Genomic DNA, 56,251 nt, shown 5'->3' with positions numbered 1-56,251 from the left:
CGTCTTCCGGCACGGGCCTGACGTGCCGGAAGTGTCTTGATGGGTGCGCGGCCGGGCGGTGCTTGAGCCCGGCTGCCGAAGCCCATAAGAAGGACGAAAGACCCGAGGAAACGCCTTCGATGTTCACGAAAATCCTGATCGCCAATCGCGGCGAGATCGCTTGCCGCGTGATCAAGACGGCGCGCAAGATGGGCATCGTCACCGTGGCGGTTTATTCCGACGCTGATCGCGACGCCGCGCATGTCGAAATGGCCGACGAAGCCGTGCATATCGGGCCGTCGCCCGCTGCGCAAAGCTACCTCCTGCCTGAGAAGATCATCGCCGCTTGCAAGGAAACGGGCGCGCAGGCCGTGCATCCCGGCTACGGTTTTCTCTCCGAGCGCGCCGCCTTTTGTGAGGCGCTTGAGGCCGAAGGCATTGTCTTCATCGGCCCGAAGCCCAAAGCGATCAAGGCGATGGGCGACAAGATCGAATCGAAGAGGTTCGCGAATGCCGCGAAGGTTTCGACCGTGCCTGGCTGGCTCGGCGTCATCGAAAATGCCGACCACGCCGAAAAGATCGCCGGCGAGATCGGCTATCCCGTGATGATCAAGGCCTCGGCCGGCGGCGGCGGCAAAGGCATGCGCATCGCCTGGAGCCAGTCGGAAGTGCGCGACGGCTTCGACCGGGCGCGTTCGGAAGCCAAAAGCTCGTTCGGCGACGACCGTGTCTTCATTGAGAAATTCGTCGTCGATCCGCGCCATATCGAGATCCAGGTGCTGGCCGACGCGCAAGGCAATGCGCTCTATCTCGGCGAGCGCGAATGCTCGATCCAGCGCCGCAACCAGAAGGTCGCCGAAGAGGCGCCGTCGCCATTCCTCGACGCCAAGACCCGCAAGGCCATGGGCGAGCAGGCCGTGGCGCTCGCCAAGGCGGTCGACTATCAGAGCGCCGGCACCGTCGAGTTCATCGTCGACGCTGAAAAGAACTTCTATTTCCTTGAAATGAATACACGATTGCAGGTCGAACATCCGGTGACGGAGCTCGTCACCGGCATTGATCTGGTCGAGCAGATGATCCGCATCGCTGCCGGCGAGAGGTTGGCTTTGAAGCAGAGCGACGTCAAGCTGAACGGCTGGGCGGTGGAAAGCCGGCTCTATGCCGAGGATCCCTACCGCAACTTCCTGCCGTCGATCGGCCGACTGACGCGCTATCGGCCGCCGGAGGAGGGCACGTTCGGCGATGTCATCATCCGAAACGACACCGGCGTCACCGAGGGCTCCGAGATTTCGGTGTTCTATGACCCGATGGTGGCAAAGCTCTGCACCTGGGCGCCGACGCGTATCGAGGCGATCGATGCCATGTCGGAGGCGCTCGACAGTTTCGTTGTCGACGGCATCGAGCACAACATCCCGTTCCTGGCGGCGCTGATGCAGCATCCGCGCTGGCGCGAAGGGCGGATATCGACCGGCTTCATTGCCGAGGAATATCCGGATGGTTTTGCGCCGATCGTCCCCGACGCTGACGAAAAAGCCGTGCTGGCGGCAATCGCCACCGCGGTCGAGCTGCTGCGCCGCGACCGGCTCGACCGGCTGGGTGGACGGCTGGCGCCGCATTCGGGCGCGCTCAAACGCGACTGGGTGGTGAAGATCGGCGAGGATTATCTTTCCGCCTCGATCCTGGAAGGCATGGTCTCCATCCCGATGGAAATCGACCTGTCGGTCAATGGTGGCAAGGCGCTGACGGTGACTTCCGACTGGCGGCCGGGCGATCTGATCTGGCGCGGTCATGTCGGCGCCCGCAAGGTTACAGCGCAGATCAGGCCGCTCTCGAACGGCTTGCGCATCGCCTGGAAAGGCATGTCGGTGAACGCACGCGCCATGCTGCCGCGCATAGCGGAGCTGGAACGGCTGATGCCGGAAAAGGTGGCGCCGGACACGTCCAAGATGCTGCTTTGCCCGATGCCGGGCCTGGTCGTGTCGATCGCGGTTGTCGAGGGGCAGGAGGTCAAGGCCGGCGAGACGCTGGCCGTGGTCGAGGCGATGAAGATGGAAAACGTGCTGCGCGCCGACCGTGATCTGACCGTCGCCAAACTCAACGCCAAGCCGGGCGACAGCCTGGCTGTGGACGCAGTGATCATGGAATTCACCTGAGAATTCAGCGTGGAGATTTGGACATGGCGAAGCTCGTCTTTGGAATGAACCAGTCCCTGGATGGCTATGTCGATCATGATCAGATGAAGACAAGTCCCGCGCTGTTCGATCACTGGATCCGGCACGTGCGCGACCTGGCCGGCAGTGTGTATGGCCGGCGCATGTATGAGACGATGCGGTACTGGGACGAAGACCGTCCCGAATGGGGCACGGCGCAACGCGATTTCGCGACGGCGTGGCGGCGCCAACCAAAATGGGTCGTATCGCGTTCGCTGAGATTGGTTGGTCCCAACGCGACCTTGGTCGAGGGTGACCTGGAGAGAGTGGTACGCGGGTTGAAGGCTCAGCTGCTTGGAGAGATTACCGTTTCCGGGCCGGATCTCGCGCGAAGTCTCACTGACCTCGGCCTGATAGATGAATACCGGCTCTACCTCCACCCCGTCGTGCTTGGCCACGGCAAGCCATTCTTCGCCGGCCCGAGGCCACCGCTGCGCCTTGTGTCCACCGACCGCGTTGATGAGGACGTAATCAGGCTGACATACGTTCCTGCTTGATCGCGTGGATTTCCCGGCAAGGCGAGGCGCGTGCGGTAGTTTTGGGGACGGAGGGTCGTTTCGCTGGCAGTCGGTGCGGCGGACGACTAGATTAGCCTCAAACCGAGATTCTCAAACACCAGCAGGGCCTGACCGGGTGGCAGACGCAACAACAACACGCGATCCGCTGAAAAAGGAAGCCATTGAAAGGGCGAGCCGGCCCGAAAGGCCGGCGCGGCCGTTCATCCATCTGCGCGTGCATTCGGCGTACTCGTTGCTCGAAGGCGCCTTGCAGGTCGCCGCCGTTGTCGGTCATGCCGTCAAGGACGAGTGCCCGGCCATTGCCATCACCGACACCAACAATCTGTTCGGCGCGCTGGAATTTGCCCAAAAGGCGGTGAAGGAGGGTATCCAGCCGATCATCGGCTGCCAGATCGATCTCGCCTTTTCCGGCGAGACCAGCGACGCGCAGCGCGACCGCCGCCGCCATGGTCCGGAGATGCATGCCGTGGTGCTGATCGCCGCCACCGAGGCCGGCTACGCCAACCTGGTCAGGCTGGTCAGCCAGGTCTATCTGGAGACGCCGCCGGGCGAGGCGGTTCATTTGACGACCACGATGTTGGAGGGCCATAGCGATGGCCTGATCTGCCTCAGCGGCGGCCCGCGCGGCCCGATCGGCCGGGCCCTGAAGGAGGACCGCCGCGATCTCGCCGAAGCGCGGCTGCTGGCGCTCAAGACGCTGTTTGGCGACCGGCTCTATGTCGAGCTGGATCGGGTTTCCGGCTATGACCGCGCCATCGAGAAATCCACGGTCGATCTTGCCTATGTCAATGACCTGCCGCTGGTCGCCACCAATGAGGCATTCTTCTCTGCCCGCGACGACTATGACGCGCACGACGCACTGATCGCGATTGCCGAAGGCTCGGTCGTCGCCGCCGACAACCGCCGCCGCCTGACCGCGGACAATTTCCTGCGCAGCCAGGCGGATATGGCAAGGCTGTTCGCCGATCTGCCGGAAGCGATCGACAACACCGTCGAAATCGCGCTGCGCTGCTCCTATTATCCCAAGACCCGCAACCCGATCCTGCCGCGCTTTACCGGCGGCGACGTCGCCGACAATGAGGCGGCGCTGAAGGCCGAGGCCGACGAACTGCGCCGCCAGGCCCAAGAGGGGCTGAAGGCGCGGCTGGCGGCGCATGGACCCACTGCCGGCTACACGGCCGAGCAGTACCGCGAGCGGCTCGATTTCGAGCTTTCCATCATCGAGAAGATGAAATTCCCCGGCTACTTCCTGATCGTTGCCGACTTTATCAAATGGGCGAAGGCGCAAGGCATTCCGGTCGGGCCGGGCCGCGGTTCGGGCGCCGGATCGCTGGTTGCCTATTCGACGACCATCACCGACATCGACCCGCTGCGCTTCTCCTTGCTGTTCGAGCGCTTCCTCAATCCCGACCGTGTATCGATGCCCGACTTCGACATCGACTTCTGCCAGGACCGGCGCGAGGAGGTTATCCGTTACGTCCAGCAGAAATACGGCCGCGATCAGGTGGGGCAGATCATCACCTTCGGTACGCTGCAGGCGCGCGCGGTGCTGCGCGACGTCGGTCGTGTGCTGCAGATGCCTTACGGCCAGGTCGACAAATTGTCCAAAATGGTTCCGCAGAACCCGGCCAATCCGGTCAAGCTCGCCGACGCTATCGCCAACGAGCCGCGCTTTGCCGAGGAGGCCGAGAAGGAGCCGATCGTCCAGACGCTGCTCGATATGGCGCAGAAACTGGAAGGCCTCTACCGCCACGCCTCGACGCACGCCGCCGGCATCGTCATCGGCGACAGGCCGCTGTCGGAACTGGTGCCGATGTACCGCGATCCACGCTCGGACATGCCGGTCACCCAGTTCAACATGAAATATGTCGAGCAGGCCGGGCTGGTGAAGTTCGACTTCCTCGGCCTGAAGACGCTGACGGTGCTGGAGACGGCGGTGAAGCTGATCCGCCGCCGTGGCATCGAGATCGACCTGGCGACGATCCCGCTCGACGATCCTGACACCTACGCCATGCTGTCGCGCGGCGAAGTGGTCGGCGTGTTCCAGGTGGAAAGTGCCGGCATGCGCAAGGCGCTGATCGGCATGCGGCCCGACTGCATCGAGGACATCATCGCGCTGGTGGCGCTCTACCGTCCCGGCCCGATGGAGAACATCCCGACCTACAACGCCAGAAAGCATGGCGAAGAGGAGATGGCCTCGATCCACCCCAAGATCGACCATCTGGTGAAGGAGACGCAAGGCGTCATCGTCTACCAGGAACAGGTGATGCAGATCGCGCAGGAGCTGTCGGGCTATTCGCTCGGCGAAGCCGACCTTCTGCGCCGCGCCATGGGCAAGAAGATCCGCGCCGAGATGGACAAGCAGCGCGAGCGCTTCGTCTCGGGCGCCGTCGAGCGCGGCGTCGGCAAGCCGCAGGCCGATTTCATCTTCGATCTGTTGGCCAAGTTCGCCGACTACGGCTTCAACAAATCGCATGCTGCCGCCTACGCCGTCGTGTCCTACCAGACCGCCTATCTCAAGGCGCATTACCCGGTCGAATTCCTGGCGGCGTCGATGACGCTCGATATGGGTAACACCGACAAGCTCGCCGATTTCCGCCAGGATGCGCTGCGTCTCGGCATCGAGGTGGTGGCGCCGTCGGTGATGACCAGCTTCCGCAATTTCGAGGTCGGCGAGAATCGGATCTACTATTCGCTGGCTGCTCTCAAGGGCGTCGGCGACGCGGCGGTCGAGCATATCGTCGCGATGCGCGGCGAAAAGCCGTTCAAGAACCTCGCCGATTTTTGCGAACGGGTCGACCCGAAGATCGTTGGCAAGCGCGTCTTCGAAAGCCTGATCATGGCCGGCGCGCTCGATTGTTTCGGCCATGACCGCGCCCAGATGATGGCCGGCGTCGAACGGATGATGGGGCTGGCTTCGCTGGCGCAGCAGAACGCGATTTCGGGCCAGCACGACATTTTCGGCGCGTCGCTCGGTTCGCAGTCGCAGGCTCTCAACCTTCCGCAGACCGATCCATGGCTTGCCGCCGACCGGCTGCACCGCGAATTCCAGGTGGTGGGCTTCTATCTCTCGGCGCATCCGCTCGACGAGTACAAGGCCGCACTCCAGAAGATGCGGGTGCAGAACTGGGGCGAGTTCTCGGCCGCGGTCAAACGCGGGGCTACCGCCGGGCGGCTTGCCGGCACTGTCACCACGAAGCAGGAGCGCAAGACGCGCACTGGCAACAAGATGGGCGTCATCGCCTTTTCCGACACGTCGGGCCAGTATGAGGCCGTGCTGTTTTCCGAGGGGCTGGCGCAATATCGCGACCTGCTCGAGCCCGGCCGTTCGGTGGTGATCACCGTTTCGGCCGAGGACCGGCCCGAAGGCGTCAATCTGCGCATCCAGACCGTGCAGTCGCTGGAGGACGAGGCAAGCCGGATCCAGAAGGCGCTGCGCATCTTTGTGCGCGACGCGGCGCCGATCGGCATGCTGGCCGGCCAGTTGGCGGTGAAGGGGGAGGGCCAGGTCAGCTTCGTGCTGATCAAGGAGGCCGGCCAGGGCGAGATCGAGATCGAACTGCCCAACCGCTACCGCATCTCGCCGCAGATCGCCTCTGCGATGCGCGCCGTGCCGGGTGTGGTGGAAGTCGAACTCGTCTAGGCTGCGCTGATATTCGGGCGATGCCGACGGCAATCGCATGGACGTCGGCCAAGCGCATCACTGCGTAACGCAGTTGTGGGCCTGACATTGCGGCCGATAGGGCCAGCGTGCCCCGCATGGTTGAAGTGAAGCTCCTTTGAACCACATGCGTTGAGCACGGACTTCAAAGGAACGCACAATCATGCCCAGCCGCGAACGCGTCGAAGCCTTCCTCGAGGAGGTGGTCAAAGGCAGCCACGTCAAGGCGATCGCCGACTTCTACCATGACGATGCAACCATGCAGGAGAATCTCGGCGTCCCGCGGCGCGGCAAGGAAATGCTGATGGCGCGCGAGCAATCGGTTTTGGATCAACTCCAGAAGATGCACACGCATCCCGTCCAGACTTTCCTGGTCGACGGCGACAACGTCGCCATCCGCTGGACATTCGACAAGACCGACAAGGATGGTGTCGTCCAGCGGCTGGAAGAGGTGGCGCTGCAGCAGTGGCGCGGTGATCGGATCGCCAAGGAGCAGTTCTTCTATGATACGGCGACCGCCTGGCGCCTTGTCGGGCCCGACGGCGTGGTGGTGCAGAGCTGAGTAATCTCCGACCTCAACCCATCGGAACGGTTTCGGTGTCTGTCGCTATCCCGAGGCCGCGACCTCCGCCGGCCGCTCCGCTTTCCGCTGCAGGTTGAGCAGGTTGCCCAACAGGATCAGCAAGGCGCCGCCGGCGGTGAAGGCGTCGATTTGCTCGCGATAGAGCAACCAGCCGACCAGCGCCGACAGCGGCACGCGCAGGAAATCCATCGGCGAGATAACGGTTGCATCTGCATAGGCAAGCGCGCGGGCTAGGCAGAAATGCGACGACATGCCGGTGAAGGCGATGACGAAAATCCACGGCCAGAGCGCCAGCGAAGGATTGCGCCACTCATAGAGTGCCGGCACCAGGCCGACCGCCGACTGAATGACCAGCATCCAGAAAATGATGCGCACGACACTGTCGGTGCGCGTCAGCGACTTGACCAGCACCAGCGAAATGCCGAAGCAGACCGCGGCGCCGAGAACCACGAGATGGCCCGGCTCCATGGAGCCGACGCCGGGGCGCACGATGACGACCACGCCGATCAGGCCGAGCACGATCGCCGCCAACCTTGGCCGCGACAGTTTCTCGCCAAGGAAGCTGACGGCTAGGATAGCGGTCCAGATCGGCGTGGTGAATTCGATCGAGATCAGGACCGCAAGCGGGATCAGCGTCAATGCGTAAAGCCATGCCGCCTGGCCGGTATAGTGGATGACGTTGCGGGCGATATGGGCCAGCGGGCGCTGCGTGCGCATCGCGGCGAAACCGCCGCTCATCATCACCAGCGGCAACAGGATGAAAAAGCCGATCACCGAGCGCAATTCGAGCACCTGGAAGACGTTGAGCTCGGCTGTCGTGGCGCGGCCGGCGACCGACATCGCCAGGAATGACGTGATCGACAGCGCCATCCAGAAGGCGGCCTTGGGGATCGAGGGAGCAGGGACCATGGGCGCTATGTCGCAAGCCGGGCCTTCTATCGCAACCGCTAGGCGACGCATTCGACTGGGCCAGACCCGTTGCAACACAGCCATGCTGGAAGTGGAACCTGACGCCGCGGCAGGCGTTGGTTCCCCGTATTGGCCAATTCCTGGACGTACTGTTCGATATCAACCGGGGGAGAGGTTCCGATGAGATCATTGGCGCGACTTCTGCTAGCCGGTTGCCTGATGACCGCAGGCGGCGCAGCCCATGCCGACGAGGCGAATTTTCTGAGTTCCTTGCAAGGGAATTTCTCCGGCAAGGGCACAGTCAAGGTCACCACCGACGCACCGACGGTAAATGTTTCCTGTACTTTCAATTCCGATGCGACGTCGACCTCATTGTCGCTTGACGGCAACTGCCGTGGTCTTGTCGTGGTGACGCGCGCCATCAGCGCGGATCTGAAGGCCAGCGGGGCGAAATACACCGGCGTCTATGTCGGATCGCGCACCGGCCCTGCACAGCTCGCCGGCAGCCGCTCGGGCAACGCGATCAATCTTGGCATTCGCTGGGCGACGGAGGTCAATGGCGACCGCAAGGCGCGGTTGACGGTCGAGAAAACCAGCGGCGACGGAATGCGGTTGACCGTTACCGATGTCGATCCGAAAACCGGCAAGAGCGTGGTGACGAGCCGCATCGATCTGCAGCGCATCTGACCAAGAGCGTCAATCCTCGATCGGCTCGGGCGGGTTGGCGTTGCGGCCCTTGCCGAAGGTGTAGCCGGTTTCCACCGCCTTCTTGCCGAATTTGTCGCGCAGCGTATCAATGGCGCTTTCGGCCATGGCGCGCTTGCGCGAGCCAACATCGACAAGATCAGGCGGATCGGCCTTCTCGTCGTCCGAGAGATCGCTGACGCCGATGCCGAGCAGCCGGTATTTCGTTCCGTCCGCCTCCTTGCGCAACAGGTCGAGGCCGGTCTGGAAGATGCGGTCGGCCAGCCTTGTCGGGGCCCCGAGCTGGCGGTTGCGGGTGCGCAGCTTGAAGTCCTGCGTCTTCAGCTTCAGCACCACGGTGCGCCCGGCAATGCCTGACTTTTTCAGCCGCGCCGAAACCTTTTCAGACAGTCCTCGCAGCACCGGAACCAGCTCGTCCATTTCAGCTATATCAGTGTCGAAAGTGGTTTCGGCCGAGACGCTTTTTGCATCCTGGTCGGGGTCGACACGGCGGTCATCCTGGCCGCGCGACAGATGGTAGAGCCGGGTGCCCATCACACCATAGCGGCGCATCAGATCGGCGCGCTCCATGCGCTGCAGCTGGGCGATGGTGCGGATGCCGTCGTGTTCCAGCGTCGCGGCAAACGCTTTGCCGACGCCCCAGATCAACGTCACCGGCTGCTCGGCCAGGAAACCCAGCGCCTCGGCCTCGCCGATCACTGAAAAGCCGCGCGGCTTGCGGAAATCGGACGCAACCTTGGCCAGGAACTTGCAGTAGGAGAGGCCGGCCGAAACGGTGATGCCGATTTCCTTTTCGACGGTCAGCGCAAAGCGCGCCAGCACCACTGCCGGCGGCATGCCGTGCAGGCGCTCGGTGCCGGCAAGGTCGAGAAACGCCTCGTCAATCGAGAGCGGTTCGACCAGCGGCGTCAGCGCCTGCATCAGCGCGCGGACCTCGCGCCCGACGCGGACATATTTTTCCATATCGGGCGGGATCACCACCGCTTCCGGGCAGGCTTCGAGCGCCTTGAACATCGGCATCGCCGAGCGAACCCCATGAATGCGGGCGATGTAGCAGGCGGTGGAGACGACGCCGCGCTTGCCGCCGCCGATGATCAGCGGCTTGTCCTTTAGCGCCGGGTTGTCGCGCTTTTCGATCGCCGCATAAAAGGCATCGCAATCGATATGGGCAAGATGCAGCCGGTAGAGTTCGGGATGACGGGCGAGCCGGGGACTGCCGCACCGCTCGCAGCGTCTGACATCGCTGCGCTGAAGGGCCAGGCAGTCGCGGCAGAAACCGTGCTCGGGATTGTTGACAGGGGCCGCCATCGCTGCGAACATAAAGAGAACAGATGCAATGGTACGTCAGGACGGATGCCGCCACAAGCGGTTAGCCGGGAGAGAACTCATGAGCACGACCATAGCGCCGCTGGCGCCCGAATTATGGGCGGATTTCGAGGAGCTTTTCGGCAAGCAGGGCGCCTGTTACGGCTGCTGGTGCACGCATTTCCGGATGGCGCCGGCGGTGCGGCGCGCCAGCAACAAGCAGCGCAACAAGGATCATATCAAGGCGCGCATCGAGGCCGGGCCGCCGCCTGGGCTTTTGGCTTTCGAGGATGGCAAGGCGGTCGGCTGGATGCAGATCGGCCCGCGCGCCGACGTGCCGGAGTGGAACAATCAGGGCAGGGGCTCGGCGCCGGTCGACCGGGCAGACGCCAGCGATCCCGGCGTCTGGGCGATCTCCTGCTTCTTCATTCGCGCCAGTGCGCGCGGCAGGGGCATCAGCCATCGCCTTGTCGAGGGCGGCATCGCCTTTGCCCGCCAGAACAAGGCGCGGCTGGTCGAGGCCTGTCCGATCGACGTGTCACGAGATTCGCGTTCGATCGGGCTTTTCGTCGGCTCGTCGCGTGTGTTTGAAAAGGCCGGCTTCGAGCGGCTTGTTGAGCGCAAGGCCGGCCGGCCGCTGATGCGGCTGGTGCTGTAGTGTAATTACCCGTTGGCGTTTGTTGATGTCATCTTGAAGTTGTAGGTTGGTTTCATAGCAGACGAACGAAGCGTTCCTTTTTGGTCAAATGGAGAATTTTGTGAACCGTGTCTTGCCGCTTGCTTTCCTTCTCGCCCTCAGCGCTCCTGCGTTTGGCCAGGCTGTCGATGCCCAAGGTGCCAAGCAACTTTCCGATGAGCTCTCCCGCTATGTCGGCAAACAGGCGCTCAACGAAGGCATTTTGAAGATTTCCACCGAAGGGAATGCCTACAAGGTTACCTTCGATATGAAGGCGCTTGCGGCGAAGGTGCCGAAGCAAGATCTGGTGAAGTTCGATTTCCCGCCCATCACATTGTTGGTTAAGCCGAACGGGGATGGGGGCTGGAGTGTCTCGTCGGACTTTTCAACCAGCGGGTCATTCGAAGTGAATAATTCGGAGGGCCCAGCAACCGGACAAATAGACATCAAGGATGGCAAGTTCGCGGGTGTCTACGATCCTGAACTGGGGGCATTTAGAAGTGGCGAGAGCTCTATAGCGGGCATGACGATGACGTCGCGGATGTCCAAGCAGATCACAGACTTGAATGTCGGCTCGGGATCTTCAAAATTTGGCGCAACAAAATCGGCCGGTGGCGGGGTCGATCTGAATGTGACGCAGTCGATGGTTGACTTTGCCGAAACGGTCAAGCTTGACAACCGGTCCGTAGGCGCCGTCAAGACATCGGAACTCGTCGTTGATCTAACGGCCAAGGCGATACGAACGAAGCCACTTCTGGACCTCCTGGCGTTTGCTGTTGCCCATGAGGATGAGGCCCAACTGAAAGCGGATCAAGCGGAGTTGAAGGCACTTTTGCTGTCGGCGTTGCCGCTGTGGGAGCGGATGGATGGAACCTACACATTTAGAAATTTTGTCTTCGAAACCTATGCGGGCAATCTGGGTGCATCTCAATTAACTACTTCTTATGGGGCTGACGGTATCGCTCGAGCCGGCAAGTATGATTATCGAATAAAGGCTAAAGGCCTCAGTTTTCCCTACGTTATTCCTGGGTGGGCAGCCAAACTTATGCCTACCGAACTCGATGTTAAATTTGGGGGCGTCAATATCGATCTCGACAGTATGAGCAGAAAGGCGATCGAGACGTTTGACCTCAACAAGAATCCGCCGTTGCCAGCGGAGTTTGGCGATCAAATCAAGGCAGACTTCATGGCTAACGCGCCAAAGTTCATCGTCGATCACAGCGTGTTCAGCAATGGCGACACGGAAGTCGCGCTGGAAGGCGACATGACTTTCCCCGACGGCGATAAGCCCGACGCCAATCTGACGATCGACGTCACCGGCTATGACAAGATCGTGGCAAGCCTGCAGGAGGCGGCGAAGACGGATCCTGAGGCCTCGCAGGCTTTCACCGGCGCCTTGGCTGTCAAGGGATTTGCCAAGACGCTGCCGGATGGCCGCGTGGAGTGGGTGATCAACGCCAAGCACGATGGATCGGTTACGGTCAACGGCGCCATGCTGAAGGGCCCCGATCCGGCCGTGGAAGACGGCGCCGGCCAGGATGCGAGCCCTGGCGAGGGCAATAGTGGCGGTGCAGGGGCGAAGTTGCAGCCGTGATCCCCAGGCTTGGAAGCGCTTGGGCTTAAAGCCCGAGCGCGCTGGCGATCTTCGGCGCGGCGTCGCGCCAATCCTCGACTGAGACGATGTCGTCCGGCAGCGGCGGCAGGTAGGCGCGCAGCGAATTGTCGGCCATCAGATGGAACAGGTGTGCATCGGCGACGGAATTGCGCGCTGAGATGAGGTTGGCGGGCTGGTCGTCGACAAAGGCCACCGGCCTGCCTTTCGTACCGCGCAGTTTCGCCACTGCCGGTCCCTTGGCCATTTCGGTGGTCAACAGCGGATAGGGCAGCCCGAGCGCATCGAGATGGGCGCGGCGCGCCGCGCGATGGCGGTGCGGCATGGCGGTCAAAAGGACGATTTCGGCGCGGTCGCCGAGACTGGCAAGCGCTTGCTCGGCGCCGTCGGTGACACTCTGCCAGTCGGCCTGCGCGTCGAAGAAATCGCCAAGCAGTGCCGTCACCTCCGGCTGTTCGATCAGCCGGCCGCTCGCCGTTTCGGCGATGTTGCCGGTGAGGCGGAAGGAGGCCAGCGTGAGCCCAAAGCCGCGCGATTTCAGGAAATGCGGAAACGGCCGGATGAATTCGAGCACGACATCATCGACGTCGAGGATCAGCAGAGGCCGGTCGTCGGCTGCAAGTTCGGCGATCTGGCGTGCCGTCTCGGGATCGTCGCTCATATCGAATGCTCATGGTCGTCGCCGCCAAGCGGCAGCGCGCGCAACGCCTTGCCGACGGCAGCCGGCGGGGTGCCGGTTTCCTCGGCAAAGCGCAGCAAGGTCGGCTCGTGGGCCAGGATGAACTGCAGGACGCCGGCAAGGAATCCCGGTTCGGCTGCGGCGCGCCGGATGGCGGACGCCTCGATGCCGGTGATTGCCAGGAAGCGCGGCAGGAGTTCGGGGTCGGCGGCGACGAAGCCCAGTGCCCTCACGGCAATGGTTTCCGCCTCCTCGCGCATTGACGCTGCGTTTGCCATCATTACCTTTTGGTTTGCGGAAATGAGTCTCTTTTCCGCAGTAATGGCAAGCGTCGCTTGCGGCAAGCCACCGCCCCAATCCAATGTGATTTTCGAGGTGGAATCCGAATGGCTTTTACAGCTGCGGGTTTCCGTTTCGTCAATCATATTGCCGTAGAGTGAAGAAGGGTTTGGTGTGCTCCGACAAGGGCGCATGACGGCAGGCTTCAGGCAGAAGCCCGGCCGGGACGGGAAATCGATGCCTAAGAAGGTGATGATCGTCGAGGACAATGAGCTCAATATGAAGCTCTTTCGGGACCTCATCGAAGCCAGCGGTTACGAGACGGTGCGCACGCGCAACGGCCTCGAGGCGCTCGATCTGGCGCGCCAGCACCGGCCGGACCTGATCCTGATGGATATCCAGCTGCCGGAGGTATCAGGCCTGGAAGTGACGAAATGGCTGAAGGAGGACGACGACCTCCGCTCCATTCCGGTGATTGCCGTCACCGCCTTTGCCATGAAGGGCGATGAGGAACGCATTCGCCAAGGGGGCTGCGAGGCCTACATCTCCAAGCCGATCTCGGTGCCGCGTTTCATCGAAACCATCAAATCCTATCTGGGTGATGCCTGATGCCAGCACCCATTCCAGCCGGAGCCTTGTGAAATGACTGCGCGGATTCTCGTCGTCGACGACATCCCTGCCAATGTGCGGCTGCTGGAGGTTCGGCTGCTGGCCGAATATTTCGAGGTGCTGACCGCGTCCAACGGGCTGGATGCGATCGAGACCTGCGAAAACGGCAAGGTCGATGTCGTGCTGCTGGACGTAATGATGCCCGACATGGACGGGTTCGAGGTCTGCAAGCGGCTGAAGAGCGATCCGGCGACGTCGCATATCCCGGTGGTCATGATCACCGCGCTCGACCAGGTTTCGGACCGGGTGCGCGGCCTCGAGGCCGGCGCCGACGATTTCCTGACCAAGCCGGTCAATGATTTGCAGCTGATGACGCGGGTCAAGAGCCTGGTCAGGCTGAAGTCGCTGACCGACGAGTTGCGTCTGCGCGCCTCGACCACCCGCAACATCGGCATCGAGGCGCTGTTGAGCCGCAGCTTCACCTCCGAGGACGCGACGCCGAGGGTGTTGTTGATCGACGAGCGCAAATCCTCCTTCGAGCGCGTCCAGAAAATGCTTCGGGGCAGCGCCGAGCTCGACATTGCCACCGATCCGCATGCCGGTTTCTTCCAGGCTGCCGAGGCGCCGTACGAATGCGTGCTGATCTCGACCGGTTTTGCCGATTTCGATCCGCTGCGGCTATGCTCGCAATTGCGTTCGCTCGATCGCACCCGCTTCCTGCCGATCATCCTGCTTGCCGAGGAAGGCGAGGAGGGCCGCATCATCCGCGGCCTCGAACTCGGCATCAACGACTATCTGATGCGGCCGATCGACCAGCAGGAGCTGATGGCGCGGCTGCGCACGCAGGTGCGCCGCAAGCGCTATAACGACCAGCTCCGCGCCAGCGTCACCCAGACCATCGAGATGGCGGTGACCGACGGGCTGACTGGCTTGCACAACCGTCGCTACCTCGACAGCCACCTGCAGACGCTGTTCGACCGCGCCGTGGCGCGGCGGCGGCCCTTGTCGGTGATGATCACCGATCTTGACCGCTTCAAGAGCGTCAATGACGCGCATGGCCATGACGGCGGCGACGACGTGCTGCGCGAATTCGCCCGGCGGCTGCGCAAAAATGTCAGGGGCATCGACCTTGCCTGCCGCTTCGGCGGCGAGGAATTCGTGGTTGTGATGCCGGACACAGACGCAGCGGTGGCGGAAAAGGTTGCGGAGCGTATTCGCGCCGAAATCGCCCAGTTGCCGTTTGCCATCGGTCAAGAAGGCAAGACGATCGAAGTCACGGTCAGCGTCGGCGTTTCGTCGGTGCTGAACGGCGCGGACACGGTCGCAGCGCTGATGAAGCGCGCCGACGTCGCGCTTTACGAAGCCAAAAGCGGCGGCCGCAACCGCGTTGTCGCCAAGGCGGCGTAGGCTGGACCGCCGATTATGCAGTCAACCGGACAAGGTTAGGAATTTACCTTAATCCAAGCGATTCGGGAGGCTTGGTTAAGAAACTATTGATTTTCCAGCGTTGTTGCGCAAATGTGCGGTGCAAGAACAAAGGCGATGCGAGCACGAGGGTAGACAGCCGCATCGCTCCGACCGATACCCCATGATGCTCAGGTCCGCCGCATCTCCTGGGTCCGTGGGGTCGGCCGGCCGGCGCTGGCACATAGTGGCCTCCTCGTACCGCTGCCATACGCCGACCGGCCCCCTTTTGCCAAAAATGATATGAACTGTCCGCGCCAGGCTGCGGAGGTTTCACGTATTTCCCAGCTTCAAAACCAAACGCCGCCCGAAAGGGCGGCGTTTTTGCATAGCGTATGAGAACCAGATTACTTGATCTTGGTTTCCTTGAACTCGACGTGCTTCTTGGCAACCGGATCGTACTTGCGGAAGGACAGCTTGTCGGTCTTGGTACGGCTGTTCTTGCTGGTCACGTAGAAGAAACCGGTGTCGGCGGTCGACAGAAGCTTGATCTTGATGTTTGCGGCTTTGGCCATTGTATCAGTCCGTTATGTTCGTGGGGTTTTGGCCGCTGGAGCACGGGAAAACACCCGGACGCGGGAAACTTGGCGCGACACATAAAGAACGTGCCTGGAAAGTCAAGCCCGGTACCTCTTCCTTATCCCCCTGTGGGAGAAGGTGGATCGGCGCGCAGCGCCGAGACGGTTGAGGGGTGTGTGAAGGATCGCCGTCCTTGCCAAGCTGGAACACCCCTCATCCGACCTCGCTGCGCGAGGCCACCTTCTCCCACAAGGGTGTTTGGACTGGGGAGAAGGGAAGGCCTACGCGCTTTGCGGTATCGGCGCTGCCGCTTTCTTCCAGTCGCCGGTGGTGTTCCACCAGCGATTCGGATTGGCTCGGTCGTCCAGGCCCTTGGAGCGGCTGGCGAGGATCGGCTGGATGCGGATCACCGGCTCCTGATAGGAATGCGCCTGGAAAATCGCCTCGACGACGCGGGCGGCGAGCATCTGGTCATCGGGCAGTTCGAACGAGACCTCGACCGTACCGGGGCGGCGGCGCAATTCGGTTTCTGCGCCGGCGGCAGCACCTTCAAGCGGCCTGTAGCGTTCGATGCCATGCGCCGTTTGATAGGCGTTACGATCGTATTTGCCCATGGCGAGCGGGGCGATCGCGACCACGGCGTCCATGATGCGGTCGACATCGGCTGCCGGGGCCTGGAAGCTGACAAGCAGCAGAAGCGTCATGCGTAACGATGTGGTTTCAAAGCCGCTGTCGATCATGGCAGTATCCTCAAACTCGGGTGTTTTGGGACACCCTTTTAGCTGAGGCCTCCTGACACGGTTCTGTCAGCAGCCATGTCTTTGCGTTGTGGAAAGGACGCTTGCCACCGCGGGCTACAACAGGAGCTTGCGGATCAGCCTGACGCTGCCCAGGGCGATGTAAGCGCCGAAGAACAGGCCGAGCGACCAGCCAAATCCGGACGGGCCGAACGCATCCATGCCGATGCCGATCGCCTGCGGGCCGAGCACCATGCCGACACCGTAGCAGAGCACGAAGGCGGCGTTGGCCGAGGCCAGTTCATGGCCGGAAAGCTGGGAGCCGAGATGGGCAAGGCCGATCGTGTACATGGCGGCCACCACACCGCCCCAGACGAACAGAAGCGCCGCCATCAGGTGCCAATTCTGCGCGAAGAACGGCATGAAGATGGTGCCGGCAAGCCCGACCGCGGCGCAAGCCAAAAGCAGATAGCGGCGGTCGCTGACGCGGTCGCTGATCATGCCGATCGGAATCTGCAGCAGCACGTTGCCGAGACCGATCATGGTCAGGAGAAGGGCTGCATCCGCTTCGGAATAGCCGATGCGACTGCCATAGACCGGGAACAGCGCAAAGCCGCCGGTCTCGACGGCGCCGAACACCAGCACCGCGGCAGTCGCCGTGGGTACCAGCCAGATGTAGCGCAGGAAGTGGCTGGTCTCGCCGTCGACCACAATGGTGGGGCTTTCGTTCCGCGCGGCCAGCACCGGTATCGCGGCCAGGGCCACCAGGACGATGATGACCCCGAACGGCCTGAAGCCGGTGCTGCCGATATGAGCGAAGATCCACGGCCCGGCGGCAAAGCCGAGCGACAGCACGGTGGCGTAGATGCCGAGCACAAGGCCACGCCGACGGGGCGGCGCCGATGTGCTGATCCAGAATTCCGACAGGATGAACAGCACCGTGAGCGCGATGTGCAGGACGATGCGCAACGGGAACCACATCCAGAAATCGGGAGCGAAATGGAAACCGACAAAGGCCAGCGCGCCGGCGACGATCATGGCAACCATCGTCCAGGCGACGCCGAAGCGCATCGCCAGCGGTGTGGCCAGCGGGGCGCCGGCGATCGAGGCGAGGCCGGCGACCGCGGTGTTGAGGCCGATCATCGAAGCCGAATGGCCGCGCGTCTCCAGAATGACGCTGAGCAGCGGCATGCCGAGGCCGATGGCAATGCCGACGACGCTGATGGACGAGATCGCAGCCACCATCGGTAGCCAGTGTACGCGTTCGTCGCCCTCTTGTTGGGTATCGACCGTCATGAGATGCTTGAATACTCGATGCTAGAGAATTTCGGGGGCTAAAGAATTTCGCGAACGAAGCGGTTGCGGACAAGCCGGTAGAACGGCGCGGAGCCACCGGGGCGCAGTCGCGGATCGTCGGCAAGCCGCCTTTCCAGCTCCTGCAGGATCGTCCGGGTTATGTCGGGGATATCGGCCTCTCTCGCCTTGGCCAGCGGCAACCAGACCAGTTCTTCCAGCTCATTGGTCGGACCGCCACCCGGTAGCTCGACGGCGACATCGCTGCGCCATGCGCTGAAGAAGCGGGTGTCGAAACGACGCACCCGATTGGGTGGGGTGATGGCGCGGGCTATGAAGCGAAGCGGCGCCAACGAAGGCTGGACGCCGTGCTCGACAAAGCCCTGCCAGTCGCGCTTGTCCGTTGTGAAGGCGGCCTTGCGGCCGATGAGCAGGCCGGCTTCCTCATAGGTCTCGCGGATGGCCGAGAGCGCGATGGCGCGGGCCCGCGACGGGCTGATGCGACCTACGCTGGCGATCAGCTTGGCTTCTTCCTCTGGCAGCAGTGGAGTGGCAACGGCAATGCGGCTGTCGGCCGGATCGGTGCGGCCGCCTGGGAAGACGAATTTGCCGGGCATGAAAGCGTGGCCGACATGGCGCCGGCCCATCAGCACCAGCACCTCGTCGTCCTGGCGTTCCAGCAGGATCAAGGTTGCAGCGTCGCGGGGACGCATCGGCTGGCCGCTATGGGCGATCGTGCCCCGCTCCATCCTGTCGACTTCCGCCTTGGTCATACCTTCCATGCGCAGGACCTAGCGGAAACTTCTGGCAAACGAAAGTGGCCTTTCACGGTCGGCATGTTGCGCCAGGCGACATTGCCCGATACGGGTCAGGTCCCGGGACGTGGCTCTGTCGCGTCCTTTTCGCCGCCGAAGCCGTGCATATAGAGCGCCCATTGCAGTCCGATGACAGCGCCCTTGACCGGTTGCAGCAGAGCGACCGACAGCACGATGGTCAGCGGCACCCAGATGGCGATGTGCTGCCACATGGAGAGCGTCGAGGTCGCCTCGACAGCCATAAAGGCGCCGAGAACGATGTGGCCGACAATGACGATGACGAGATAGGCGGGGAGATCGTCGGCGCGGTGGTGGTAAAGCTCCTCGCCGCAGACACTGCATTTATCGACGCTCTTGGTGAAGCCGGCAAACAGTTTGCCTTCGCCGCAATGCGGGCAGCGGCCAAGCGCGCCGCGCTTCATCGCCGTCCATAGCGGGCGGGCGACCCGGCCCGAATGATGTTCACCGCCGAAAACCTGTTCCTGAATCCCCAGTTCGCTTGCCATCCCTAATTCTTTTGGCATTTACCGCCTCCTGCCGCGCGACCCCGGGCGCGATTGCGACGCGCGGGCGCGGCCTTTTGCCTTGTGAAACGACCTCTTGGAGCCGGGCAGGGGCTTCGGGTCGGTCAGCATTTCGAACCGCATCGCGCCAGCCATCGGCGCCACCTCGATCAGGCGAACCTCGACGCGGTCGGCAAGCTGATAACCCTTGCCGGTACGTTCTCCGAACAGCGATCGCGCGGTTTCGTCGTATATATAGTAATCGCCGTTCAGACTTGACACCGGGATGAAACCATCCGCGCCAAACTGCGGCAATTGGACAAATAGTCCTGCCTTGGTGACGCCGGAGATGCGCGCGTCGAAGCGGTCGTCGATGCGCTCGGCGAGATAGGCGGCGATCAGCCGGTCGACCGTGTCACGCTCCGCCGCCATGGCGCGACGCTCGGTACCGGAGATCAGCACCGCCACGTCTTCCAGCCGCGCCTCCTCATCCTGCGTCAAGCCGCCCGGGCCAAGCCCGAGTGCGGCAATCAGTCCACGATGCACGATCAGATCGGCATAGCGGCGGATCGGCGAGGTAAAGTGCGCGTAGCGCTTCAGGTTGAGGCCGAAATGGCCGATGTTCTTGGGCGAGTATTCGGCCTGGCTCTGCGAACGCAGCACCACCTCATTGACCAGCCCCTCATTGTCGGCGCCACGCACGCGCTCGAGAATGCCGTTGAACTGGGCGGGTCGCATCTGCGCGCCGCGCGCCAACGACAGGCCGAGCGTCTGGAGAAATTCGCGCAGCGATTCCTGCTTGGCCAGCGACGGCGCATCGTGGACACGATAGACCAGTGTCTGTTTCTTCGCTTCAAGCGTCTCGGCAGCGGCGACATTGGCCTGGATCATGAACTCTTCGATCAGCTTGTGGGCGTCGAGCCGTTCCGGGACGATGACGCGGTCGACGGTGCCGTCCGGCTTGAGCATGATCTTGCGCTCCGGCAACTCGAGCTCCAGCGGCTGGCGGCCGTGCCGGCCGCGCTTGAGGATGGCGTAGGCGTCCCAGAGCGGCTTCAGCACCGTATCGAGGATCGGGCCGGTCTTGTCGTCGGTCACGCCATCTATGGCTGCCTGGGCCTGTGGATAAGCGAGCTTGGCCGCCGATTTCATCATGACGCGATGGAAAGAGTGGCGCAGCTTGCGGCCGTCGGCCGAGAAGGTCATGCGCACGGCTAGCGCCGGCCGGTCCTGGCCTTCGCGCAGCGAACAGAGGTCGTTAGAGATGCGCTCGGGCAGCATCGGCACGACGCGGTCGGGAAAATAGACCGAATTGCCGCGCTTCAGCGCCTCCCGGTCGAGAGCGGTGCCATAGCGGACATACGCCGCGACATCGGCGATCGCCACGGTGGCAATCACGCCGCCCGGGTTCTTCTCGTCGAGGTCCGGCGTGGCGAACACCGCATCGTCATGGTCCTTGGCGTCGGCTGGGTCGATGGTAACCAGCGGCAGGTCGCGCCAGTCCTCGCGGTGAGCAAGCGTCGCCGGCTTGACCGCTTCGGATTCGGCGATGACGTCGGCCGGGAAAATATGCGGAATGTCATGCGCATGGATGGCGATCATCGAGACCGCCTTTTCACTGGCCAGCGAACCCAGCACCGCCAGCACTTTTGCGCGCGGCAAACCATAACGGGAGGCCCGGGCCGGCTCGACCTCGACCAGGTCGCCGTTTTTAGCGCCGTTCTGGAATTCCTTGTCGACGATCAGTTCGGGCTGGCGCCGTTCCACCGGCTCGATTCGGAACGTACCGTCCTTAAGGATGCGGAAGACGCCGAGCACGGCATCGGTCCGCTTCTCGAAAATCTTCATCACGCGCCCGGTATAGGCGGGGCCGGTCGGCTCATCGGTCGGGAAGGTTTTGGCCAGCACGCGGTCGCCAATTCCGGGCGCCGGGCCGTTGCCGCCGCGCGAGACGCGGATCGAGACGATAGGCGGTTCGCCCGGGCCCACGGCCTCGGCCGGATGCGCCAGCAAGATGCCGTCGCCGTCGCGGCCAAAAATGTCGAGTATGGCGACATGCGGCAGGGCGCCGACACGGGCCAGCCGCTTGCGCTCCTTGGTCAGCACGCCTTCGTCCTGCAGGTCGCGCAGAATGTCCTTCAGCCAGATGCGGTCGTCGCCGCGCAGCGCGAACGCCTTGGCGATGTCGCGTTTTCCCGCGCGATCGGGGTTTTCGGCGATGTAGCGCAGGATTTCGTCACGCGAGGGCCGGTAGTCGTCCTTGACCTTGGCCCTGGTGTCGGCGGTGCGCGGATCGCCGTGGCTTCTACCGGTGATCCTGCGCGCCACGCTGCTATCCCTTTTTCTTCGCCGCCGGCTTCTTGGTCGCCGACTTCTTGGCTGTGGTTTTCTTGGCTGCAGGCGCCTTGGCCGCTGCCGCCTTGCGGAACGGCTTCTTGCCGCCGCCGCCCTTGGCTTCCTTCTCGGCAATCAGCGCCAGCGCGTCCTCGACCGTCACCGACTGCGGATCCTTGCCCTTGGGCAGGGTCGCATTGACCTTGCCGTAGTTGACGTAAGGTCCGTATTTGCCGTCGCGCACGACGATCTTGCCGCCGCCGTCGGGATGGTCGCCGAGTTCCTTGAGTGCTGCGGCAGTGCCGCCATTGCGACCGCCCTTGCCCTTTAGCTGTTTCTCGGCGATGACCGACACGGCGCGGTTAAGTCCGATCGAGAACACGTCCTCGATGCTGTCGACATTGGCATAGGTGCCGTCATGCAGCACGAACGGACCGTAGCGGCCGAGCCCGGCCGAGATCATCTTGCCCGACTCCGGATGCTTGCCGACATCGCGCGGCAAAGAGAGCAAAGCGAGCGCCTTCTCATGGTCGATTGTATCCGGCGTCCAGCCCTTGGGCAGGCTGGAGCGCTTGGCTTCCTTGCCGTCACCGCGCTGAATGTAGGGGCCGAAGCGGCCTGAGCGCAGCGTGATTTCCTCTGATGTGTAGGGGTCCTTGCCCAGCACCTTGGTGCCGTCCTCGCCGCCGCCATTCTCGCCATTCGGGTTGGCGGCGTCGCCGAGCTGGCGGGTGAACGAACATTCCGGATAGTTCGAGCAGCCGACGAAAGCGCCGAACTTGCCGAGCTTCAAAGACAGATTGCCGGTGCCGCATTTCGGGCAGATGCGCGGGTTGGAACCGTCTTCGCGGGTGGGAAACACCAGCGGCGCCAGCTCCTCGTTCAGCGCGTCGAGCACGTCGGTGACGCGCAGTTCCTTGATGTCGGCGACGGCGCCGGAAAAATCCTTCCAGAAGTCGCGCAGCACGTCCTTCCAGGCGAGCTTGCCGTCGGAAATCTCGTCGAGCTTTTCCTCGAGCGAGGCCGTGAAGTCGTATTCTACATAACGCTCGAAGAAGCTTTCGAGGAAGGCCGACAACAGCCGGCCCTTGGCCTGCGGCACCAGCCGGCGCTTGTCGATGGTGACGTAGTCGCGGTCTTCCAGCGTCTTCAGGATCGCGGTGTAGGTCGACGGCCTGCCGATGCCGAGCTCTTCCAGCTTCTTGATCAGCGACGCCTCGGAGTAACGCGGCGGCGGCTCGGTGGTGTGCTGGGTGGCGTTGATCGCCTGGCGAGCAAGCTGTTCGCCGGCGCGGATCTCGGGCAGACGACGGTTTTCCTCGTCTTCCGCGTCGTCGTCCTTCTGGTCGGTGTAAGCGGCGATGAAGCCGTCAAAGCGGACGACCGAACCGACGGCGCGAAGCTCCGCCGTGCGCGCGCCGTTGACCGCCTCGATTTCGACCGTGGTGCGCTCGATCTCGGCCGACTGCATCTGGCTGGCGATGGCGCGCTTCCAGATCAGCTCGTAAAGTCGCAGCTGATCGGAATCGAGATACTGCCTGACCGAAGCCGGAGTGCGCATGAAATCGGTCGGGCGGATCGCCTCGTGCGCTTCCTGGGCGTTCTTGGCCTTGGTCGTGTACTGACGCGGCTTTTCCGGCAGATATCTGGGGCCGAATTCCTTGGCGATGGCGTCACGTGCGGCATCGATCGCCTCGGGCGCCATCTGCACGCCGTCGGTTCGCATATAGGTGATCAGGCCGGTGGTCTCGCCGCCGATCTCCATGCCTTCATAGAGGCGCTGCGCCACCTGCATGGTGCGCGTGGCCGAAAAGCCGAGGCCAGAGGATGCCGCCTGCTGCAGCGTCGAGGTGGTGAAGGGCGGGCCGGGATTGCGCCGGGTCGGCTTGGCTTCCACAGACAGCGCCTTGAAGGTTGCGCCCTCGAGCATGCCCTTGATGTCGTCGGCCTGCGCCTTGTTGGCGATATCGAGCTTCTGCAGCTTCTTGCGCTCGAAAGCGGTCAGCCGTGCCTCGAAAGTCTCGTTGCGCGGCGTGCCCAGCAGCGCGGCGATCTGCCAGTATTCCTCGCGGATGAAGCGCTCGATTTCAGATTCGCGGTCGCAGACCAGGCGCAATGCCACCGACTGGACGCGGCCTGCCGAACGGGCGCCGGGCAATTTGCGCCACAACACCGGCGACAGCGTGAAGCCGACGAGATAGTCGAGCGCACGACGGGCGAGATAGGCATCGACCAGCGGCGCATCGATCTGGCGCGGATTGGCCATCGCCTCCAGCACCGAGGACTTGGTGATGGCGTTGAAGACGACGCGGCTGACCGGCTTGTCCTTCAGCGCGCGCTTCTGCTTCAGCACTTCCAGCACATGCCAGGAAATGGCTTCGCCCTCGCGATCCGGATCGGTGGCGAGGATCAGGCCGTCGGCGTCCTTGACCGCCTTGGCGATGTCGGCGAGGCGCTTGCCCGACGCGGTGTCGACCGCCCAGGACATGGCGAAATCCTCATCCGGACGCACCGAGCCATCCTTGGCCGGCAGATCGCGGACATGGCCGAACGAGGCCAGAACCTTATAGTTCTTGCCGAGGTATTTGTTGATTGTCTTTGCCTTGGCCGGCGATTCGACGACGACGACGTCCATGAGTTCTCATATCAGCTGTGGTGCGGCAGAAGGATTCCGCTGCGCGCGACGAAATCTCGTTCTATTTGTCGCTCACATGGCCGCGCTTTTGCATCCGGTCAAGGGGAGGCGGCCAAATTGCCGGCACGTCCGCAGCAATACACTCTAAGAGTGTATGGAGAAAATCACAGAATTCGAGGACGTGCGGTTTGGGCGTGAAGTCTTGAGCAAACGACTCAGAAGCTGCGGCGGTCCGTCCTACGAGCTGCCGCAAAACGAAACTGGCCGCCGGGTCGCTTGGAGCCGGCAGCCAGCTGGTTCCGCCGGTCAGGCGGATTGAGGTTCGAATTATCAGTCGGTCTTGACGATGTGCCAGACTTCGCCGACGCCGTCGCCGGTCGCGTCGCCGGCCTTCTTGTCCTTGATGAAGGTGTAGACCGGCTTGCCGTCATAGGCCCACATCTTGGTGCCGTCGGTGCGGTCGACGATGGTCCATTCGTCGTCCGCCTTGGCGCCGGCCTCGGCCTTCAGCGGCGGCCAGTTGGTGGCGCATTTGTCGTAGCAATTGCTCTTGCCCTTCTCGTCCTTGTCATAGGTATAGAGCGTCATGCCGTTGGCATCGGTGTAGATCTTGGCGCCGTTGACTTCGGCTTCCTTCCAGGCTTCGGCGGCGAAGGATGCAGCGGTGCTGAGCAAAAGCGCGGCCAGGCCAACAGTGATCGTTTTCATGGAAATCTCCCTGGGTATCCGAAGAAGCGCGCAGAAATCGCGGCTTCGCTCTGTGAACGTTTGGCGAGGAGCGTTTCTTCCCCGGCTTGGTCATCTGACGATGGGCCGGTAACAATTCCTCCGGCCGAGCCGTACCTGTAGCCAAATGCCACACGATGGTGATTGGCGAACGATGTTTTGCGTCGCTATATCGGCGCCAGCGAATTTGGAGTTTCGGGATGGCATTGGATATCGGCTATGTCAGCGCGGTCGGAGCGGGGGCAATCTCGTTCCTGTCGCCTTGCGTGCTGCCGCTGGTGCCGCCCTACCTCTGCTACATGGCCGGCGTGTCGGTCGACGACTTCCGCGGGGACAATGCCGGTGTTACGGCCAAGGCCGGCGCACGCGGCGCGCTCATCTATTCCTCGATCGCCTTCGTTCTCGGCTTCTCCACGGTGTTCGTGGCACTCGGCGCCGGCGCCTCGACCATCGGCCATTGGCTGCGCGTCTGGCAGGAGCCACTGGCGATGGCGGCCGGCGTGCTGATCATCCTGATGGGGCTGAATTTCCTCGGCATCTTGCGCATTCCGCTCCTGTCGCGCGAGGCGCGCTTCCAGTCGAAGGGCAAGCCGGCCAGCATGGTCGCTGCCTATGTCATGGGGCTGGCCTTCGCCTTCGGCTGGACGCCCTGCATCGGCCCGGTGCTGGGCCCGATCCTGACGCTGGCCGGCGGCCGCGAGACGGTGGGCGAGGGGGCGCTGCTGCTCGCTGCCTATTCGCTCGGCCTCGGCATTCCGTTCCTGATCGCCGCTTTGTTCTCCGGCGCCTTCATGCGCTTCCTCGGCAAATTCCGCGTCCATCTCGGCCGCGTCGAAAAGGCGATAGGAGCGTTGCTCGTCGTCGCCGGCGTGTTTTTCCTCACCGGTGGGGTGCAGACCGCGTCCTACTGGCTGCTGGAGAATTTCCCGGTGCTGGGCCGGTTGGGATAGGTCGCCTTGGCGCGGGAACGATGCTCGAAAACCCGCGTTTCGGTGTCAGATCATCCACTGGCGCTTGAGCCGGGAGGCGAGAGTGGTAGCCAAGGCAGCCGTGCAAAAATTCTTCAAGGCCTATGAGAAGATCTACAACGATGCGATCGCCGACAAAGTCGATCTGAACGACGTCGCAGACATGTATTCGGCCGGTTTTGTCTCGGTGACGCCAGCGGCGATCATGGTTGGCGAGAACGGCCAGCCGTTGAAAGATATGATGAAAAAGGGATTTGAGGCCTATCGCGCCATCGGCAGCAAGAAGATGACCTGCACGGACGTCTCGGTGACACCGATCGATCAGGACCATTGCGTGGTCAAGGTTGACTGGTCCGGCGACTATCAGCGCAAGGACGGGAAACCCGTGACCATCGACTTCGCCATCAACTACCTCGTCGAAAAGGGCGACGACGAGTTGAAAGTGTTCGGCTGGATATCAGGCGACGAGCAGGCGGAATTCAGGAAACACGGCCTGATGTGACGCCAGAATCGGTATTCGCGCCGAAAAGGTGATCGCTGCGCCAGTCAGTACAGGATCGAACTGTGGACCCGCTGATTAAGAGTCAGCGGGTCTAGCATCTCACCGGAATTTAACCGCATTGGCGCAGCATAGCGCCAGATGCTAAGGCGTTGCCCATTCCTGATCCCATTTCATACGGTTGTCCTTCCATGAGCCAGAGATCCTGCCTGTCCGTCATCCTCGCCGCCGGCGAAGGCACACGCATGAAGAGCGCGTTGCCGAAGGTGCTGCACCAGATTGCAGGGCTGCCGATGGTCGCGCATGTGGTGAAGGCGGCGGAAGCTGCCGGCGCCGGCAGCCAGGCGTTGGTGATCGGCCATGGCGCTGACGAAATGCGCAAGGCGGCGGCGAAATTTGCGCCGAAGGCCGAGACCTTCGTGCAGGAAAAGCGCCTCGGCACCGCGCATGCCGTTCTGGCCGCGCGCGATGCGATATCAAAGGGTTATGACGATATTCTCGTGATGTTTGGCGACACGCCGCTGATCGACGCTGAAGCGCTGGTGACCGCGCGGCAGAAGCTGGCCAGCGGCGCGGCGGTCGTCGTCATCGGTTTCCGTCCGCCTAACCCGACCGGCTATGGCCGTCTGATCGAAAAAGGCGGCAAGCCCACCGCAATCCGCGAGGAGAAGGACTGCAGCGCCCAGGAGAAAAAGATCGGCTTCTGCAATGCGGGCATGATGGCGGTGGCCGGCGCTCATGCGCTGAAGCTGCTCGATGCAGTCGGCAACAAGAATGCCAAGGGCGAGTATTATCTCACCGACATCGTCGAGATCGCCAGCGCCAAAGGCCTCGATGTCGTCGCCACCGAAGCCAGCTTCGAGAGCGCGCTCGGCATCAACAACCGGGCCGAACTCGCCGAAGCGGAAGCCATCTGGCAGACGCGCAAGCGGCACGAGGCCATGCTGTCGGGCGTGACGCTGATCGCGCCGGAAACCGTGTATTTCTCACACGATACGGAGATCGGCGCCGACACGATCGTCGAGCCTAATGTCTGGTTTGGTCCGGGCGTGAGAATTGCGACTGGCGCCAAGATCCATGCTTTCAGCCATATCGAGGGCGCCACCGTTGCCTCCAATTGCGATGTCGGGCCGTTCGCGCGGCTCAGGCCAGGCGCTGATCTGAGGCAAAAGGCCAAGGTCGGCAATTTCTGCGAGGTCAAGCAGGCGGTTATCGAGGAAGGTGCCAAGGTCAATCACCTGACCTATATCGGCGACGCACGTGTGGGCGCGGGCGCCAATATCGGTGCCGGCACCATCACCTGCAACTATGACGGCTACTCGAAGTTCTTCACCGATATCGGCGAGGGCGCCTTTATCGGCTCGAACTCGTCGCTAGTGGCGCCGGTCACCATCGGCAAGGGCGGCTACATCGCCTCGGGCAGCGTGATTACCGAAAGCGTGCCCGACGACGCGCTGGCCTTTGGCCGCGCCCGCCAGAAGACGATCCCCGGCAAGGGCAAGGAATTGCGCGAGCGCTTTGCTTCGGCCGCGGCCGCAAAAAAGAAGGCCGGTGCTGATCACTAAGGTCAACCGGCAGCCTTGCTGAAGGTGGCGGTTACCTCGATCTTGCCAATAATCGCCTTGTTGAAATCGGCGAGGTCTTCGGCCGGAATCCAGTATTCGAGATGCGCCCTGCTGCCGGCATGTTCGACCCGGTAGCGGTCGAGGAAGCTTTTCAGCACGTCGAACCGGGTTACGAAGCCGGATCCGCTCGCCGGCACATTCCAGTCGCGGGCGATCTGCGTTGCATAGGCCTCGGTCAAAACCGGATAGAAGATCGGCTGATCGGGCAGGCGCGGCGGGAATTCCCGCATCCCTGACGCCTTGATCAATTCCAGTTCCTTCGGTCCGACAGGACGCCAGAGTGTGACGGTGGCTTGGCTCATCATGGCCAAACATTAGCCAGATATTGCCAAAACGAGAACCAGACGCCTGAAAAAATCGAGCAATTGCAGTAACCGGATTGCAAGAGCGGTCTGCGATGGTGCATCGGGTTGACAAGCGCTCCGTTACACCAGACGAAACGCAAAGTGACTTTCGCGGCAGGCCGGCAATCCCTAGATAGCGCTGGTTTTCCATTGGGAATCGGGGGCAGGCGCCATGTGCGGTATCGTCGGAATTGTCGGCCAGCAACAGGTCGCGCCGCTCATTGTCGATGCGCTGAAGCGGCTGGAATATCGCGGCTATGACTCGGCAGGTGTCGCTACAGTCGAGAAAGGCGCGCTCGGCCGCCGCCGCGCCGAAGGCAAGCTGATCAACCTCGAACGTCGGCTGAAGGACGAGCCGCTCGACGGCACGATCGGCATCGGCCACACACGCTGGGCGACCCATGGCGTGCCGAACGAAACCAACGCGCATCCGCATTTTTCCAACGGCGTCGCCATCGTCCACAACGGCATCATCGAGAATTTCGCCGAGCTGCGCGACGAGCTGATCCGCGACGGCTATGCCTTCTCGTCGCAGACTGACACCGAGGTTGTCGCGCATCTGGTGGCGCGCGAACTGGCCAAAGGGCTGAAGCCGATCGAGGCCGCGCACCGGGCGCTGAAGCGGCTGGAAGGCGCCTTTGCCTTGGCCATCATGTTCACGGGCGATGAAGATCTGATCGTCGGCGCCCGGAACGGCCCGCCGCTGGCCGTCGGCCATGGCGAGGGTGAAATGTTCTTGGGTTCCGACGCCATTGCATTGGCACCCTTCACCAATTCCATCACCTATCTCGAAGACGGTGATTGGGCGGTGGTGCGCCGCGATGGCGTCAGCATCTTCGACATCGACGGCAAAAAGGTCGACCGCAAGCGCCAGCAGTCGCTGTCGACCAGCTTCATGGTCGACAAGGGCAACCGCCGCCACTTCATGGAAAAGGAAATCCATGAGCAGCCGGAGGTGATCTCGCACACGCTGGCGCATTATGTCGATTTCGTCTCCGGCGTGTCGAAGCCACTGGAGCTGCCGTTCGATTTCGCCAAGATCGGCCGCCTGGCCATCTCGGCCTGCGGCACCGCCTATCTCGCCGGCCTGATCTCAAAATACTGGTTCGAGCGCTATGCGCGGCTGCCGGTCGACATCGATGTCGCCTCCGAATTCCGCTACCGCGAAATGCCGCTGTCGGCTGATGACGTCGCCTTCTTCATCTCGCAATCGGGGGAGACCGCCGACACGCTGGCCTCACTGCGCTATTGCCGCAAGGCGGGCATGAAGATCGGTGCCATCGTCAATGTTCGCGAATCGACCATGGCGCGCGAATCCGACGTTGTGCTGCCGACGCTGGCCGGACCGGAGATCGGCGTCGCCTCGACCAAGGCGTTCACCTGCCAGCTGTCGGTGCTGGCTTCGCTTGCGGTGCGTGCCGGCGTGGCGCGCGGCACGATCTCGAAGGACGAGGAAAAGACGCTGGTGCGCGCGCTTTCGGAGGCGCCACGCTATGCCAACCAGGTGCTGAAGCTCGAGGAGCAGGTCGAGCGCATCGCGCGCGAGATCTCGCGCTACAAGGACGTGCTCTATCTCGGCCGCGACACCAATTTTCCGCTGGCCATGGAAGGCGCGCTGAAGCTCAAGGAAATCTCCTACATCCATGCCGAAGGCTATGCAGCGGGCGAGCTGAAGCACGGCCCGATCGCGCTGATCGACGAAAACATGCCGGTGATCGTCATTGCCCCCCACGACCGCATCTTCGAGAAGACCGTGTCGAACATGCAGGAAGTGGCGGCGCGCGGCGGCAAGATCATCCTGATCACCGATGCCAAGGGTGCGGCGCAGGTCAGCGTCAAGACGATGGAGACCATCATCCTGCCCGACGTGCCGGAAATCATCTCCCCGATCATCTACGCGCTGCCGATCCAGATGCTGGCTTACTACGCCGCCGTGTTCATGGGCACCGACGTCGACCAGCCGCGCAATCTGGCGAAATCGGTGACGGTGGAGTAGGTTCCCGGCACGAACTCGTATCAGTCATTGATACTTCATGTTGCAAGTCATCTTGTATCAGAGTATGATACAAGATGAGGGGTGCAATTTTGATCGTTTCGTTCAAAGGCAGGGCGGTCGAAGCGGTTGCAGCTGGTAAGGCACCGAAAGGCTTTCCGTCAGATTTGGTCGCTCGCGCTGAGCGTCGTCTTCGAGCAATCGACAATGCCGTCCAACTGAACGACCTTCGATCGCCGCCCGGAAACCACCTCGAAGCTCTGAAAGGAGGTCGTGCCGGACAGCATTCGATACGCATCAACGACCAATGGCGCATCTGTTTCAGGTGGACCACTGCAGGTGCCGAAGACGTGGAGATCGTTGACTACCATTGAGCGGGCACTCGCCCTAACCCTTTGAGGATATTGATGCCCAAGTTCGCACGCCCCATTCACCCCGGAGAATTCCTGCGGGAAGAGTATCTCGTTCCGCTCGGCATGAGTGCCGGTGCGCTCGCAAAGAAGCTCAACCTCCCGCGCACCCGTATCGAGCGCATTGCCAAGGAGGAGATCGGTCTGACCCCCGACACAGCCTTGCGCCTCGCCCGTTTTTTCAACACGACGCCTCAGTTCTGGATGAATTTTCAACAGGCCTATGAACTGGAAACCGAGGCCGAGAAACTGGCGCCGGAACTTGAGAAGATCGAACCGCTGGAAGCGGCGGCTTAAGCCAGCCTTTAAAAACTTCGCAGTTCCAAAGCGCCTTCCGCTTCACTAATGTTGCGCTGCAACCCGCGCCCGGTGAACCATGTCCGATGCTCCCAGAACCTCAGGCATGACCCGGCTGAGAAACTATTTTCTTACGGGCTTCATCGTCTGCGCGCCGCTGGCGATCACCGCCTACATCGCCTGGTCGTTCATCGGCTGGGTCGATTCCTGGGTAAAACCCTATATTCCCGCGCGCTACAGTCCCGACACCTATCTGCCGTTTCCGGTTCCCGGTTTCGGCCTGATCGTGGCGCTCATCCTGATCACGCTGATCGGCTTCATGACCGCCAACATCGTCGGCCGCGCCATCGTCAATTTTGGCGAGCGACTGCTTGGCCGCATGCCGCTTGTGCGCGGCATCTACGGTTCGCTGAAGCAGATTTTCCAGACGGTGCTGTCGAACAAGGGCGACATGTTCCGCCAGGTCGGGCTGGTTGAATATCCGCGCAAAGGGGTCTGGTCGCTGGTTTTCGTCGCCAGCGAGAAGGAAACGGAGATCAACCGGAAGCTCGACCAGGAGGGCGACCCGATGATCGCCGTCTTCATGCCGTGCACGCCCAACCCGACCACCGGTTTCCTGATGTATGTGCTGAAATCCGACATCGTGCTGCTCGACATGACGATCGAGGACGGCGCCAGGCTGATCGTTTCGGCCGGGCTGGTAGCTCCCGAGGTCAAGCCGAAAATGGTGACGGTGAACGGTGAGCCGATCGACGGAGATCTCGCCAACCCGCCCGTCGGCGCCCTGGCTCAGCCGGCGCGCAAAAGCCGCACGGCCTCGTCGCGGCCGAACAAATAGAGCAACAGGCGCAGGGCTTCCCCACGCTCGGATTGCAGCTCCGGGTCGCGTGAAAGGACCAGCCTTGCATCGTCGCGGGCGGCTTCGAGCAGGTCGGCATGCGCCTCGATGCGCGCCACCTGAAAACCCGGCGTGCCGGACTGGCGGGTGCCGAGCAGCTCGCCTTCGCCGCGCAGCTTCAGATCCTCCTCGGCGATCAGGAAACCGTCTTCGGTCTCGCGCATCACCGACAGCCGCCGCTTAGCCGTCTCGCCGAGCGGGTCCTTGTAGAGCAACACGCAAGAGGAGGGCTTGTCGCCGCGCCCGACGCGGCCGCGCAGCTGGTGCAGTTGCGCCAGGCCGAAGCGCTCGGCGTGTTCGATGACCATGATCGTCGCGTCCGGCACATCGACGCCGACTTCGATGACCGTTGTGGCGATCAGGATGCGGGTTTCGCCGACCTTGAAGGCGCGCATCGCCTCGTCCTTTTCCGCGCCCTTCATGCGGCCATGAACAAGGCCGATACGGTCGCCGAACAGGGGTTGCAGCGAGGCGAAACGGTCCTCGGCCGACATCAGCTTGATCTCTTCGGATTCCTCGACCAGCGGGCAGATCCAGTAGATTTTCTGGCCGTCGGCCACCGCCTCGAGCATGCGGCCGACCAGTTCGTCGAGCCGCTCCAGCGGCAGCGTGACGGTACGGATCGGCTGGCGGCCGACCGGTTTTTCCGTCAGCTTGGAGACGTCCATGTCGCCGAAAGCGGTCAGCACGAGCGTGCGCGGGATCGGAGTCGCCGTCATCACCAGCATGTCGGGCGCGTCGCCCTTGGCGGTGATGGCAAGCCGCTGGTGGACGCCGAAGCGGTGCTGCTCGTCGACAACGGCAAAGACGAGGTCGTGATAGGTCACCGTTTCCTGAAACAGCGCATGGGTGCCGACGACGATGTCGATGTCGCCGCTGGCAAGACCTGCCAGCGTTTCGGTGCGCTCGCGGCCCTTCTCCCGGCCGGTCAGGATGGCGACACGCAGGCCGGCCTGTTCGGCCAGCGGCGTGATCGTTGCCAGATGCTGGCGCGCCAGGATTTCGGTCGGCGCCATCAGCGCTGCCTGTCCGCCCGCCTCGACGGCGCGCGCCATGGCAAGCAGCGCCACCACCGTCTTGCCGGAGCCGACATCGCCCTGCAGCAGGCGCAGCATGCGTTCGGGATCGGCGAGATCGGCGTTGATTTCGGCGAGCGCGAATTCCTGGCTGCCGGTCAATGAATAGGGCAGGGCCGCGCGCAGTTTCTCGACGACGCGGCCGTCGCCGATCAGCGGCCGGCCAGACAAGCGGCGCACTTTTGCCCGCACCAGCGCCAGCGACACCTGGCCGGCGAGCAACTCGTCATAGGCGAGGCGCCGCCATGCCGAGCCCTCGATGGCGACGTCGATCGGATCCGCGGGATAGTGGATGCGGGTCAGTGCATCGCCAAAGGCGGGAAAAGTCTGCTTGCGCATGAAGGCGCCGTCCTGCCATTCCGGCAGTTCCGGCAAGCGGCCAAGTGCCTGGCCGATGGCGCGGCGCAGCACCTTTCCGGACAGACCGGCGGTCAGCGGATAGACCGGCTCGACCAGCGGCAGGGCTTCGGCATCGCTGGCCAGCGCGATGTGGTCGGGATGGACCATGGTCGGGCGGCCATTGAACCATTCCATGCGGCCGGAGACGATGACATGCTCCCCCACCGGCATCGCCTTCTCGAGATAGGCGGCATGGGCATGGAAAAAGGTCAGCCCGATCTCCCCGGTATCGTCATGGGCGTAGACGCGGTAGGGCACCGAGCGGTTGCCGCGCGGCGGCGGCTGGTGGCGGTCGATGCGCACGTCGAGCGTGACGATAGCGCCGGCAGGCGCGAGCGCGATGCCGGGACGATTGCGACGGTCGATGACGGTATTCGGCAGCACGAACAACAGGTCGCCGGCGCGTGCCGGCCGCTCGCCAAGATCGGCCGTCACGACCTTCTCGATCAACGTGCCGACCTTCGGCCCGACGCCGGCAAGCGAGGTGATCGGGACGAACAATGGGTCGAGGAGGGAAGGTCTCATTCGTAAGAGACCGCGCTATGTGGGCGCCCAGTCCTACCCCCCTCTGTCCTGCCGGACATCTCCCCCTCAAGGGGGGAGATTAGCAGTTTTGGCCGCACCGCCCATCTTGCAATATTGGAGATTGGCGAAACCGGTCGCGATAGCCAATCTCCCCCCTTGAGGGGGAGATGTCCGGCAGGACAGAGGGGGGTGCTCGCACCGATGTTGTCAGGAATGTTCGTCACGCCGGGATGTTAGACAGACACGAGCCTGTTGCAAGGCTGACACCGCCCTCTATCCACGCTATATGCGCCGCACCAAGCGAGGATGCGGCACGATGACCGGGACGAAACGATCGAGCGAGGGGCTGGATATCAGGCGTCGTAAGTTGTTGTTCCGCTCCTGGCATCGCGGCATGCGCGAGATGGACCTTATCCTCGGCACCTTTGCCGACAACGAGATCGGCGCCTTGACCGGTGACGAAATCGACCAATATGAAAGGCTCCTCGACATTCCCGACACCGAATTCCTGCCCATGGTCACCGGCGAACGCCCGGTTCCCGGGGATATCGACTGTGCCGTCCTGCAAAAGATCCTGGCATCGCGCCGGACCATGACATTCTAAACACAAGCAATTCCAGGAAAAGTGCGAAGCGGTTTTCCGTCCGGAATTGCGACAACCAAGACCGTGCAATCATGAGCCTCATTCCCAAAATCGGTCTGCCGAAAGGCCGTGCCGGCCAGTTCATCGTCGATGGCGTCGCCGACGGCTACGAAGCCTTCGCGCTGGTGCAGGCGATCCATGAGATCGCGCCCGACAAGCCTGTGCTGTTCGTGGCGCGCGACGGCCAGCGCCTGCCGGCGATCACGGAAGCACTGACCTTTGCCGCGCCCGGCCTGCCGGTGCTGGAATTGCCGGCCTGGGACTGTTTGCCCTACGACCGCGTGTCGCCCGGCTCGGATGCCGCCGCCAAGCGGCTCGATGCGCTGACGGCGATGATCGCGCTGGCGAAGAAGCCGCATCGCGCGGTGATCCTGACCACCGCCAATGCGTTGTTGCAGCGTATTCCGCCGGCGGACCTTGTCGAAGCGCAGACCTTCCATGCCAGGCCCGGCAATCAGATCGACATGAACGCGCTGGTTTCGCGGCTGGAGATTTCCGGCTTCGAGCGGGTGCCGACGGTGCGCGGCGTCGGCGAGTTCGCGGTGCGCGGCGGCATCCTCGACCTTTACGCGCCCGGCTGGACGGAGGCGCTACGGCTGGATTTCTTCGGCGACACGCTGGAATCGATCCGCGTCTTCGACGCCGCCACCCAGCGCACCACCGGCCAGCGCAAATCCATGGCGCTGCAGGCGATGAGCGAAGTGGCGCTGACGCCCGAAACCATCAGCCGCTTTCGCCGCTCCTATATCGAGGCCTTTGGCGCGCCGCAGCGCGACGACGGGCTTTATGCCGCAGTGAGCGAAGGGCGGCGCTTTGCCGGCATGGAGCACTGGTTGCCGCTGTTTTACGAGCGGCTGGAGACGGTGTTCGACTATCTGCCCGATGCGCCCGTGGTTTTCGACCATCTGGCGCACGAGGCGCTGGCCGAACGCCACACGCTGATCCTTGACCACTATGAGGCCCGCCGCAAACAGGCCGACGCCGCGCTGAAAGACGCCGTGCCTTACAAGCCGGTAGCGCCGGACCTGCTTTATCTCTCGCCGGAGAACCTCAAGGCGTCTCTCGGATCACGCGAAGACATTGATTTCACCGTCTTCGATGCGCCCGATGTCGGCGGCAAAAAGGTCTTTCACGCCGGTTCGCGCCATGGCCGTTCCTTTGCCGAGGAGCGCGCCGATCCCAACGCCAACGTCTTCGACGTCGTTGTAAAACACATTGCCAACGAGCGCGCGGCGCGCCGCCGCGTCATCGTCGCAGGCTGGACCGAAGGCTCGCTCGACCGGCTCGGCCAGATCCTGGCCGAACATCACCTCGGCAATCTGGTGCCGGTGGCGACGCTGGCCGAGGCGGAAAAACTCGAGCCGGGGCAGGCCGCACTTGCGGTGCTGCCATTGGAATCCGGCTTCGAGACCGAACGGCTGGTCGTCGTCGCCGAGCAGGACATTCTCGGCGACCGGCTGATCCGGCGCTCGAAGCGCAAGAAGCGTGCTTCCGATTTCATCGCCGAGGCATCGTCGCTGTCGGCCGGAGACATCGTCGTCCATGCCGACCACGGCATCGGCCGCTTCATCGGCCTGCGCACCATCGAGGCGGTCGGCGCACCGCATGACTGTCTGGAAATCCACTATGCCGGCGACGACCGGCTGTTCCTGCCGGTGGAAAACATCGAGCTTCTGTCGCGCTATGGCTCCGATTCAGCCGAAGCCTCGTTGGACAAGCTCGGCGGCGGCGCCTGGCAGTCGCGCAAGGCGCGGCTGAAGAAACGGCTGCTTGACATGGCGGGGCAGCTGATCCGTATCGCCGCAGAGCGGCAGATGCGCTTGGCCCCGCCCATGGTGCCGGCGGAAGGGCTGTACGGCGAATTCTCGGCGCGCTTCCCCTATGAGGAGACCGACGACCAGCAGGGTGCGATCGATTCCGTCATTGACGATCTCGGCGCCGGCAAGCCGATGGACCGGCTGATCTGCGGCGATGTCGGCTTCGGCAAGACGGAAGTGGCACTACGCGCCGCCTTCATCGCGGCGATGGAAGGGTTCCAGGTTGCGGTCGTCGTGCCGACGACGCTTCTGTCGCGTCAGCATTTCAAGACGTTTTCGCAGCGCTTCTCCGGCCTGCCGATCCGCGTCGCCCAAGCCTCACGTCTGGTCGGCGCCAAGGAATTGGCGGAAACCAAGAAAGGCATCGCCGAGGGCCAGGTCGACATCGTCATTGGCACCCATGCGCTGCTGGGCTCGGCGATCTCGTTCAAAAATCTCGGCCTCTTGATCATCGACGAGGAGCAGCACTTTGGCGTCAAGCACAAGGAGCGGCTGAAGGATTTGAAGACCGACGTCCACGTGCTGACGCTGTCGGCGACGCCGATCCCGCGCACCTTGCAGCTCGCCTTGACCGGCGTGCGCGAACTGTCGCTGATCGCCACGCCGCCGGTCGACCGCATGGCGGTGCGCACCTTCATCTCGCCCTTCGATCCGTTGGTGATCCGCGAAACGCTGCTGCGCGAGCGTTATCGCGGCGGGCATTCTTTCTACGTCGTTCCGCGCATCAGCGATCTCGCCGAAATCCATGATTTCCTGAGGGAATCCGTGCCTGAGCTGAAGGTGGCGGTGGCGCATGGTCAGATGCCGCCCGGCGAGCTCGACGACATCATGAACGCCTTCTATGACGGCCAGTATGACGTTCTGTTGTCGACCACCATCGTCGAATCCGGACTCGACATCCCGACCGCCAACACGCTGATCATCCACCGCGCCGACATGTTCGGCCTGTCGCAACTCTACCAGCTGCGCGGCCGTGTCGGCCGCTCCAAGGTGCGGGCGTACGCGCTGTTCACGCTGCCGGCCAACCGCAAGCTCACCGACACGGCCGAGCGCCGGCTTAAGGTGCTGCAGTCGCTGGACACGCTCGGCGCCGGCTTCCAGCTCGCCAGCCACGACCTCGACATCCGAGGCGCCGGCAATCTGCTCGGCGAAGAACAGTCCGGCCACATCAAGGAGGTCGGCTTTGAACTCTACCAGCAGATGCTGGAGGAGGCTGTGGCCGAGGTGAAGGATTCCGGCGAAGTCCAGGATGGCGGCTGGTCGCCGCAGATCGCCGTCGGCACGGCGGTCATGATCCCGGAAAGCTATGTTCCGGACCTGCAGCTCAGGCTTGCGCTTTATCGCCGCCTTGGCGACCTCGAAAACACCGAGGAGATCGATGCCTTCGGCGCCGAGCTGATCGACCGCTTTGGCCCGCTGCCTGAGGAGGTGAAGCATCTGCTCAAGATCGTCTTCATCAAGGCGCTCTGCCGCAAGGCCAATGTCGAAAAGCTGGATGCCGGCCCCAAGGGCGTCGTCATCCACTTCCGCAAGCGCGAATTCTCCAACCCGGTCGGCCTGGTCAAATATATCGGCGAGCAGGGCTCGCTGGCCAAAATCCGGGCCGACCATAGCGTGGTCTTCATTCGCGACTGGCCAACTGCCGAGAAGCGTCTGGCGGGCTCGGCGGTCGTCATGACGCAGCTGGCGCGGCTGGTGGAGAAGGCGGCGTAGCCTGCTGGCGCATTCGCCAGCGCTTGAATTCCGGTCTAGAATAGGAAATCGGCTTCGTGTATGGAGCCGCGATCCCCATATGGGGCGGGAATGGCGGGCAACAGCTCGCTGGAAAGAGCGTTTGGGTGCAGCGATGACGAAATGGTCGCCGAATTCTTGGAGAGCAAAGCCGATCAAGCAGGTTCCTGCCTATCCGGATCTTGTCGCGCTGAAGAACACGGAAGCCCAGCTCGCCACCTTTCCGCCGCTGGTTTTTGCCGGTGAGGCGCGCAAGCTGAAGAAGCAGCTTGCTTCTGTCGCTGCCGGTGACGCATTCCTTCTCCAGGGCGGCGATTGCGCCGAGAGCTTCGCCGAGCATGGCGCGGACAATATCCGCGACTTCTTCCGCGTCTTCCTGCAGATGTCGGTGGTGCTGACCTTCGCCGGCGCGCAGCCGGTGGTGAAGGTCGGCCGCGTTGCCGGCCAGTTCGCCAAGCCGCGCTCGTCCGACAACGAGACCAAGGGCGAGGTGACGCTGCCGAGCTATCGCGGCGACATCATTAACGGCATCGAGTTCGACCCGAAGTCGCGCATTCCCGACCCGGCCCGCCAGGAGATGGCTTACCGCCAGTCAGCGGCAACGCTCAACTTGTTGCGCGCCTTCGCCCAGGGCGGCTATGCCAGCCTGGAGAACGTGCATAGCTGGATGCTGGGGTTCGTCTCCGACAGCCCGCAGGGCGAGAAATATGGCAAGCTCGCCAACCGCATCACCGAGACGATGGATTTCATGCGCGCGGTCGGCATTACGTCCGAAACCAATTTCGCGCTGCGCGAGACCGATTTCTACACCAGTCACGAAGCGCTGCTGCTCGGTTATGAAGAGGCGCTGACCCGCGTCGATTCGACCTCTGGCGACTGGTACGCCACGTCGGGCCACATGATCTGGATCGGCGACCGCACGCGCCAGCCCGACCATGCCCATGTCGAATATTGCCGTGGCATCAAGAACCCACTCGGCTTGAAATGCGGCCCGTCGCTGACGCCGGACGGCCTGCTGGAGCTGATCGATCTGCTCAATCCGGAGAACGAGCCGGGCCGGCTGACGCTGATCGCCCGCTTCGGTTCCGACAAGGTCGCCGACCATCTGCCGAAGCTGGTGCGCGCGGTGCAGAAAGAAGGCCGCAGCGTCGTCTGGTCGTCCGATCCGATGCATGGCAACACGATCGAGGCCGCCGGCTACAAGACGCGGCCGTTCGACCGCATCCTCAAGGAAGTGCAGACCTTCTTCGAGGTGCATCGCGCCGAAGGCACGCATCCCGGCGGCATCCATGTCGAGATGACCGGCAAGAACGTCACCGAATGCACCGGCGGCGCGCGTGCCATCACGGCCGAGGAACTGCAGGACCGCTATCACACCCATTGCGACCCGCGCCTCAATGCCGACCAGGCGATCGAGCTGGCATTCCTGGTGTCGGATCTGTTGAAGAAGAGCCATCCGGTCCAGCACAAGCAGGCCGTCAACGGCTGAACTGTTGCAGGTTGAAGAGAAAAAGCGCCGGCGAAATCCGGCGCTTTTTTGTTGGTCAACGGCCGCGTTCCCAGCGCAATCCGTTGAGCCGGGGATCATTGGCGAAAGCGGTTCTGGAAAACTCGATGCGCCTTTCCGGAAACTCACAGATGGCCTGCACGCCGAACGAGCCGAGCCGGATGCGCCAGGTGTGCGGCTCCAGCGGCTTGGCCTTGGCAAAGCCGCGGCAAGTCAGCAGCGCCACGTTGGCGCCTTTGGGATCACGCGCCGAGCGGTAGCGGATCGCCTCCAGCCCGGCCTCGCGCGTAACGTCGGCAATCGCCTGGCAGGCGGCATAGTCGGTCGGATGCGTCCACTGAGTCTGGTCGCGGTCAAGCGGTGGCCGCGTCAGGTCGACAGCCTTGTCGGTGCGGATCGCGGCGGCGAAGGCGGTGTATTCGGCGGCGTCATGCGGCCATGGCGTGTCGGGCGAATCGGCAAAGAACAGCAAGCGATAGAAGGCCATTTCGGCGACGGCGGTCATGATCGTCTCCGCCGCGTAATAGACGCCCAGGGTGCGGCCGGCGCGGCGGAAGCGCGAGCCGTAAGGGTAGATCGAGCCGTAGCGAAATGGCGTTGCCAAGAGATAGTGGAGATGCCGGCATTCCATGGGGATCTGCGGCTTGGTCTCCTCGATCAGATCCTCGAGCAGCGCCTGTTCGTCCAGCGTGTCGACGACTTTCAGCGTCGAGACGCGGTGCTGCGCCTCGACCATGCGCCAGTATTTGCCGTCGAGCCGTACGGCTTCAGACGAGAGCCCGTCGGGAGTCCAGATAGGCAATGACATCGACAAGCCCGGTGATGGTCAGGATCTTTTCAAGCGGGCTGCCGTCGAACGCCGTGTTGGTGTTCTTCAGCCATGCCCGGGCTATCGTCTCGTCACCGCCGACAATGGCGTCGAGCGAACGGAACAGCCGCACGAACAGCACCGCGAGCTCGAACGGCTTGGTGCCGCGCTCGAGCAGGAATTCCTGCCTGCGCATGCGCGAAACCGTAGCTTCCGAGACGCCGATGATCGACGCCAGCGTCCTGGCGGTAATATCCATAAGCTCGGCGGCGCGCAGCGTGGCCTTGGTCAGAACCGCGTTTTCGGCCGTCTTTGCGACAGAATTGGGTTGTGAAACAGACATGGCCTCTCTCTTTCCATGGAAAATATAGGCCATGAAAATTCATATGGAAAGAGGTCGTGCCCGATAAATTTGCCTACGTCCGCGAATAGGCTGTGCGCAGAAGCGTCAGTCTTTCTTGTAGAGCAGCCAGTTCTTGCCGGTGCGGCCGGCCATTGTCGAATGCCTGGTGACGCGGTTGCGCCCGCCGACCTTGGAGCGGTAGAGCGCTCGATCCGCCTTGGTGTAGAGATCTTCCGGGCCTTCGGCCTCGGAAGCCATGCAGATGCCCATGGAAACGGTCACCGTGCCGTAATTGGTGCCGGTCTGGCTGCTGGTGAAGGGTGTCTGTTCGATCAACACGCGGATGCGTTCGGCGATCTCGTAGGTGGTATCCTCGCTGGCGCCCTCGATGATCAGCGCGAATTCCTCGCCGCCGGTGCGGGCAACGAACATGTCTTCACGGATGCTGGTCTGGAAGATTTCGGCGATGATCTGGATGATCTTGTCACCGACCGGGTGGCCGTAGCGGTCGTTGATGTCCTTGAAATGGTCGATGTCGGCAAGAATCAGCGCGTTGAACAGGATGCCCCTGTTGGAGGTGTAAATCCCGGTGATTTGCTTGTCGAAGGCGCGGCGGTTCCAGATATGGGTCAAGGGATCGGTGTCGGCGAGCCGCTTGTACTCCTCGAGCTTCGACTTGACGCTCTCCAGTTCCGCCGTCTTGTCGCTGAGCGTGGTGGCAACCTGCCTGCCATGGTCGAGGGTCGAATTGGTGGCGACCGCCATGGCGTTGGCGACCTTCTGCAGCAGATCCTGCGAAAGCAGGCTGCGATTGGCCAGCCCGCTCGACGTCTCGTCGAGGATCTTGCCGTATTTCTCGATATGGCTGCGTTCGCTTCGCAGCAGCAAGGCGATGTCCTCAAGTTCCCTGGCCAACACGTCGCGCGCCTGCTCGACAATGCCGGGACCATGGTGCTGGGCAAAGAAGGCGCGGCCGATGCGGTCGAGATCATCCTGCGTCGGCCGGTTGCCGAGCGCCACGACGGCAAGGCTGAGTTCGCGATTGGTGCCTTTCAGCGCTTCATAGAAGATCTCGTAATTGCGCGGAAGACCAAGCACGCCGAGCTGGCGCATGGTCGTCACAACGGCTGTTGCAATGTCGCTGTTTCGGTCGGTCTGGGCGGCTGCCGGCTGCATGTTCTGTTCACTCTACCCCTGGGAACCATCGCAGACTTGCGCGTGCGAGATGTCGCCGACCGGGGGAGAACCAGCCGTATTTCGGATCCATCTTACGAAGGACGCGTCCCCAATCGCGAGCTTCGCTTGGCAACGACCATAAATGCGCTGGCGCTAAAGTTTCCTTAATGTGCCGCTAGGTAACGCGACTATTCTACCTCAGGCTGCAGCAACGCCTTGCGACCGTCCTGAGGAGGAAGTCCGAACACGTCCATACCGTGTCGCATTTGCTCGTGCCTGGCTCTCGCAAAACTGAAATCCTCGCGAGAGGCGGCGAAGCCGTGAACGATGGTCAGTGGAGGGCAGGGATGAGCAACAACCACAGCGGATCTTGCCTGTGCGGAGCAGTGCGTTTCCAGACGCAAGGCCCGTTGCGCGGCGTGATCTATTGCCACTGCTCGCAGTGCCGCAAGCAGAGCGGGCATTTTTACGCCGCGACCAACGTCGCGGATGGCGACATCACCGTAACCGGCACCGATAACATCACCTGGTACGAAGCGTCTTCCTTTGCCAGACGTGGTTTCTGCAAGACATGTGGCTCGGTGCTGTTCTGGAAGCCTGGTCAGGATGCCTATGTCTCGGTTCTGGCCGGATCGTTCGACAATCCGACCGGGCTCGAGGGCGAATGCCACATCTTCGTCGGCGACAAGGGCGACTACTACACGATCGACGATGGGTTGCCGCAGTTCGAGAAGTCGACGCCGGCGATCAAGGTTGCGGACGAGTGATTTTTGCCGCTGCTACCTTATTCCCTTGATCCAGCCATTGCGTTATCCCCTGCCGGTGATTCGAAGGGGATGCGGGCGATGCAGCGGCTGATCGATGCTTTCTTCAATTCGGTGCGGGCTTTTCGCAAGCTCGCCGCCAGCGAAAAGGCGTTCCAGCAGGAATTGATGCTGCTGGTGCTGGCGCTGCCGCTCGGTTGGTTCGTCTCGGTGTCGTGGCGCGGCTACGCGCTCTTGATCGGCGCCGTGCTGCTTTTGATCATGGTCGAGGTGCTGAATACCGGCATCGAGGCGGCCTGCGATGCCTTCAGCCGCGAGTTCAACGTCGACATCCAGCTGGCCAAGGATTGCGGTTCGCTGGCGGTGCTGATTTCGGTTGTGATCGTCGCCGGCGTCTGGGGCATCGCCGTCATCGAGCGCATCACGGGACTACCGATCTGATCTGACCGTTCCCATATGTCGGTCACTAAGGAGACCGTCATGACCGCCCCCGCCAATTCTCTGCTGCTCGAGCGTGCCGGCCTGCCGGACGATCTGCGCTGGCTGGTGCAAAAATATCCGCGCGAAAACTGGCAGGGCCATACCAACATCCATGGCCTCGCCAATATGTGGCTGCAGCGGCACGACATGTTCCGCGCGTTAGGCGGCATGCTGACCAATGGCATTGGCGACTATCGTGAAGGTCGGCTGATGGCGCCGGATTTCGCGCGCTGGTTCGCGCCGCGGCTCAACCATTTCCTCGGAAATCTCGACGGCCATCACAATGTCGAGGACTATCAATATTTCCCGGCTTTCGCCAAGGCCGAGCCGCGTCTGAAGCGGGGCTTTGACATACTCGATGCCGATCACCACACCATCCATGACGGGCTGGAGCGCAATGCCGAGACCGCGAACGCCTTCATCCGCACGCTTGAGGAGAGCGAGGACAAACAGCGCTTCGCCGCCGATGCCTATGCCGACGAGAACAGCCGGCTGATCGCCATGCTGAAACGGCATCTTGCCGACGAGGAGGATTTGATCATCCCGCTGATCCTCGACCGTGGCGACCGCGCTTTGGTCGAGGACGACGACTGAGCTTCAGCCGGCTTTGCTCTCGCGAGCGTCCTTGGCGCGCTCCTTGCCGGCGACGGTGCGGGCGATGAGCCAGGCAAGGATGGCGACGGCGAGCCCAATGCCGAGGGCGATCAGCAACCTTTCGTGATGGAGCAGTGCCTTGCCGACCATCTGCTCGGTGCCGAGGCCGAAGACATAGCCGATGCCGCAGAACAAGGCTGCCCAGACCAGCGACGAGATGGCGTTGAGGATGACGAAGCGCGGAACCGATATGCTGGCGAAGCCGGCCGCGATGCCGCCGACTAGGCGCAGACCATAGATGTAGCGGTTGGACAACACGAAGATGTTGGGATGCGACGAGACCAGGCGGTAGGCGTGGTTGAAGCCGGGCCGCGCCTTCAGTTTCAGCACCCTGGGATGGTCGGCAAAGCTGCGGCCGAGGACGAAGAAAAACGTGTCGCCGACGAAGGCGCCAATGGCGGCCGCAAGAAAAGCCTTCCAGAGGACGAAGACATGCTGATGGGCGAAGAAGCCGCCGAGGATGGCCGCACTTTCGCCTTCGGCGACACAGCCCAGGAAAACCGCGATCAGGCCGTACTGCTCGATGAGGCGATGGACGATCTCGGTCATTGAGACGTTTGCCGGCCCGACAGTCTTTCGTCGATGCGGCTCACCTGTTCAGCCAGGCGCGCTATGTCCTCACGCACGCCGATGATCTGGCTGTGACGCAGCTCGTCCAGCTTTTCGTGCAGCGCCATGATTTCGATCTCGGCCTTGAGGTTGACCTCATAGTCGTGCGCGGCGTCGATGCGGTCGCGCGCGGCCTGGCGGTTCTGCGACATCATGATCACCGGCGCTTGCAAGGCGGCGATCATCGACAGCACAAGATTGAGGAAGATGAAGGGGTAGGGATCGAACGAGTCCCGTCCCAGCAGCCACCAATTGGCGCCGATCCACAAAACCAGAAAAGCGATGAAGGACAGGATAAATGTCCACGAGCCGCCAATGCGGGCGATGGCATCGGCGATACGCTCGCCAGCCCCCTGAAGACCGGCGAGACTGTCGTTGATATCGTGAGAGATCGGCTTGCGGTCGACGGTGCTCTGCAACACCCGCCGCTCGAGTTCGCTGAGGGTCTCAGGCGTTCGCCTCAGCCAGCGGTTGGCCAGTTCTGGCACGGTCTTATGCATGGTCGCCTCCATGGTCTGCGTCTGGCTTAGACCTAGAGGCTACCGGCGCGAACGGGAAGTGGTAGATTGCCGCGTCCACCGACAGTAAATCAGGGTGCCAATGGCTGATTTCCACAGGATTCGTGCCCGTGCAGCAAAACGCAAAGGCGGCGACGCGGTGCTGAAATCGCTGCTCGGTCCTTTGCCCGACAATGCCGCGGTGGCCAAAGTCACCGATGACCGCATCCTGTCGACAATGGCCGAGCGGGTGTTTGCCGCCGGCTTCGTCTGGCGCGTCATCGAGCAGAAATGGCCTGGATTCGAGGAGGCGTTCCTGCATTTCGAGCCGAAGCGGCTGTTGTTCCAGCCCGACGATTTCTGGCACGATCTGACGGCCGACAAGCGCATCGTGCGCAATCCGCAGAAGATCAAGTCGGTGCGCGACAACGCCGCCCTCGTCGAGCGCGTGTCGAAGGAGCATGGCGGCTTCGGCAAGTTCCTGGCTGAGTGGCCGGCCGACGACCAGGTCGGGCTGATGGCGTATCTCGGCAAGCATGGCAGCCGGCTCGGCGGCAACACCGGCCAGTATTTCCTGCGCTGGCTGGAATGGGACGCCTTCGTCATCTCGGCCGATATGGCAGCTGCCTTGCGCGATGCCGGCCTCGACATCGCCGAAAGCCCGACGTCGAAGAGGGATCTCGACAAGATCCAGGCGCAGATCAACCAATGGGCTGAAGAGACCGGCCTGCCGCGCCGCCACATTTCGCGCATCCTGGCGATGTCGATTGGCGAGAACCATTCGCCGGAGGCGCTGCGCGAATATATGGGCGAGTAGGCCACCACGTTTCAGTCTGGATTGGTCCAAACGAACGCCATTGCCCGGGCAATTTTGCCGCGCTAAACCGCAGGCATGACCAAGAAGACCACCCCCGATATTCTGCGCATCGCTGTCGCTCAGCTCAACCCCACGGTCGGCGATGTCGCCGGCAACCTTGCCAAGGCGCGCGAGGCGAGGGCGGATGCGGCCCGCCAGGGCGCCGACATCGTGCTCTTCACCGAGCTTTTCCTTGCCGGTTATCCGCCCGAGGATCTGGTGCTGAAGCCGGCCTTCCTCAAGGTTTGCGAAAAGGCTGCGCAAGACTTCGCCAACGACACCGCCGATGGCGGGCCGGGCGTCATTATCGGGACGCCGCTGAAGCGCAAGAGCGGCACCCACAATTCGATCATCTTCGCCGATGGCGGCAAGATCCTGGCCGAGCGCTACAAGCTCGATTTGCCCAACTATGGAGAGTTTGACGAGAAGCGCGTCTTCCAGGCCGGACCCGAGGCTCAGGGACCGGTCAACTTCCGTGGTGTGCGCATCGGAATTCCGATCTGCGAGGACATCTGGGGCGACGTCGGCATCTGTGAAACCTTAGCCGAAAGCGGCGCCGAAATCCTCTTGGTGCCGAACGGCTCGCCCTACTTCCGCGCCAAGATGGACGTCCGCCATCAGGTCGTTATCCGCCAGGTCATCGAAACCGGTTTGCCGATGATCTATGCCAATCAGATCGGCGGTCAGGATGAGTTGATCTTCGACGGCGCTTCTTTTGCGATCGGCGCCGACAAGACGCTGGCTTTCCAGATGAGCCAGTTCGAGGAGACAGTCGACGTCGCCACCTGGAAGCGAACGGATGCCGGCTGGGTCTGCTCGGAAGGGCCGATGTCGAAAATCCCCGAGCGCGAGGAAGCGGATTACCGCGCCTGCATGCTGGGCCTGCGCGACTACGTCAACAAGAACGGCTTCAAGAACGTCGTGCTCGGCCTGTCCGGCGGCATCGATTCGGCGATCTGCGCCGCCTTGGCCGTTGATGCGCTCGGCGAGGAGCGGCTACGCGCGGTGATGATGCCCTACCGCTATACTTCGAAGGATTCGCTGAAGGACGCCGAGGACTGCGCCCGCGCGCTTGGCTGTCGCTATGACATCGTGCCGATATTCGAACCGGTCGAAGGCTTTTTGCATGCTCTGACGCAGCTCTTCGAAGGCACCAAGGAAGGCATCACCGAGGAGAATCTGCAAAGCCGCGCGCGTGGCACCATCCTGATGGCGATCTCCAACAAGTTCGGCTCGATGGTGGTCACCACCGGCAACAAGAGCGAGATGTCGGTCGGCTACGCCACGCTTTATGGCGACATGAATGGCGGCTTCAATCCGATAAAAGACCTCTACAAGATGCAGGTCTATGCGCTGTCGCGCTGGCGCAACAGCCATGTGCCGCCGGGCGCGCTCGGGCCGTCGGGCGAGGTGATCCCGAAAAACATCATCGACAAGGCGCCGTCGGCGGAATTGCGCGAGAACCAGACCGACCAGGATTCGCTGCCGCCCTATCCGGTGCTGGACGACATTCTGGAATGCCTGGTCGAGCACGAGATGGGCGTCGACGACATCGTCGCACGCGGCCACGACCGGGCGACGGTAACGCGCGTCGAACATTTGCTCTACATTGCCGAATACAAACGCCGGCAGGCGGCGCCCGGCGTGAAGATCACCCGGAAGAATTTTGGCCGCGACCGCCGCTATCCCATCACCAACCGTTTCAGGGATCGCGGTTAAATATCTGATTCCATTGATTAACCTTTGCGGACTGCATGCTTCAAGAACGGCAAGCTCCGCGCGCGGCATCAGCTTCTGGCACGGCAGGCTGGGCAGTCATCGACCGGACGGGACGTTGGGCCCCCTAGTCTTTGCGAGGCACCATGCCCGACTGTGAAATCAGCTTCGACATGTCACGGATCGATTTTCGGACGACCTCAGACCTGTTGATGGCGAGCTACTGGGGCAACGGCCGCAGCGATGCGTTTCATCGCCGCGCCTTTGCCAACTCGCTTTGCGCCGGCGCCTATATCGATGGGGATGAGGTTGGTTTTGGCCGGGCCATCACCGACCGTACGGTGTTTGCCCATCTCGCCGACATCATCATCTGGCCGCAGCATCGCGGCCGAGGCATTGGCTTGCAGCTGGTGCGAGCGCTCATCGATCACCCTGAGCTCAGCCTGGTCTCGCACTGGAGCCTGTCGACCAGTGACGCGCACAGCGTTTATGAGAAGCTGGGTTTCAAGGCATCGACGGATGGCCGCTACGTGCGCCTCGATCGCAACCCGGAATGAGGCACAGGCGAGGGCTTGGCCGCCTGTTGTTGCAAAATAACCTCACTGGTTGGACCAGATAGGCTTTGCCGCGCGCCCCGGTCTTGGCGATCCGTCATGGCGTCTCTATAAGGACCGCTCCGCAATTGTCTTGCGGGAGGTCCGAATGGCAGTATTTCACATGGTAGTGCGAGGCCGCGAAGCCTAGGTCTCTGCCGGCGTTCGGCGAAGGTTTGCCCTTCGCGCCGATGCCGGGTCGAGTACAGGCTTCTGCCGATGCCGGTCGCCACCCGATATCCAGGGCGCGCCGCCACCTATGCCGAACCTCCGCACCTCCGGGCGAATTGCCCAGCGCGGTCTTCAATTTTTCGACCTTACCGGGACCGGGCATTTTTGCGCCCGGAAGACATCATGGCTCTTTTTCTAATCGATCTGCGCGCAAGCGCGTTTCGCAGCGTTCTTGGATTTACGTTCAGCCATTGGCGGCGCCAGCCCTGGCGGCTTTCGCTGGTCATGGGCGGCTTTCTGCTGTCCACCATAGCCGACGTCCTGACGCCGCTCTATTCCGGGCGGCTGGTCGATGCCGTTGCCAGCGGTGCCGCGGCCGACGACATCGCCTGGAACGGAGCGGTAGCGGCTTTCTTTGCGCTCATTGGTCTGGCGCTGGCTGGTCTGGTGGTGCGCAACCTCGCCTTCATGGGCCTCGTCGACCTGACGCTCAAGATGATGGCCGATATCGCCGCCGACGCTTTCCACCGCGTACAGCGCTTTTCGACCGACTGGCACGCCAACAGTTTTGCCGGATCAACGGTGCGCAAGGTCACGCGCGGCATGTGGGCGCTCGACCTGCTCAACGACACGATCCTGATTGCGCTGCTGCCGTCGGTCGCCATGCTGGTCGGCTCGACGCTGCTGCTCGGCTGGTTTTGGCCGGCGATGGGGCTGGTGGTCGCGGCCGGCTCGGTGCTGTTCATCATGGTGACGGCGATGCTGTCGCTCGGCTATGTCGCGCCCGCGGCACGGCTCGCCAACAGTTGGGATACGCGGCTTGGCGGCTCGCTCGCCGATGCGGTGAGCTGCAACGCCGTGGTCAAGGGTTTTGGCGCCGAGACGCGCGAGGAAACGCGCCTCGCCAAGGTCGTCGCCAAATGGCGGTCGCGCACGAGCCGCACCTGGGTGCGCGGCACCATCAACGGCACGACGCAAGGCGCCATGCTTCTGGTGCTGCGGACGGCGGTGATCGGACTATCGCTGATGCTGTGGGCGTGGGGGCAGGCAAGTGCGGGCGATGTCGCCTTCGTGCTGACGTCGTTCTTTGTCCTGCAGGGCTATCTCAGGGACGTCGGCACGCATATCCGAAACCTGCAGCGCTCGGTCAACGATATGGAGGAGCTGGTCGACTTCCAGTCCGTACCGCTCGGCATCGAGGACCGGCCGGGCGCCCAGCCGATCCGGATTACGCAGGGCGCTATCGGCTTCGACAACGTCACCTTCCACTATGGCAGCCATCGCCTGCCGCTCTACCGCGACTTTTCGGTGGAGATAGCGGCAGGCGAACGCGTCGGACTGGTCGGCCATTCCGGCTCGGGCAAGACGACATTCGTCAAGCTGATCCAGCGTCTCTATGACGTCAGCGGCGGCAGGATCCGGATCGACGGCCAGGACATCTCGCAAGTGACACAGGCGTCGCTGCGCGCGCAGATCGCCATCGTCCAGCAGGAGCCGATCCTGTTCCACCGCTCGCTGGCGGAAAACATTGCCTACGCCCGGCCAAGCGCCACGCAGGCCGAGATCGAGCATGCCGCCAAGCTCGCCAGTGCGCACGACTTCATCAGCAGCCTGCCGAAGGGTTACGGCACGCTGGTCGGTGAACGCGGCGTGAAACTGTCGGGCGGCGAGCGTCAGCGCGTGGCGATCGCCCGTGCCTTCCTGGCGGACGCACGCATCCTGATCCTGGACGAGGCAACATCGAGCCTCGATTCGGAATCGGAGGTGCTGATCCAGCAGGCGATGGAGCGGCTGATGGTCGGCCGCACGACGCTGGTTATCGCCCACCGGCTGTCGACGGTGCGGGCGCTGGACAGGCTCTTGGTGTTCGACCGCGGCAAGATCGTCGAGGAGGGCTCGCATGACGAGCTGATCCGGCTGAAGGGCGGCATCTACCGCCGCCTGTTCGAGCGCCAGGCGCTGGAGCTGACCAAAGGCCTGGTGATCTGAGTTGAACGCAGAGCCCTATCCCGAGGAATTGGGGTAGGGCACTGCGTTGGTTCATCCGGGCATTCGCTCGATTGCCTGCAAGGACGGGTCCATCTTGTCCCAGGCATAGCCGTGGACGGTGTAGGTGACCACCTGCGGATCGAACTGGCCAGGATCGTCAAGGCTGGCCGCGTGGACCGCTATCAGCTCCGGCATGGCAACGGATATCAGAAAGACCGGCGTTCCGCAGGTTGGACAGAACGCGTGGATCTTTTCGTTGCCGCTGGCGCTCGCTATACGCCAGGTGCTCACCTCGCCGGTGATTGCCATATCGGCTCGCTGGCCGAAGGTCAGATAGGATCCGTGGCCCGTGCCGCTGCGCTTCTGGCAATCGTTGCATTGGCAGTGGTTCTGGAAGATGGGCTCGTCGCTGGTTTCGTAACGGATTGCGCCGCAAGCACAGCCGCCGGTATAGCGCTTGGTCATTGTGATTCTCCCGCTGGCAGTCAGGCCGATTTCGGCTTGGCGAAAAGGTCAATGCCGCTGCCGGTTTCGAGGAAGGATTTCATGCTGGACAGCACCGCCGGCCAGCCTTGGCTGATGCCCTTGGCCATGCCGCTGCCGGCCTCGAGCTCGTCATGGCTGACGGTCAGCTTGACCATGGTGTCGTATTCATCGATGGCGAACGTCACCCGGCTGTGCTTGGTCGGATCGTCGGCCTGCGAAGCGTTGGCCCAGGTGATGACAAGACGGGTCGGCGGCGAGATTTCAACCACCTTGCCGACGAGTTCGACGGTGCGCTCGTCATTGGCGCGGATATGTTCCCACTTCGAGCCGGGTTTCCAGTCGGAGACGTTCTCGTGGCCCCAGTAGCGCTTGGCGATATCTGGTTTGGTGATGGCCTCGAACACCTTTTGTGGCGTCGAGCGGATATAGGTCACGTAGACAAAACTGGTGGTTTCCCGGGTCATTGGTCGTCTCCTTCGAGTTCTTGCTTCAGGTCGTGCAGCAGGCTCAGCCGCTGCCGTTCGAATTTGCGCACCCACCGCTCGTAGACTTCGTGCAGCGGCACGGGGTTGATGAAATGCAGCTTTTCGCGGCCGCGCTTGACCGTGCTGATCAGATTGGCCGCCTCCAACAAGTCGATGTGCTGGGTCGCGGATTGCCTCGCCATGTCGAGGTTTTCGCAAAGCTGGCCCAGCGTCTGTCCGTTCTTCTCGCACAGAAGATCGAGCAGCTTTCTGCGTGTTGGGTCGCCCAGCGCTTTGAAAACCTTGTCGGCGTCCATCGGTCTCACTCATCTTGCAGACATAATATGCAGGTAAATACCTGCATGTCAACTCGCAACCAATCGTAACCCGGAAGGGGAGGGATCCGTCGATGTCAGATGGGAGTCGGATCGATGGCGCCGCGGGCGAAACATCGAATGGAATCAATGGGCAAGCCCCCTATGCGGGCGCTTGGGAATATGCTGCGGTGGCTGTGGAGTTGCGTCTAGGTTCTAGCGACGAATTTGTCGGGATCGGCGCAGAAATGCGTGATGATCTGGCAAAGATCCGGCTCGTTGATCATGCGCACGGCCTCGGCCGCGTTGACCCATTTTCGGGTGCGCGCGCGCTTTTCCTTCCAGCGGTCGGAGACGCGCTCGACCTGCATTGGAAACACCAGAACTTCGCAAGGCACTTCCTCGCCGGACGCCAATGCCTTGGCGTAGAAGTAACGGCCAGCCTCGAAATGCGAGATCTTGCCGCGCAATCCGGCTTCCTCGCCGGCCTCACGCGCCGCGGCCTCGCAGAGCGGTTCCCTGGCCTCGGGCCAGCCCTTGGGCAGCACCCAGCGGCCGGTGTCACGGCTGGTGATCAACATGATTTCGATGCCGTTTTCGGTGGTGCGCCAGGGCAGCGCGGCAACCTGAAGACGGCACGGCGCGGTGCCGAAGAGTCGCCGGACCCTTTCGGCCATATGGTTGTGCGTCGTTGGTTTCGTCAACATCGCAGAAAGCTACCCCAGCCCTCAGAATCGTTTGCCGCCAAACGAATCTTACGGCGAAGTGTAAGTCATAAAAGTAAAAAAACGTCACACCAACCCGTGGAATTTCGCCAACAGGTGTCTATTCAACAGAATATTGTGTCTTGCGGCGCCCGTTTCCATAGCAAACAGGGCGGGTTTGGCCGCCTGAACAGAAAGGGGGCGAATCAGCCGGCGTGATCGTCGGCGATCGGCTTCTGGTAGGTAAAACCCATGTCCCAGGGAAAGTAGATCCAGGTGTCCTGGCTGACTTCGGTGACGAAGGTGTCGACCAGCGGCCTGCCTTTCGGCTTGGCGTAGACGGTGGCGAAATGCGCCTTGGGCATCATGGCGCGCACGATGCCCGCCGTTTTGCCGGTGTCGGTGAGGTCGTCGATGATCAGCACGCCCACGCCGTCATCGGTGAGCAGCGCCGGTGTGATCTCCTTCAGCACCTGCAACTGCCCCTGGCTGGTATAGTCGTGATAGGAGGCCACGCAGACCGTCTCGATGACGCGGATGCCAAGTTCGCGCGAGATGATGGCGGCGGGAACCAGTCCGCCACGGGTGATGCAGACGATGGCTTTCCACTGACCCTTGTTGGCGCCGGCTAGCCGCCAGGCGAGCGCACGGGCGTCGCGGTGGAACTGGTCCCAGGAGACCGGAAAGGCTTTTTCAGGAAGAGACATGGTCGCGCACTCCGCAGGGCGCGCAAGCCGCGCGCAGTCACGATGGAATGCGGGCGGAATTAGCCGGAAAGCCTTGGTCTTGGCAAGTGGCAGAACCTTCAGTCAAATGGGCGTGGCCAATTCCGACGTCAGCACAGAAGTCGCGGCCGCGATCGCCCGCCGTACGTCGTGCTCACAGGTACGCCAGTTGACCACGCTGACGCGCATGGCGCGGCGGTTACGCCATGTCGTGCCGGAGAAGAAAGCTTCGCCTGTCGCATTGATTTTTTGGATCGTTTCGTCGGTAAAGACATCGTTTTCCCCGGGCGATGCGCCCGGACGAGCGAATCTGAGCAGGCCTTGATTAAGCGTTGGCCTTGCAAGAATCTCTGCACCTGGCAGTTCACCAATCCCCTCGACGATGCTGGCGCAATGTGTGCAGCAACGATCCACCAAAGCCTCCACGCCGTTGCGGCCGAGTTCCTTGAGCGCGGCATAGACGGGAACGCCGCGCGCTCGGCGAGAATATTCCGGATTCCAGTCCGCCTGGTCCCGCGCGATTGTCGTGGGCGGGACATAGGATGCGCTTGATGTCATTGCAGTGCGGTGCGCCTCCCGGTCCGCGATGATAGCGATGCCGCAATCGAAAGGGACGTTCAACCATTTGTGGCCATCGGTCGCCCAGCTATCCGCCAGTTCCACACCGTCGAGCAGGTGCCGGTAGGTTCGGCTCGCGCGTGCGAACAGGCCGAATGCACCGTCAATGTGAACCCAGGCGCCGGCTGAATGCGCCATCGGGACCAACTCCCTGAACGCGTCACAGGCGCCGATGTTCAGGTCGGCGGCATTCAGCACCAGCATGGTCGGTTTGGAACTGCCGGAAAGCGCGGCGTCGAGAGCCGCGGGAGAGACGCACCCATCCTTGTCCGTTTTCAGCTGTTCAATGGCGTTGCGGCCGATTCCCAAAAAGCGCACCGCGCGCTCTATGGTGACGTGCCGCTGGTCGCTCGTCAGCACCCTGATCCCGGGCGCACCAATCAGCCCGTCCTCTTCTACATTCCACCCGACGCGCTTGAGCAGGCTCGCCCGCGCAGCCGCAAGGCTGGTCATGTGCGCCATCTGGCAACCGCTGGTGAAAGCGAAAGAGGCATCGCGCGGCAGGTCGAGCAACTCCTTGATCCATTCGCCCGCAGTCTCTTCGATTATTGCGGATGCAGGACTGGAGGCATAAACCGTGGCGTTCTGATCCCAGGTGGCTACGAGCCAGTCGGCGGCCAGTGCGGATTCCAGCCCGCCGCCAATCACCCAGGCAAAGAAGCGTCCGCCTGCGCTGCCATGCATCCCTACGCCGGCATCCCTGGCAAGTGCTTGGACAACTTCCTCGGCACTGCTCTCATCGGGCGGCAATGGACCGGCAAAAGATCGCTTGAGATCCGACAGACTGGCAGTCGCCGCCACCGAACGACCATCCAATCCGTCGATCCATGCACGTGCCGCGCGGTAGGCGAGATCGAGCGCAGTGTTCATGAGTGGGTCCCTCAAAGCGGTGGTATTTGCACATACCGGGACGCAGCTAGCCGGCCACCATGCCGGTTGTGCGGTTAGTTTTACTCAGTTTGACCAGTGCCGATTGCTCCGACAAACGAAAAGGACTTACAGTAGACATCAGCGAAATTGGCGAATTGGGGCTTGCCACTCATGTCGACCCGCGCACCCTTACGGCCAGATTCGGGTGTTCTATTGGGGCTGGACAACGCGCTCCTGCGTACCCTGATGGCGGTTGTCGACACAGGCAGTTTCGTCGGCGCTGCCCGAATAGTGCACAGGACGCCATCTGCCATCAGCATGCAAATGAAGCGACTCGAAACGCAGATCGGACAGCCGATCTTTGTGCATCAGGGGCGCTCCATAATGTTGACGCCAGCAGGTGAAGCGCTTCTGACCTATGCGCGGCGCGTTCTTGGAATAGCCGAAGAGGCGATAGTGCGGTTCAATCGCCTGTTGCACGGGCGCGCGGTGCGACTGGGAATGACGGACGAATATGCCTTTGCGTTCCTTCCCTCGGTTCTCGCCAGCTACACAGCGGCCTATCCGCTAGTGGAGATCAGCGTGATGTGCCGCACGAGCAGCACGATGTCGAGGATGCTGGATGAGGGCGAACTGGACGTGGCACTGGTGACAGCGGGCGCGACCGATCGAGCTGGATGGCCCGACACGGCCATCCATAGAGATCGGCTTGTGTGGGCAGGCCTTGCACATGGAGCCGCCCATCTCCGTCGTCCGCTGGCGGTCGCCGCAGGTCCGGCGAGTTGCATCTGGCGGAAGTCAGCCATCGATGCGCTCGACGCAGCCGGCATCTCTTATCAGATCGTTTGTACAAGTGAGAATCTTGTAGGCCAGCTCGCGCTGGTGATGGCGGGGCTGGCAGTTGCGCCGTTGCCGATTGTAGCCTTGTCGGCCGAACTGACGCCATTCGGGCCTGAGCAAGGCCTTCCGTCTGTTGGTTACTATGACGTAGTTTTGCGGCTCAGTCCTCACGCGCCGCATGACATGACTTCCACCATCGTTGATCATGTTCGGGCGTATTTTGCTACGCGCCAGAATTCTTGACCTTCGCCTGCTAACGCGACAGGAAAGCCGCCACCGGCACGGTGCGCAACACGGTGCGCGTCACGCCGCCGAACAGGAGCTGGCGCAGCCAGGAATGACTGTAGGCGCCGAGCACCAGAAGGTCGGCGCCCGTTTCAGCGATCCTGGTCTGGATGACGTCGTCGACCGAGGCGTTGCCCGACTGCTGCACCGAAACGCTGACGGTTGCGCCATGCCGGGAGAGCGCCGCGGCGATCTCCGCGCCGGCGGCCTCCGGATTGTCGTCCAGTGTATCCGGCGGATCGATGACCAGAATATCGGTCTTCTCGGCTTCGATGATGAAGGGCAGGGCGTCGAAGGCGGCGCGAGCTGCCTCCTTGCTGCCGTTCCAGGCCAGCAGCACATGCTTGAAGCTGGTGACCAGCGGGCCTTCATGCGGCACCACCAACACCGGTCGGCCGGCATCGTAAACCAGCGTGTCGACATCGGCGCTCGGGTCGCCGCCGGTCTCGCGCTGCGCGGCAATGATCAGGTCGGCGGCGCGCACGCTGGAAATGCCGGTCAGCGCGCTGTCGCCGGAAAAACTCTCGAGGCTGCGCCATTCAAAGGAAAGGCCGGATTTTTCGATCCGTCCGAGGAAAAGCGCCTGCAGTTTTTCGGCGCGCTCGCGATTCATGTCGGCGGAGACTTGCAGGAACTCGGTGTCGGGAAAGCCGGTGGCGGAAGTGTAGGGAACGGGCAGCGCTTCGGCATGAATGCCGATGAGATGGCTTTCAAACCGGTCGGCAAGCGGGATGGCGCAGTCGAGCACGCGCTCGGCATCCTGTTCGTTCTGCAATATGGCGACGATGGTCTTGAAGCGCATCGGA

Annotated in this window: 53 protein-coding genes; 27 read left to right on the top strand and 26 right to left on the bottom strand. The window is 62.5% G+C overall.

The features are described from left to right. The first annotated feature begins 119 nt into the window (after window positions 1-119). The 4 genes from FJV77_RS00910 to FJV77_RS00895 all read left to right on the top strand — a co-directional run bounded on the left by FJV77_RS00910 (window position 120) and on the right by FJV77_RS00895 (window position 6,930). The gene (locus tag FJV77_RS00910) at window positions 120-2,132 is read left to right on the top strand and encodes an acetyl/propionyl/methylcrotonyl-CoA carboxylase subunit alpha (protein ID WP_142864995.1); all 2,013 of its coding nucleotides are present in this window, start codon (window positions 120-122) and stop codon (window positions 2,130-2,132) included. A 23-nt stretch (window positions 2,133-2,155) separates the two neighbouring features. Next, window positions 2,156-2,686, top strand: a complete 531-nt coding sequence (locus FJV77_RS00905; protein WP_142864994.1) for a dihydrofolate reductase family protein — start codon at window positions 2,156-2,158, stop codon at window positions 2,684-2,686. 166 nt (window positions 2,687-2,852) lie between these two features. Beyond that, a complete protein-coding gene (gene dnaE, locus FJV77_RS00900; RefSeq protein ID WP_185970173.1) occupies window positions 2,853-6,350 on the top strand; it encodes a DNA polymerase III subunit alpha in 3,498 nt (1,165 codons plus the stop codon). A gap of 181 nt (window positions 6,351-6,531) precedes the next feature. Next, entirely contained in the window at window positions 6,532-6,930 is a 399-nt protein-coding gene (locus FJV77_RS00895; protein WP_142864992.1) for a nuclear transport factor 2 family protein, read from the top strand. Window positions 6,931-6,975: 45 nt separating this feature from the next. Here FJV77_RS00895 and FJV77_RS00890 read toward each other — a convergent pair whose 3' ends face one another. Further along, window positions 6,976-7,860, bottom strand: coding sequence for a DMT family transporter (locus FJV77_RS00890; RefSeq protein WP_142864991.1), 885 nt, complete (start codon window positions 7,858-7,860; stop codon window positions 6,976-6,978). A gap of 180 nt (window positions 7,861-8,040) precedes the next feature. On the opposite strand from FJV77_RS00890, the gene FJV77_RS00885 reads away from it, so the two are divergent. Next, complete coding sequence (locus FJV77_RS00885) at window positions 8,041-8,547, top strand: hypothetical protein (RefSeq protein ID WP_142864990.1); 507 nt, start codon at window positions 8,041-8,043, stop codon at window positions 8,545-8,547. Window positions 8,548-8,556: 9 nt separating this feature from the next. On the opposite strand, the gene FJV77_RS00880 is transcribed toward FJV77_RS00885, so the two are convergent. After that, window positions 8,557-9,885, bottom strand: a complete 1,329-nt coding sequence (locus FJV77_RS00880; protein ID WP_142864989.1) for a DNA polymerase IV — start codon at window positions 9,883-9,885, stop codon at window positions 8,557-8,559. A 67-nt stretch (window positions 9,886-9,952) separates the two neighbouring features. On the opposite strand from FJV77_RS00880, the gene FJV77_RS00875 reads away from it, so the two are divergent. Together FJV77_RS00875 and FJV77_RS00870 are read left to right on the top strand one after the other, a co-directional pair. After that, window positions 9,953-10,528 carry a GNAT family N-acetyltransferase gene (locus FJV77_RS00875; protein WP_142864988.1) on the top strand — a complete coding sequence of 192 codons (576 nt, stop codon included), beginning with the start codon at window positions 9,953-9,955 and terminating at the stop codon, window positions 10,526-10,528. 100 nt (window positions 10,529-10,628) lie between these two features. Further along, window positions 10,629-12,140, top strand: coding sequence for a hypothetical protein (locus tag FJV77_RS00870; RefSeq protein WP_142864987.1), 1,512 nt, complete (start codon window positions 10,629-10,631; stop codon window positions 12,138-12,140). Window positions 12,141-12,165: 25 nt separating this feature from the next. Here FJV77_RS00870 and FJV77_RS00865 read toward each other — a convergent pair whose 3' ends face one another. Both FJV77_RS00865 and FJV77_RS00860 read right to left on the bottom strand, forming a co-directional pair. Then, window positions 12,166-12,819 (bottom strand): hypothetical protein, encoded by a 654-nt coding sequence (locus FJV77_RS00865; protein ID WP_142864986.1) that lies wholly within the window; start codon window positions 12,817-12,819, stop codon window positions 12,166-12,168. Further along, the gene (locus tag FJV77_RS00860) at window positions 12,816-13,115 is read right to left on the bottom strand and encodes a DUF3572 domain-containing protein (protein ID WP_142865498.1); all 300 of its coding nucleotides are present in this window, start codon (window positions 13,113-13,115) and stop codon (window positions 12,816-12,818) included. Before FJV77_RS00860 ends, FJV77_RS00865 begins: the two co-directional genes overlap by 4 nt. 238 nt (window positions 13,116-13,353) lie before the next feature. Between FJV77_RS00860 and FJV77_RS00855 the strand changes: the two genes are divergently transcribed. Next, a complete protein-coding gene (locus tag FJV77_RS00855) occupies window positions 13,354-13,725 on the top strand; it encodes a response regulator (RefSeq protein ID WP_142864985.1) in 372 nt (123 codons plus the stop codon). 33 nt (window positions 13,726-13,758) lie between these two features. Continuing rightward, on the top strand, window positions 13,759-15,132 hold the full coding sequence (locus FJV77_RS00850; RefSeq protein ID WP_142864984.1) for a PleD family two-component system response regulator: 1,374 nt from the start codon (window positions 13,759-13,761) through the stop codon (window positions 15,130-15,132). Window positions 15,133-15,536: 404 nt separating this feature from the next. On the opposite strand, the gene rpmG is transcribed toward FJV77_RS00850, so the two are convergent. From rpmG to FJV77_RS00805, 8 genes are all read right to left on the bottom strand, one after another. Continuing rightward, a complete protein-coding gene (gene rpmG / locus FJV77_RS00840; protein ID WP_006201775.1) occupies window positions 15,537-15,704 on the bottom strand; it encodes a 50S ribosomal protein L33 in 168 nt (55 codons plus the stop codon). 285 nt (window positions 15,705-15,989) lie between these two features. Beyond that, complete coding sequence (locus FJV77_RS00835) at window positions 15,990-16,448, bottom strand: hypothetical protein (protein WP_142864983.1); 459 nt, start codon at window positions 16,446-16,448, stop codon at window positions 15,990-15,992. A 114-nt stretch (window positions 16,449-16,562) separates the two neighbouring features. Continuing rightward, window positions 16,563-17,741 (bottom strand): MFS transporter, encoded by a 1,179-nt coding sequence (locus FJV77_RS00830; RefSeq protein ID WP_142864982.1) that lies wholly within the window; start codon window positions 17,739-17,741, stop codon window positions 16,563-16,565. A gap of 38 nt (window positions 17,742-17,779) precedes the next feature. Continuing rightward, window positions 17,780-18,520 carry an NUDIX domain-containing protein gene (locus FJV77_RS00825; RefSeq protein ID WP_142864981.1) on the bottom strand — a complete coding sequence of 247 codons (741 nt, stop codon included), beginning with the start codon at window positions 18,518-18,520 and terminating at the stop codon, window positions 17,780-17,782. Window positions 18,521-18,606: 86 nt separating this feature from the next. After that, window positions 18,607-19,059, bottom strand: a complete 453-nt coding sequence (locus FJV77_RS00820; protein WP_142865497.1) for a DUF983 domain-containing protein — start codon at window positions 19,057-19,059, stop codon at window positions 18,607-18,609. An 18-nt stretch (window positions 19,060-19,077) separates the two neighbouring features. Next, the gene (gene rnr, locus FJV77_RS00815; protein ID WP_142864980.1) at window positions 19,078-21,384 is read right to left on the bottom strand and encodes a ribonuclease R; all 2,307 of its coding nucleotides are present in this window, start codon (window positions 21,382-21,384) and stop codon (window positions 19,078-19,080) included. A 4-nt stretch (window positions 21,385-21,388) separates the two neighbouring features. Further along, a complete protein-coding gene (gene topA, locus FJV77_RS00810; protein WP_142864979.1) occupies window positions 21,389-24,025 on the bottom strand; it encodes a type I DNA topoisomerase in 2,637 nt (878 codons plus the stop codon). 330 nt (window positions 24,026-24,355) lie between these two features. Further along, window positions 24,356-24,733 carry a hypothetical protein gene (locus FJV77_RS00805; protein WP_142864978.1) on the bottom strand — a complete coding sequence of 126 codons (378 nt, stop codon included), beginning with the start codon at window positions 24,731-24,733 and terminating at the stop codon, window positions 24,356-24,358. Window positions 24,734-24,951: 218 nt separating this feature from the next. Here FJV77_RS00805 and FJV77_RS00800 point away from each other — a divergent pair, with 218 nt between their 5' ends. The 3 genes from FJV77_RS00800 (at window position 24,952) to glmU (ending at window position 27,783) form a co-directional block, all read left to right on the top strand. Further along, window positions 24,952-25,701 carry a cytochrome c biogenesis CcdA family protein gene (locus FJV77_RS00800; RefSeq protein WP_142864977.1) on the top strand — a complete coding sequence of 250 codons (750 nt, stop codon included), beginning with the start codon at window positions 24,952-24,954 and terminating at the stop codon, window positions 25,699-25,701. 82 nt (window positions 25,702-25,783) lie between these two features. Continuing rightward, window positions 25,784-26,221, top strand: a complete 438-nt coding sequence (locus FJV77_RS00795; RefSeq protein WP_142864976.1) for a nuclear transport factor 2 family protein — start codon at window positions 25,784-25,786, stop codon at window positions 26,219-26,221. Window positions 26,222-26,409: 188 nt separating this feature from the next. Then, entirely contained in the window at window positions 26,410-27,783 is a 1,374-nt protein-coding gene (gene glmU, locus FJV77_RS00790) for a bifunctional UDP-N-acetylglucosamine diphosphorylase/glucosamine-1-phosphate N-acetyltransferase GlmU (RefSeq protein WP_142864975.1), read from the top strand. Window positions 27,784-27,785: 2 nt separating this feature from the next. Here the strand turns inward: glmU and FJV77_RS00785 are convergent, their stop codons facing one another. Next, on the bottom strand, window positions 27,786-28,145 hold the full coding sequence (locus FJV77_RS00785; protein ID WP_142865496.1) for an ADP-ribosylation/crystallin J1: 360 nt from the start codon (window positions 28,143-28,145) through the stop codon (window positions 27,786-27,788). A 214-nt stretch (window positions 28,146-28,359) separates the two neighbouring features. Between FJV77_RS00785 and glmS the strand changes: the two genes are divergently transcribed. The 4 genes from glmS (at window position 28,360) to FJV77_RS00765 (ending at window position 31,725) form a co-directional block, all read left to right on the top strand. Then, complete coding sequence (gene glmS, locus FJV77_RS00780; protein ID WP_142864974.1) at window positions 28,360-30,183, top strand: glutamine--fructose-6-phosphate transaminase (isomerizing); 1,824 nt, start codon at window positions 28,360-28,362, stop codon at window positions 30,181-30,183. Window positions 30,184-30,272: 89 nt separating this feature from the next. Then, window positions 30,273-30,554, top strand: a complete 282-nt coding sequence (locus tag FJV77_RS00775) for a type II toxin-antitoxin system RelE/ParE family toxin (protein ID WP_142864973.1) — start codon at window positions 30,273-30,275, stop codon at window positions 30,552-30,554. A 33-nt stretch (window positions 30,555-30,587) separates the two neighbouring features. After that, complete coding sequence (locus FJV77_RS00770; protein WP_142865495.1) at window positions 30,588-30,887, top strand: HigA family addiction module antitoxin; 300 nt, start codon at window positions 30,588-30,590, stop codon at window positions 30,885-30,887. Between the two features lie 79 nt (window positions 30,888-30,966). Beyond that, the gene (locus FJV77_RS00765) at window positions 30,967-31,725 is read left to right on the top strand and encodes a DUF502 domain-containing protein (RefSeq protein WP_142864972.1); all 759 of its coding nucleotides are present in this window, start codon (window positions 30,967-30,969) and stop codon (window positions 31,723-31,725) included. On the opposite strand, the gene recG is transcribed toward FJV77_RS00765, so the two are convergent. Further along, window positions 31,677-33,785 (bottom strand): ATP-dependent DNA helicase RecG, encoded by a 2,109-nt coding sequence (recG, locus tag FJV77_RS00760; RefSeq protein WP_142864971.1) that lies wholly within the window; start codon window positions 33,783-33,785, stop codon window positions 31,677-31,679. The genes FJV77_RS00765 and recG overlap by 49 nt on opposite strands. 316 nt (window positions 33,786-34,101) lie before the next feature. On the opposite strand from recG, the gene FJV77_RS00750 reads away from it, so the two are divergent. From FJV77_RS00750 to FJV77_RS00740, 3 genes are all read left to right on the top strand, one after another. Then, window positions 34,102-34,389, top strand: coding sequence for a succinate dehydrogenase assembly factor 2 (locus FJV77_RS00750; RefSeq protein ID WP_142864970.1), 288 nt, complete (start codon window positions 34,102-34,104; stop codon window positions 34,387-34,389). A 71-nt stretch (window positions 34,390-34,460) separates the two neighbouring features. Beyond that, entirely contained in the window at window positions 34,461-37,958 is a 3,498-nt protein-coding gene (mfd, locus tag FJV77_RS00745) for a transcription-repair coupling factor (RefSeq protein WP_142864969.1), read from the top strand. Between the two features lie 133 nt (window positions 37,959-38,091). Next, a complete protein-coding gene (locus FJV77_RS00740) occupies window positions 38,092-39,465 on the top strand; it encodes a 3-deoxy-7-phosphoheptulonate synthase class II (RefSeq protein WP_142864968.1) in 1,374 nt (457 codons plus the stop codon). 55 nt (window positions 39,466-39,520) lie between these two features. Here the strand turns inward: FJV77_RS00740 and FJV77_RS00735 are convergent, their stop codons facing one another. From FJV77_RS00735 to FJV77_RS00725, 3 genes are all read right to left on the bottom strand, one after another. After that, window positions 39,521-40,291 (bottom strand): RES family NAD+ phosphorylase, encoded by a 771-nt coding sequence (locus FJV77_RS00735; RefSeq protein ID WP_142864967.1) that lies wholly within the window; start codon window positions 40,289-40,291, stop codon window positions 39,521-39,523. Further along, window positions 40,251-40,634, bottom strand: a complete 384-nt coding sequence (locus FJV77_RS00730) for an MbcA/ParS/Xre antitoxin family protein (RefSeq protein WP_142864966.1) — start codon at window positions 40,632-40,634, stop codon at window positions 40,251-40,253. The genes FJV77_RS00735 and FJV77_RS00730 overlap by 41 nt, the downstream gene beginning before the upstream one ends. A gap of 105 nt (window positions 40,635-40,739) precedes the next feature. Continuing rightward, window positions 40,740-41,810 (bottom strand): GGDEF domain-containing protein, encoded by a 1,071-nt coding sequence (locus FJV77_RS00725; RefSeq protein ID WP_142864965.1) that lies wholly within the window; start codon window positions 41,808-41,810, stop codon window positions 40,740-40,742. Between the two features lie 347 nt (window positions 41,811-42,157). On the opposite strand from FJV77_RS00725, the gene FJV77_RS00720 reads away from it, so the two are divergent. The 3 genes from FJV77_RS00720 to FJV77_RS00710 all read left to right on the top strand — a co-directional run bounded on the left by FJV77_RS00720 (window position 42,158) and on the right by FJV77_RS00710 (window position 43,648). Further along, on the top strand, window positions 42,158-42,577 hold the full coding sequence (locus FJV77_RS00720) for a GFA family protein (RefSeq protein WP_142864964.1): 420 nt from the start codon (window positions 42,158-42,160) through the stop codon (window positions 42,575-42,577). Between the two features lie 78 nt (window positions 42,578-42,655). Further along, complete coding sequence (locus tag FJV77_RS00715) at window positions 42,656-43,015, top strand: diacylglycerol kinase (protein ID WP_142864963.1); 360 nt, start codon at window positions 42,656-42,658, stop codon at window positions 43,013-43,015. Window positions 43,016-43,054: 39 nt separating this feature from the next. Continuing rightward, complete coding sequence (locus FJV77_RS00710; protein ID WP_142864962.1) at window positions 43,055-43,648, top strand: hemerythrin domain-containing protein; 594 nt, start codon at window positions 43,055-43,057, stop codon at window positions 43,646-43,648. 3 nt (window positions 43,649-43,651) lie between these two features. On the opposite strand, the gene FJV77_RS00705 is transcribed toward FJV77_RS00710, so the two are convergent. Together FJV77_RS00705 and FJV77_RS00700 are read right to left on the bottom strand one after the other, a co-directional pair. After that, entirely contained in the window at window positions 43,652-44,257 is a 606-nt protein-coding gene (locus tag FJV77_RS00705) for a DedA family protein (RefSeq protein WP_142864961.1), read from the bottom strand. Continuing rightward, a complete protein-coding gene (locus tag FJV77_RS00700) occupies window positions 44,254-44,817 on the bottom strand; it encodes a DUF1003 domain-containing protein (RefSeq protein WP_142864960.1) in 564 nt (187 codons plus the stop codon). Before FJV77_RS00700 ends, FJV77_RS00705 begins: the two co-directional genes overlap by 4 nt. A 100-nt stretch (window positions 44,818-44,917) precedes the next feature. Between FJV77_RS00700 and FJV77_RS00695 the strand changes: the two genes are divergently transcribed. The 4 genes from FJV77_RS00695 (at window position 44,918) to FJV77_RS00680 (ending at window position 50,139) form a co-directional block, all read left to right on the top strand. Continuing rightward, complete coding sequence (locus FJV77_RS00695; RefSeq protein ID WP_142864959.1) at window positions 44,918-45,631, top strand: DNA-3-methyladenine glycosylase I; 714 nt, start codon at window positions 44,918-44,920, stop codon at window positions 45,629-45,631. Between the two features lie 75 nt (window positions 45,632-45,706). After that, entirely contained in the window at window positions 45,707-47,389 is a 1,683-nt protein-coding gene (locus FJV77_RS00690; RefSeq protein ID WP_142864958.1) for an NAD+ synthase, read from the top strand. A 143-nt stretch (window positions 47,390-47,532) separates the two neighbouring features. Continuing rightward, a complete protein-coding gene (locus tag FJV77_RS00685; protein ID WP_142864957.1) occupies window positions 47,533-47,943 on the top strand; it encodes a GNAT family N-acetyltransferase in 411 nt (136 codons plus the stop codon). A 390-nt stretch (window positions 47,944-48,333) separates the two neighbouring features. Continuing rightward, the gene (locus FJV77_RS00680; protein ID WP_142864956.1) at window positions 48,334-50,139 is read left to right on the top strand and encodes an ABC transporter ATP-binding protein; all 1,806 of its coding nucleotides are present in this window, start codon (window positions 48,334-48,336) and stop codon (window positions 50,137-50,139) included. 51 nt (window positions 50,140-50,190) lie between these two features. Here FJV77_RS00680 and FJV77_RS00675 read toward each other — a convergent pair whose 3' ends face one another. From FJV77_RS00675 to FJV77_RS00650, 6 genes are all read right to left on the bottom strand, one after another. Then, window positions 50,191-50,604 carry a GFA family protein gene (locus tag FJV77_RS00675; protein ID WP_142864955.1) on the bottom strand — a complete coding sequence of 138 codons (414 nt, stop codon included), beginning with the start codon at window positions 50,602-50,604 and terminating at the stop codon, window positions 50,191-50,193. Window positions 50,605-50,624: 20 nt separating this feature from the next. Then, window positions 50,625-51,089, bottom strand: a complete 465-nt coding sequence (locus tag FJV77_RS00670; protein ID WP_142864954.1) for an SRPBCC family protein — start codon at window positions 51,087-51,089, stop codon at window positions 50,625-50,627. Next, entirely contained in the window at window positions 51,086-51,406 is a 321-nt protein-coding gene (locus tag FJV77_RS00665) for a helix-turn-helix domain-containing protein (RefSeq protein ID WP_142864953.1), read from the bottom strand. Before FJV77_RS00665 ends, FJV77_RS00670 begins: the two co-directional genes overlap by 4 nt. A gap of 206 nt (window positions 51,407-51,612) precedes the next feature. Then, on the bottom strand, window positions 51,613-52,110 hold the full coding sequence (locus FJV77_RS00660; RefSeq protein ID WP_142864952.1) for an NUDIX hydrolase: 498 nt from the start codon (window positions 52,108-52,110) through the stop codon (window positions 51,613-51,615). A gap of 203 nt (window positions 52,111-52,313) precedes the next feature. Then, window positions 52,314-52,814 (bottom strand): xanthine phosphoribosyltransferase, encoded by a 501-nt coding sequence (gene gpt, locus FJV77_RS00655; protein WP_112567259.1) that lies wholly within the window; start codon window positions 52,812-52,814, stop codon window positions 52,314-52,316. 102 nt (window positions 52,815-52,916) lie between these two features. Further along, complete coding sequence (locus tag FJV77_RS00650; protein WP_142864951.1) at window positions 52,917-54,320, bottom strand: pyridoxal-dependent decarboxylase; 1,404 nt, start codon at window positions 54,318-54,320, stop codon at window positions 52,917-52,919. A gap of 213 nt (window positions 54,321-54,533) precedes the next feature. Between FJV77_RS00650 and FJV77_RS00645 the strand changes: the two genes are divergently transcribed. Beyond that, window positions 54,534-55,403, top strand: coding sequence for a LysR substrate-binding domain-containing protein (locus FJV77_RS00645; protein ID WP_185970160.1), 870 nt, complete (start codon window positions 54,534-54,536; stop codon window positions 55,401-55,403). A gap of 10 nt (window positions 55,404-55,413) precedes the next feature. Here the strand turns inward: FJV77_RS00645 and FJV77_RS00640 are convergent, their stop codons facing one another. Continuing rightward, complete coding sequence (locus FJV77_RS00640) at window positions 55,414-56,247, bottom strand: universal stress protein (RefSeq protein WP_142864949.1); 834 nt, start codon at window positions 56,245-56,247, stop codon at window positions 55,414-55,416. Window positions 56,248-56,251: the final 4 nt, after the last annotated feature.

It is taken from the genome of Mesorhizobium sp. WSM4306 (genome assembly GCF_007003975.1).
Taxonomy (GTDB): domain Bacteria; phylum Pseudomonadota; class Alphaproteobacteria; order Rhizobiales; family Rhizobiaceae; genus Mesorhizobium.
This window is presented reverse-complemented; position numbering and strand designations above follow the sequence as displayed.

Bases quoted from the DNA above. Each gene is read 5' to 3' on its own strand.
- FJV77_RS00650 (WP_142864951.1), bottom strand. From the start codon at position 54,320: ATGAACACTGCGCTCGATCTCGCCTACCGCGCGGCACGTGCATGGATC.
- FJV77_RS00725 (WP_142864965.1), bottom strand. From the start codon at position 41,810: ATGCAGCCGGCAGCCGCCCAGACCGACCGAAACAGCGACATTGCAACA.
- FJV77_RS00885 (WP_142864990.1), top strand. From the start codon at position 8,041: ATGAGATCATTGGCGCGACTTCTGCTAGCCGGTTGCCTGATGACCGCA.
- rpmG (WP_006201775.1), bottom strand. From the start codon at position 15,704: ATGGCCAAAGCCGCAAACATCAAGATCAAGCTTCTGTCGACCGCCGAC.
- FJV77_RS00640 (WP_142864949.1), bottom strand. From the start codon at position 56,247: ATGCGCTTCAAGACCATCGTCGCCATATTGCAGAACGAACAGGATGCC.
- FJV77_RS00710 (WP_142864962.1), top strand. From the start codon at position 43,055: ATGACCGCCCCCGCCAATTCTCTGCTGCTCGAGCGTGCCGGCCTGCCG.
- FJV77_RS00750 (WP_142864970.1), top strand. From the start codon at position 34,102: ATGACCGGGACGAAACGATCGAGCGAGGGGCTGGATATCAGGCGTCGT.
- FJV77_RS00835 (WP_142864983.1), bottom strand. From the start codon at position 16,448: ATGATCGACAGCGGCTTTGAAACCACATCGTTACGCATGACGCTTCTG.
- FJV77_RS00875 (WP_142864988.1), top strand. From the start codon at position 9,953: ATGAGCACGACCATAGCGCCGCTGGCGCCCGAATTATGGGCGGATTTC.
- FJV77_RS00740 (WP_142864968.1), top strand. From the start codon at position 38,092: ATGACGAAATGGTCGCCGAATTCTTGGAGAGCAAAGCCGATCAAGCAG.
- FJV77_RS00675 (WP_142864955.1), bottom strand. From the start codon at position 50,604: ATGACCAAGCGCTATACCGGCGGCTGTGCTTGCGGCGCAATCCGTTAC.
- FJV77_RS00805 (WP_142864978.1), bottom strand. From the start codon at position 24,733: ATGAAAACGATCACTGTTGGCCTGGCCGCGCTTTTGCTCAGCACCGCT.
- FJV77_RS00685 (WP_142864957.1), top strand. From the start codon at position 47,533: ATGCCCGACTGTGAAATCAGCTTCGACATGTCACGGATCGATTTTCGG.
- FJV77_RS00865 (WP_142864986.1), bottom strand. From the start codon at position 12,819: ATGAGCGACGATCCCGAGACGGCACGCCAGATCGCCGAACTTGCAGCC.
- FJV77_RS00705 (WP_142864961.1), bottom strand. From the start codon at position 44,257: ATGACCGAGATCGTCCATCGCCTCATCGAGCAGTACGGCCTGATCGCG.
- FJV77_RS00665 (WP_142864953.1), bottom strand. From the start codon at position 51,406: ATGGACGCCGACAAGGTTTTCAAAGCGCTGGGCGACCCAACACGCAGA.
- FJV77_RS00730 (WP_142864966.1), bottom strand. From the start codon at position 40,634: ATGTCTGTTTCACAACCCAATTCTGTCGCAAAGACGGCCGAAAACGCG.
- FJV77_RS00825 (WP_142864981.1), bottom strand. From the start codon at position 18,520: ATGGAAGGTATGACCAAGGCGGAAGTCGACAGGATGGAGCGGGGCACG.
- FJV77_RS00850 (WP_142864984.1), top strand. From the start codon at position 13,759: ATGACTGCGCGGATTCTCGTCGTCGACGACATCCCTGCCAATGTGCGG.
- FJV77_RS00905 (WP_142864994.1), top strand. From the start codon at position 2,156: ATGGCGAAGCTCGTCTTTGGAATGAACCAGTCCCTGGATGGCTATGTC.
- FJV77_RS00860 (WP_142865498.1), bottom strand. From the start codon at position 13,115: ATGGCAAACGCAGCGTCAATGCGCGAGGAGGCGGAAACCATTGCCGTG.
- FJV77_RS00660 (WP_142864952.1), bottom strand. From the start codon at position 52,110: ATGTTGACGAAACCAACGACGCACAACCATATGGCCGAAAGGGTCCGG.
- FJV77_RS00910 (WP_142864995.1), top strand. From the start codon at position 120: ATGTTCACGAAAATCCTGATCGCCAATCGCGGCGAGATCGCTTGCCGC.
- FJV77_RS00830 (WP_142864982.1), bottom strand. From the start codon at position 17,741: ATGACGGTCGATACCCAACAAGAGGGCGACGAACGCGTACACTGGCTA.
- FJV77_RS00820 (WP_142865497.1), bottom strand. From the start codon at position 19,059: ATGGCAAGCGAACTGGGGATTCAGGAACAGGTTTTCGGCGGTGAACAT.
- FJV77_RS00880 (WP_142864989.1), bottom strand. From the start codon at position 9,885: ATGTTCGCAGCGATGGCGGCCCCTGTCAACAATCCCGAGCACGGTTTC.
- FJV77_RS00895 (WP_142864992.1), top strand. From the start codon at position 6,532: ATGCCCAGCCGCGAACGCGTCGAAGCCTTCCTCGAGGAGGTGGTCAAA.
- recG (WP_142864971.1), bottom strand. From the start codon at position 33,785: ATGAGACCTTCCCTCCTCGACCCATTGTTCGTCCCGATCACCTCGCTT.
- glmU (WP_142864975.1), top strand. From the start codon at position 26,410: ATGAGCCAGAGATCCTGCCTGTCCGTCATCCTCGCCGCCGGCGAAGGC.
- topA (WP_142864979.1), bottom strand. From the start codon at position 24,025: ATGGACGTCGTCGTCGTCGAATCGCCGGCCAAGGCAAAGACAATCAAC.
- gpt (WP_112567259.1), bottom strand. From the start codon at position 52,814: ATGTCTCTTCCTGAAAAAGCCTTTCCGGTCTCCTGGGACCAGTTCCAC.
- FJV77_RS00890 (WP_142864991.1), bottom strand. From the start codon at position 7,860: ATGGTCCCTGCTCCCTCGATCCCCAAGGCCGCCTTCTGGATGGCGCTG.
- FJV77_RS00800 (WP_142864977.1), top strand. From the start codon at position 24,952: ATGGCATTGGATATCGGCTATGTCAGCGCGGTCGGAGCGGGGGCAATC.
- FJV77_RS00695 (WP_142864959.1), top strand. From the start codon at position 44,918: ATGGCTGATTTCCACAGGATTCGTGCCCGTGCAGCAAAACGCAAAGGC.
- FJV77_RS00680 (WP_142864956.1), top strand. From the start codon at position 48,334: ATGGCTCTTTTTCTAATCGATCTGCGCGCAAGCGCGTTTCGCAGCGTT.
- FJV77_RS00785 (WP_142865496.1), bottom strand. From the start codon at position 28,145: ATGAGCCAAGCCACCGTCACACTCTGGCGTCCTGTCGGACCGAAGGAA.
- glmS (WP_142864974.1), top strand. From the start codon at position 28,360: ATGTGCGGTATCGTCGGAATTGTCGGCCAGCAACAGGTCGCGCCGCTC.
- FJV77_RS00765 (WP_142864972.1), top strand. From the start codon at position 30,967: ATGTCCGATGCTCCCAGAACCTCAGGCATGACCCGGCTGAGAAACTAT.
- FJV77_RS00720 (WP_142864964.1), top strand. From the start codon at position 42,158: ATGAGCAACAACCACAGCGGATCTTGCCTGTGCGGAGCAGTGCGTTTC.
- FJV77_RS00735 (WP_142864967.1), bottom strand. From the start codon at position 40,291: ATGTCATTGCCTATCTGGACTCCCGACGGGCTCTCGTCTGAAGCCGTA.
- FJV77_RS00670 (WP_142864954.1), bottom strand. From the start codon at position 51,089: ATGACCCGGGAAACCACCAGTTTTGTCTACGTGACCTATATCCGCTCG.
- FJV77_RS00770 (WP_142865495.1), top strand. From the start codon at position 30,588: ATGCCCAAGTTCGCACGCCCCATTCACCCCGGAGAATTCCTGCGGGAA.
- FJV77_RS00700 (WP_142864960.1), bottom strand. From the start codon at position 44,817: ATGCATAAGACCGTGCCAGAACTGGCCAACCGCTGGCTGAGGCGAACG.
- FJV77_RS00715 (WP_142864963.1), top strand. From the start codon at position 42,656: ATGCAGCGGCTGATCGATGCTTTCTTCAATTCGGTGCGGGCTTTTCGC.
- FJV77_RS00855 (WP_142864985.1), top strand. From the start codon at position 13,354: ATGCCTAAGAAGGTGATGATCGTCGAGGACAATGAGCTCAATATGAAG.
- FJV77_RS00690 (WP_142864958.1), top strand. From the start codon at position 45,707: ATGACCAAGAAGACCACCCCCGATATTCTGCGCATCGCTGTCGCTCAG.
- mfd (WP_142864969.1), top strand. From the start codon at position 34,461: ATGAGCCTCATTCCCAAAATCGGTCTGCCGAAAGGCCGTGCCGGCCAG.